The following is a 44644-nucleotide window of genomic DNA, read 5'->3' as shown; positions in this document are numbered from 1 at the left end:
TAAGTAAGTCGGCGAGAAAAAACCAAACTATGTAACGAAAAGTAAAATCTCTGTATTTGGCTTGTAGTTGTGCTTTAGCGCTGTTCGCACAGCATGGCGTTAGCCAAGCGCAACTACAAACGAGTGATGATTATTTGCGCCGACTTACTTAAGCATACTCAAAGTTTTTTGTAGGTGACTTATGAATCAGAATGACAAACCGCAGGAAAGCCTAGAGAATTTGAATGCACGCATCAAATCACTGCCTGAAGACGAACGTGAGGCTGTTTTCTCTGACTTAAAAGCTAATCAACAGTGGACACAGCAGGAAGGTCAGGGCAATGTTGCCATTAACCAAGCAAGGGATATTGTTATTCATCAAAGTGCTGATCGGGAAAGCATTGTTTTAATAGTACGGGAAGTCCTGCAACAGCAATCCCAGAAGTTACCATCTATAAGTTCAAAGGTGACAAAGGAAGGAGTCTGCCGATTTTTGGAGGATGTTGAAAAAAAATCTAACCAGTTCAAGCAACCGATTGTCTCAAAAGACCAGTACATTCCGATTCAAGTAACATTGGAATGCCAAGGACACCATCAGGTTAAAAGCCATGGAAAAACACAATCAGAGAAAGAACTCAAGCAAATCTATGCAGTTAAGGGTGGACGAGAAGAACTTAGACGGCAGCAAGTCGATTGGGAGGAGTTCAAACAGCAGCATAAGCAGCATAAAATTATCATGGTATTGGCTGACCCAGGTATGGGTAAATCTACTCTGTTGAACATGGAAGCAATAACAACTGCTCGACACGAACGAGAGCAGTTGATCGATAACCGCAAGTCACCGGAAGATATTATTCTACCGTTGCCTCTGAGATTATCAGAGTTGGCGAAATCCTCGGAGGAGTTAATTGATGCAATTCCGAAGCTGATTCATAGAAATTATTGCAAACCTGAACAAGATATACAGGGATTCTTGCGGGAAAAATTGAAGAAAGGGCAGTGTCTCCTGTTGTTAGACGCACTAGATGAAGTACCTCGAATTGATAACAAAAGGTTCGAGCTAAAAGAAAAATTGAACCGATTTGTCAGGCACTATCCTGACTCACTCATTATTTGTACTTCTCGAATCGTTGGTTATGAAGAGGGGTTTATTACTGAGGCAAAGGAGGTAGAAATTGTTCGGTTTAATGAGAAGCAGATTAACCGTTACATTAACATTTGGTTTAACAATGCAGAAGAACATTCGAGTGATCAATCGGTGTCTGCACCACAACTGATTCGAGGGTTACGAAGTAAAGCTCAAATCAGGGGATTAGCACAGAATCCGTTGCTGTTGTCTTTGATTTGCAGGCTTTATCAGAATAAGGGATTGATGCTTGCCCAACGTTGCCAAGTGTATGAGAAGGCTGTGGAGTACATACTGGAAAAACAAAATCGCAGATATTCACAACAGAAATTCAGCAAAGAAGCAAAGATGCAACTTCTCGAAGAGCTTGCTTACCACTTTACTTGTGCCGAGCAGGATACGTTTGAGGCGGATGACCTCAATCAATGGATTGAGGAGTACTTACATGGGGATCAAGTTCATTCAGAGTTTAAAGGAGCTACTACACACGAGTTAATCACAGTACTCTCAGAAGAAGATGGCATTTTGCGGAAGTTATACGAGGATGGCAACCAGTACTTGTTTCTGCATTACACATTTCAGGAGTATTTGACAGCAAAATATCTGGTACGCCAAGCCAAGGATAGAGCCAAGGATGGAATTGAGCTAGCTAAGGCACATTTTTGGGAATATGACTGGCATGAAACTTTGAGTTTAATGGCAGGATTGATGAAAGATCCGCTTCCTCTGCTTGAGAAGATCACAAAAGAGAAAGATGATATTTTCAGAACACATTTGCTATTAGCAGGCCGCTGTATTGCTGAATGTAGAGAAAGCTTCCTCAAAACGGGTTTAGTCACAAAAACTATCGAACAAATTTATGAGTTTTGGGAAGTTTATCCAGAAGCAGATTTTATTCAATCCATTATTGAGGCGATCGCTCAGGTATGTTCAAAGACGGCTGAAAAGCTGAGACAAGCTATAAATCATGAGGATTGGTATGTTCAATTAAGTGCGGCTAAAGCTGTAGCAGCAATTGGCGATGCTCAATCTGTGAGATCCTTAATTAACCATCAAAATCCTTTCGCCCAAAAAATTGCCATAGATTTTTTAGTAGAGATTGATAGTGCTGATGCTGATATCGTCGAAACTTTAATTGAAATAGCTCGGAACGAAAAAAACACATTTTTTGTTCAAAATAGGGCTTTATTAGCTTTGCAGAAGATTCACAGTGCTGATGCTATAGAAGCCTTACGTGCGATCACTAACGATCATAAAGACGTTTATGTTCAAGTGGTTGCAGCAGAAGCTCTAGGAGAAGTAGAGCTTTTCAAAAAATTCCTTAATAAAGAGGACAATGAAGTTCGATGGGCAGCAGTAAATTCTTTAGAAAATATTGGTAACGATGATGCGAACAAAGCTATAGCTTCGCTCATCGATAAGGATACAATTTTCTCCCACCCTTTCCTTTCTAAGGATGTTGTAAATGCTTGGGAAAAGATTGGTGGTATTGATGCGGTGAAAACCTTAGATAAAGTTATTGAGAATAAAGGTGATGTTTATGGGTTTGGTGCAAAACGAGCAGCAGAAGTTTTAGCAAATATTGGCACTGATGACGCCGTGGACACCTTGCGTAAATCTATCGAATTCTTATCTGCAAATATCGAGCAGTTAGAAGATGATTTGTCGATCCAGTTTAGATTTCCATTGGTAAGAGATGCTTTAATAGATGCTTTGAGGAATATTGGTACGGAAACAGCACAGAAAGTCTTAAATACAATCATCAATGATGAGAGTATTGACTTTAGTATTCAATGGAATGCTTATTTAGCTCTAGGCAAGCTTGGTGTTGCTGATGCTTTGCAAACTATAGCCTTAATGGCTTGGCAAGATGAAAATAGTAATCTTAGCAAGGAGGCAGTAGAAGCTTTAGCAGAGATTGGCAATTTTGATTTAGAAATTCCTAACGATTCAGGCAATGATACTAATACATTGAGTACACTCGGAATCTTATTTGCAGTATTCTACCGTTCTGAAGACGATAATATTAAATTGAGTGCGCTTATAGCTTTAGGAAAACTAGGTGTCTCGTGTATTACAAAGGAAAATTTAGTACCATTGCTTGGAGAGGAAGCCGAGAAGCTAGATGACCTCGATATCACAGAATTTTTAGCTGCTGTTCTTGACTCAGAAGATAGTAATAGTAGCCTTCGACTAAGTGCTGTGGAGGCTTTAGGAAAAATTGGCCATTCTGATGCAGCAAGAGCTTCATTTGTAATCAAAGCCTTGGCTAAAGCTCTTAACGATCAAGAAGAAAAAATTCGAGAAAGTGCGCTAGAAGCTTTAAAACAAATTGGCAATGCCAATGCTGTGAGAGTATTGCTGAAAGCCCTTTACGATCCGGAAAGGAGCATTCAAAAGAGTGCGCTAAAAGCTCTAGAGGAGATTTGTAGTCCTGATGCAGTGGATGCTCTAGTTACAGTGCTAAAAGATGAAGACATTTCAATTCAAGAAAGTGCTGTAGAAGTTTTAGAGAAGATAAGCAATGACAATAAGGTAGCATCGGACATTCTTATATTCAAGCTTATTCAACTCCCTAAATCTGTAATTTATACTCCTGCTGTTTACTTATTTGCTAGAACTTTAGCAGTTTCCTGGTATTCACAGTTGATTAAAAATATGAGATCACATGAAAAAAAGTGTATCACCTCAGTGCGGTCTCCTGTAGAACAGATCATCTCCTGGTTGCCTAATCTTTTTAATAATTTAGTGTTAGCTGAAGACGACATTGTATCAATGGGAAGTATTGTAAAATCGCAGCGAGAAATGGAGCGGCAAAAACAAGCTAGAGAATGGCAGCAATGGAAAAAAGAGTTGCAACAGCCGGAGGAGATGTCGGATATCGATTCTTTCGAGCAAGCCTCTAGATTGTTTTATAAATCTTACCTGGTGGTGTTTATTCGCTACTACGAACCCTATCTAAACTGTAATCAGGTTTCAGAGGAATTGGATGAAAATAAACTACAAGAACTAAAGCCGAAGCTAAAACAGCAGCAAGCAGAAAAACTGGTAGAGATTGACCAAATCAAGCCAAGCATTGGTGAACTTCCACCAATAGGCTCTGACTCTAGCAATAATCAGCTGTTTCAGCAAGACCCTCAACCTGAGAACGATCAATCAATTAATTCACCTACTCAGGCGGACAGTCCTTCCCAGATTTCGCATCCTATATCTGGCAGTCCAGTTTCCTCAAATCTATCTGTTTCTCAAGAAACTGAAGCTGAAGAAAGACCACAGACAACCATTCAGAAACAAAAAAGTTCAATGCAATCATCGATTCTCAATCATCTTTTATTTGGGAATGTAACAAGTGATGAATCAACAGCAATCCGAACAGAAATTTCTCAAATTAAACGAATCCTTAAATCGCCAAATCCTTTTAAGGGTAGTATTTTTGAATCTGCCTTTGCCCAAGAGCAATCTGAAGCAAACCGAACTGAAGAGTAGGCACAGAGATGAATGGCACTAAGAAAAGCTGTAAACTATGCAAGATAAGCATTGAGCCTTTAATGCAATTGAGTATTGAGTGGACAGATCAGGCCGCGTTGCAAGCAGATTTTGATAAAGAAATAGTTTTTACAATCAAAAAATGAAGTAATTTTTCCCCACCTCCCCACTCCCCATTCCTATTGTTTTAATTGAAAAGCAAGGTCAAGATCATCTAAAGAATTAACATCTAACCAGTTACCGCGAATATAAAGCACCTTGATTGGTTTTCCTTGTTCGATTAAATAATTGCATAATTCTGGCAAACCCAAACTGTTAAAATCCGGTCGTTTTTGCAACTCATTGAGTGCTTCACTCAGCCATTCTCTACCTTGACTCCGCAGGCGTAGCATCCCAATCCACCGTCCGCTAGACTTTCCTAATTGCGTTTGTGTTGTTTTAGAAACACCCAACAAGTTGACATCTTGTCCAAACAAAGAAAGATCGTCTGGAATTGAGCAATAGGCGTAGTCAGGTGAACCGCTAACAGACTTGTTGTTTGTCACAGAATCAACCACAGCCACAATTTCTCCCGGACATTCTAATAAGTCTCGCAAGATGTAGCTTCTAAATAGTAAATCGCCGTAAAGCACCAGCATTTCTTCGCCAAAGCTGGTTTGAGCGCAAGCTAAGGATGCTAATTCTCCGGTTGTTTCATAATCTGGGTTGCGGATGACTTTAGTCCCCGGAACGTTAATAGTTTCTGCTTTATAACCTGCGACAACTGTAATATCGTTGATGGCAAGTTTCTTGAATTTATCCACCAACAACCTGAGTAGAGGTTTACCGCCAAGGGGTAACATCACTTTTGGTTTATCTTGCGTCAATCCTGCTAATTCTTTTCCTCTGCTAGCAGCCAGAACGATCGCTTGGGTATTTTGTCGTCCGTTGTTAAAGTAGCGTTTTTCAGCTTCTATGAGTTCATCCGCCCCTTGTAGCCGGAAGATTTCTTTTACGGGAGCAATATCATCTTCAATGTTGATTAAAGTTTCGCTGGCTTTTACTTCACGTGCGATCGCTTGCATACTAGCAACAGCAGCTCGAATCAGATGGTTTGCCCAGATGACTAAATTCACTTCAGCTTTGCGAAAGACATCAGTAGCCGTGCTGTAATATTTAGTCGGTATAATCACTAACGGCGAACGACCCGCCCACTCTTTAGCAAAAGCTAGCACTTGGTCAGGACGCGATGATTTACTGTGAATCAGGATGGCGGTTGCTCCGGCGGCGTGGTAAGCTTCAGCTCGGCGCATTGCCTCCGAAAGATCCCACCCGGCAATCAAAGCTTCTAGTCGGGCGACGATGCAAAAATCTGGGTCTGTCTGACTATCTTTGCCTGCCTTAATTTTGCCGCAAAATTCATCAATATCAGCCAAAGCTTGGCGACTACCGTTGATGAAGCTATTGGTTTTGGGAAAAAGCTTATCTTCAATACAGACTCCAGCAATACCTCGCTGTTCTAACTTCTTAACTAGACGACGCATATTATTAAAATTGCCATAACCCGTATCCCCGTCCAACAAAATGGGGATACTGGTGACATCAGACATGAACTCAAGCATTTCCACAATTTGAGTCCAACTGGCTTCATTATTATCTCGAACGCCATATTGAGCCGAAAGGGCTAATCCACTCGCCCAAATTCCTTTAAATCCAGCCTCTTCCACAATGCGGGCGCTAATCCCATTGTGAGCTTCCATGATGAAGTCGAGTTGAGGCGATTCTAGTAATAGCCGCAATTGGGCACACTTATTTAATTTTGCAGCGTTATCAATGGGTGCAAATATTTGATGCATCTATTCTGCTTTTCTCAACCTATAAATTAAAGAAGAATTCAGGAGTCAGAATTCTGAATTCTGAATCATTAGTGGGAGATTCAAATCCGCCACTATATTGTTGACCACTAAATCGGAAATTTAATGGAGTTTTAAACCCCTTAATTCACCCACTAGTAGCACAGAATTTATACTTAATTCTGACTCCTGACTCCTGAATTCTTTCTTATTGAAGATATTTTCAGACATTTTCTGCGACTTCTATCTGAGGTAAAATATCATTTTGGGCGCGTTGAATATCCTGGGGAAAATCAATTTCGAGCCAAGGTAATCCAGTGATGTCTTCATAGCCAAATGTTTCTGGAGTTTCTAACAGCAGATCCCGAATTACTTCTTCATAAGGTTCATTATCCAATCCGTCTGTAACATACTTTTCTGTATGAGTAGCAAGACGGTGAGCGACAGCATTTCCAAAACGAAAGAATCCCACTGACTCGCCGGCAAAATCATAAGTCAAACCAAGAGCTATTTTTTTGCGAAACTCCACTAGATAATTATCTCTGACACAAAGCTTCACGGGTTCATCTCCCGGTTCAAAATCCCGATCCAGCAAGAAGCTGTTAGGGATATTTGTTTTTACTAGTCGTTCGATGATGCGGCGATCGCACAACACGTCTGCATCCATTAATAGTATGTCATCGCCAGTAGCTAAATGTTGACGTAAAGTCCAAAGGCTGACTACACTACCTTTAGTGTAGTCAGGATTATAAACTGTACTGACCCAATTTTCTGCTCCTAATACTTTGATTTCATCCTGAATTCTTTCTGCTTGGTAACCCACAGCAATAACTACTTCGTCAATCTGGTAATGACGGAGATAGTTGAAATGGCGCTCTAATAGAGATTTGCCGTTAAATTTCAATAAGCATTTGGGTTGGATTTGCCCGTCTTTACCTAAGCGTCGTCCAACGCCAGCAGCTAAGATAATTGCCTTCATCGTCAAGTCACCAACAGTAGCTTAGACACCAGGAAATCTGGAAATTTTCCCAGTATTTTATAATGACTGTATTTTGCTCAATTGAACATATATTAACTAATTCTTAACATCGAAGAAACAGGAACTCTGTATCGCCCTACTGGCCCAAAAGAGCTAGAACTGGTTAAACAAAGCAACTACACCAAATGACCGCCGAGATTACCTGAACAGCCAATTTTGGTTAAGGCTGCGGAAGTGCCCGAAATTGCCAAATTACCCACACAGCAAAAGCTGGTGCCCCAATTGTAGCTGCCATTAGTAACGGCTCTAGTCCATTTAGTAAGGTAACTATGGGAAACAAATACAACACATCTTCAATGTCAAACCCGGCGAAATTTGGTTGACGGCTGGCGTGTTTACCTAAACGCTGTTCCATTTGGTTTCGCAAATGAAATATACAAGCAACAGACACGCCAGATACTATCCCCATCAGCAACGCCCACCAACCAAATTTTCCCTCTCTAAGACCATATCCAATACATACAAACAATAGAATGTGGATAATGGCGTCGCTAGCTAAATCATACTGATGTCCCCATTTACTGGTTTTGCCACTTAAACGAGCTAATTCACCATCCGTGTGATCTAGAAAGTTAGATAAAGCAAACAACCATCCCCCAATGTTAGCCCAAATGACATCACCAACTGCGATCGCAATGGCAGCCGCCAACCCAGTTACAAGTCGCACTGTGGTGAGATGATTAGGATTTACCCAACTGTCTTTTAGAGGTCGAACTAGCCAGTAAGCAAGTTGAGCATCCCAAGGCTTTTTGGTCATAGATGAACTTGAATTTTATGTGGTCTTTGAATATGTATAACACTGACAACTACCACATCTGTCTCAAGATATATATTTTTATCCGAAAAATGGGTTTAAAACCCCGTGCTTCCAGCACGGCTTTAAAGTAACTCGTCAAGGAGTAATGAGTAATGAGTGGATGAAAAACGGGTATTTACTCATTACTTATTACTTATTACTCCTTACTCCTTCTTAAGAGTGCGTACCCTTCTCCTGACGGAGACGCTGCGCGAACGGGAACGCCAAGGGCGAACACGACGGTGAGGATGTCAACTTAACTGATCAGGCGGTAGAGAGCAGTATTTACTACATTTTTTAGTTTTAGAATTACGTATGCAAGGCATAATAATAAGTGTCCGTGATGCCTATCAGTAAAGGGAGATAGACATCAGATTACTATCAATTACTTATTCAAGTCTGTGGCATTTTGGCACAATATTAGATAATATTTAGGATATTCTATTGAACGTAGCGAAATTTCGTAATTTTCGTAACAGTTGTTTACTGAGCAACTTGGCTACAAGCGTTCGCTTTTATTTATTGTTCATCATGTACAGAAATTCTCAATTAGTGAGAAATTTGCCGCCAAAATAAGATCAACACAATAAAAAAACAATCTTCCTGGCTAATCTTCTAAAATAGGCTTCAAATTTGTCTACACATTCGTTTTAAAAGAAATAAAATAATAATAATGGCTTTGAAAGTAATCCTAATTGCAAATAAATTAAAAATTATTTGAAATACAGTCATCAACTTTATTATGGAACATATTTCTCAACTAACAGCCGAAATCAGAGACAAAGCTGCATACCCAGATATCCTAGTCATATCCCGGTTATTTCTGCCGAAAGAAGCTGTAATTGGGGAATATATCTACAATCGCTGTCTCCAAGATCCAGAGCGAGTTATTGTGCTGGCGGCTAGTTGCTCAGGAGACAAAGTATTTGATGAAAATCAACAATTTCCTGTATATCGTTGGTCTTATCCGAGATCCTGGCGTAGTGGCTGTGTGGGAAGTATCCTGAAGCCTTTCCTCAATATCGTCTGCTCATTTGTTTTAGCAATTAAACTCTATTTTCGCTATCACTACCGTTATATAGAGTGGGGCCACGGCTATGATTTCCCTTCACTGTTGCTATTGAGTTATTTGTTACCTATTCGCTTTTTTATCTATCTGCACGGCAACGATTTTCTTTGTACTTTACATAATCCCGTACTGCGATCGCTATTTAAATTAACACTCAAACGCGCCGAAGGTATTGTTTGTAACAGTTCTTATACACGAGACTACCTCAGAACTGCTTTAAGATTAAATACTCCTACCCACGTCATCAACCCAATAATTAGACCAGAAAAATTTGGTAATAATGTAGCGAGTCCGAGTAGCCTTGATGATTTACGTGTTCGCGTGCGTAAAACATACAACATTCCCGAATCAGCAATAGTTATTCTCTCCATTGGAAGACTAGTAAAACATAAAGGTTTCGACCGAGTAATCGATAACATTCCACTATTGCTAACTTTTGGAGTCGATGTCCACCATATAATCTGCGGCCAAGGGCCAAGTGAATCTGAACTAAAATCTCTGGTGCATCGTTTGCGGATAGATAAATACGTCCACTTTGCCGGATATGTGCCAGAGCGAGAATTGGCAGGTTATTATGCAGCTTGTGATATATTTGCCATGCTAACTTTATTGGATACTAAACCTAATAATATGGAAGGTTTTGGTGTCGTTTATTTAGAAGCAAGTTACTTCGGTAAGCCTGTAATTGCTCCTCGTTTAGGCGGTGTTCTAGACACAGTTCAGCATGAGGAAAATGGCATACTGGTTAATCCCAATTCTGGTTATGAAGTGTTTCAAGCTTTCAATCGCTTATGCAAAGACCAGCAACTACGTGAGCAATTCGGCCGCAAAGGTAAAGAATTAGCCAAGCGTAGAACCCTTCATCGAGCGCTGTATAAATCAGAGGGAAGAAACGCAATTTTGTGAAAGTAATGTACATCGAGTTCACTGATACTCGGTGAAATCAAAAATATCAAATTACTGTCTCACAAAGTATTCAGTATCATTTTGATTGCTGCCAAAAACTAGATATGTAGAGCTAAAAAACATCTCTGCAAATGAGCAAGATTGCAGTGTATAATCTCGCCTGTGATTAGATTAAATGTGCAATGAAAAATATCTTGTTTCGCATAGAAAAATTTCTTCAGCACTATGCAAAGCATCGAAAGCAATCTCTTGTGTTTACAATCATTGGATGTTTTGCTGTATTAAGTGTGATTCCTTTTGGAGCAATTTACGTTCTGGCTCAACCTGCTTCCACCTCATCTGAACGTCCCGCTGTGAAAGCGCCAAATTTGGGGCGACACTTCCAAGAATTTGGGCGTGAAGGCTCAATCTTGATTTACGACTCAAAAAATAACCGCACCTATGAACACAATCCTCAACGTAATGCAACTGCGTAGGCGTAGCCCGTCGTAGACATCGCACCAGCTTCGACATTCAAAATTTTTAACGCATTGGTGGCGCTAGAAACAGGTGTAGTTCCTGATGATGTGGCGGTTCTCACTTGGGATGGAATTCACCGAGAAATTGATGCCTGGAATCATGATACGAATTTGCGTCAAGCCTTTAAGGATTCAACTGTTTGGTTCTATCAAGTGCTGGCACGTAGAATTGGATATGAACGGATGCAGGAATTTATTAACAAAGTAGGCTACGGAAACCGTCAAATTGGCGCCGCCGCAGACATTGATCGTTTTTGGTTACAAAAGCCATTGCAAATTACACCCAAAGAGCAAATTAAGTTTTTGCAACGGTTGTATCAAGGCAATTTACCTTTCTCGCAACGGACAATAAATCTTGTCAAAGACATTATGGTACGTGAACAAACTCCAGACTACACACTGCGAGGAAAAACGGGATGGTTAACAAGTACTAAACCAAACATTGGTTGGTTCGTGGGTTATTTAGAGCAAAACAAAAACGTCTACTTTTTCGCCACAACCCTTGATATGCAAAAACCAGAAGATGCACCAGTCCGGATCGAGATTACACGACGCAGCCTTAAGGATTTGGGTTTGCTGACTCAAATCAACTAACCACCGCCGACAATAGTTACTACTTCTAAGCGATCGCCTGGTTGCACTTTTTTTTCCGGCCAAAACTGGCGGTGTAAAATTTCGCCGTTATACTCTACAGCCACCAAACGGGGATTAAAACCCAATTGTTGGAGTAAGTCGGGTAAAGAAGTTTCAAACGAACAGCTATGGGTTTCCCCATTTACCTGAACCGTAATCTCATTAGACATAAATATGTGGGGAGTGGGGAGTGGGGAGTGGGGAGTTTTTTTAATGACCAATGACAAATGACCAATGACAAATGACCAATGACTCTTTTAAAGTTCTGGTTTAATGCGATTGAGTTGGGAGAGCAAATATTGTGTTACGAGGGTAGGCTGTTCAGCTTGCATGAGCGATCGCACTACCGCTACACGTTCGGCTCCAGCATCGATCACATCATTGATATTATTGGCATCTATTCCCCCAATCGCAAACCAGGGAATTGAGCAATTTTTGGCAGCATAGCTGACATATTCTAAACCTGTTGCGGCTTTACCTACTTTCGTCGGAGTTTCATAAACTGGCCCCACGCCAATATAATCTACACCTTCAGCAATTGCTGCTTGCATTTCTTCTTTATTTGTGGTAGAAAGACCTATCAAACGCTGGGAACCAAGTAATTGCCGAGCAATGGTAATGGGCATATCTTGTTGTCCTAGATGCACTCCATCTGCATCCACAGCTAAAGCTACATCCACGCGATCGTTAACGATGAACAAAGCACCATAGATATGGCATAACTGCCGTAATTTTCTAGCTTGTTCCAGACGCAAAGAATCATCAGCGGTTTTATCACGGTATTGTAGAAGCGTTAATCCACCTTTGAGTGCAGCTTCGACATTGTTCAACAAACTTTCACTAGGGGAAGTAACAAGATATAAACGCGATCGCCACAACAATTGATGGCGCTGATGACCCATTAAACTACTTTCTAGGGTATAAACTTGATAACGCATCTGCTTACAAGCTTTAGCCATATTCGGTTGGTAAAGCTTGCTGTATTCTTCTAACACCCGTAACGCTTCTTCTATACGGCAAAAGTTAGCTTGCAACACCGATTTTATACTAGCTCGTTCTTCTTCTTGAGGATGAGTTAATTCAGTCCCAGGATCGCCCGGTGTATCTCGCGCCGCCCGCAATTCTGAGGTATGCCACTTGGCTACTTCTTGTCGCAAGCGCTTGCATTCAAGAGCCAACTGGGCATTATTCAACCCAAACCGACACCATTCCTCAATAATTCGCAAGCCCTCACGAGCGCGGTCTAAATTGGCATCTAAAATGCGGTAAACAACTTGCTGTATTTGCTCTTTTTGGCTGTATGGCTCGACCATTACAACAACCCCGTTAGTGCTTTCATCGAAGTGTGAATTATCATATGCTCTAGTAACCATAAGTTAATTAATTTGCTTTTTTTTACTCAATTTTTGCGGAATTTACGCAAAATAACGTATTAGTGAGGGTTACAGTAAATTATCCCATGTTCCTATAGGCAGTGATAAGTGTAGTTTGAGGCTACAGTTTCGCACTAAGGTTAGTCAAGTATTTTACGTAAATGACAAGCTTACAAAGGACTGGCAAAAGGGGATACACCAGAAAATCGATAGTAGTAGGACTTATATCATGTCCGCTTGATTACTTCTTAAACCCGAAGAATCCCACCCCGCAAGCCCACGGTGTATACACAAGTCAAATTACCCCCCTTAGTCCCCCCTTGCAAAGGCTACCGTGTATACACAAGTTGAATTACCCCCCTTAATCCCCCCTTGTAAAGGAGGGAAACCGGAAAATCTTGTTCCCTCCCCAATGCATCGGGGAGGGTTAGGGTGGGGTAAAACTGACGCATAAACCAGGTGAGTAAACTACTTCAGACTTGTGTATACACCGTAGCTTGCCAAGGGGGGAAATATCCGGTTCTCCCCCTTGGCAAGGGGGAGTTAGAGGGGGTGAGAAGAACTTGTGTGTACACCGTAGCCCTTGAAAGGAGGGTTAGGGTGGGGTAAAACCTTGGGTTTTTCAGCTATTTCAGACTTGTGTATACATGGTAGCCCTGCAAGCGTCATTACGAATTACGAATTACGCCTTGCGGTACTAACTGCGGTTATCTATCTGAGCGCGTTGCAAACTTCCAGAAAAGTCAACATAAACACTTTTCCACTCTGTGAAAACATCCATTGCAGTAGTTCCAGCTTCGCGGTGTCCGTTACCAGTTTGTTTCACACCACCAAAGGGCAAATGTACCTCTGCACCAATAGTTGGGCCATTAATATAGGTGATACCTGCTTCGATATCGCGCATGGCAGTAAAAGCTCGGTTGATATCGCGGGTGTAAACTGAAGAAGATAAACCATAATTGCTATCGTTGATAATTGCGATCGCATCCTCAAAGGAGCTAACCTCAATTAATGCCACTACTGGCCCAAATATCTCTTCACGAGCAACGCGCATATCAGGAGTTACATCATCCAAAATAGTTGGTTGAAAGAAGTAACCGTTTTTCAGTGAGCCTTCACTGGCAATTTCTCCACCAATTAAAACTTTTGCTCCTTCCTCACGAGCAATATCCAAATACTTGCTCACCTGCTGGAGTTGTTTTTCATTGACTATCGGGCCAATATCTGTATTTGGGTCAGTGCCAGCACCCAAGCGTAACTTACTAGTCCGCTCATAAAGCATGGCGGTAAATTTTTTTTTGATATCACGATGCAAAATCAAGCGACTGGTAGCCGTACATCGTTGACCGGTTGTCCCAAATGCTCCCCACACTGCACCATCAAGAGCAAGTTCCAAATCGGCATCTTCCATCACCACTTGAGCGTTTTTACCACCCATTTCCAAACAGACACGCTTGTGAGTGCGTCCGCAAGTAGCGCCAACAAAAGCACCCGTTTCTGAAGAACCGGTAAACGATACCAAATCTACATTGGGATGCTCAACTAAAGCTTTCCCCGCCTCTTCTCCCACACCATGCACCAAGTTGATTACTCCTGGTGGTAAACCTGCTTGTTGAAAAATTTCAATTAATTTAGTTGCACAGGCGGAAGTATCTTCAGCAGGTTTGAGAATAACTGTATTACCACATACCAAGGCTGGCATAGCTTTCCAGCAAGGAATTGCCACTGGGAAATTCCAGGGAGTAATTAAGGCACAGACTCCTATGGGCATCCGTACAGTCATGGCGAATTTATTGGACATTTCCGAGGGTGTAGTTTGCCCAAATAATCGCCGTCCTTCGCCAGCACTGTAAAATGCACAATCAATACCTTCTTGGACATCTCCTCTGGCTTCTGTCAAGGGTTTACCCATTTCCCGACTGATTAACTGGGCAAGTTCTTCTTTATGCTGGAGTAATATTTCCCCGACGCGAAAGATGTATTCTGCCCTAGCTGGGGCGGGGACTGTACGCCAACTGCGGTAGGCTTTGCGGGCGGCGGCTACTGCTGTATCTACATCTTTAATTTGAGAACGGGGAAATGTGGCAACCACTTCGGTTTTGTCGGCAGGGTTGCGACTTTCTAGGGTTGCTTCCTCGCCAGCACTCAACCATTGGCCATCTATATAATTGCGGCAAGATAGCGGAGTTGTCATTTTGAAAATCTCCGGCTGATGATCTACTGAAACTTGTGTATTAAGTTTGCTTGCTTTCTAGGTTATCCTCAAGTTTAGGAAATTGGTATGATCACCAAATATCGATATAAAAATTAAGGGACGAACGCCAATACCCCCACGGGAGAACCAGAACCACCACGTAATCTTAGAGGTGCGATCGCTAGAGTAGTACCTTTAGGTGGCAGTTGATCTAAATTTGTTAGATTCTCCAACACAATGCGCGGTTTTTCCAATACCAAGCGGTTAATCGCAAAACTGTTATCCTGTCCAGGGTCTACACCATGAGTATCAATTCCTACCCCAGCGATTTGCCGTTCATCCAGTAAAAATTGAGCCGCATCGCTGCCAAAGCCTGGAAAGTGGGCAATTCCTTGAGAATCGTGATTGAGGAATGCACTTTTATCAAACCACTTTTTTTGCCAACCAGTATTCAGTATAACTACGCAACCAGGAGAAATTTCACCGTATTCTTCTTCCCAAGCCAAAACATCAGCAATAGTCAGGGCATAATCAGGATTAACCGCCGTGGCTTGGCAAATATTGATGACCACCGCAGGTACAACTAAAGATTGGGCTGGATATTGGTCAATTCCCACGGCAGAACGATGAAAACTGTTAGGGGCGTTGATATGGGTAGCACTATGTTCCCCCAAGGAGAAACGCCGCAGGTAATAGCCATCATTATTTAGTTCAGCTACAGTTTCAAATTCTACTATGGGATCTCCAGACCATTGGGGAATGTCTATGTCAATGACATGACTTAGGTGGATAACCTGTGTGTAGGTGATACTATTTTGACTTTGGGGTTGTATCATCCCAGCCTTCTATTATTTGTACTCACGGATTTTTTTTCAAAGGTGCGATGCCTGGGTTGGGCTACGCCTACGCAAAGATATAGCAGGAGGCAGGAGGCAGGAGGCAGGAGGCAGGAGGCAGAAGGCAGGAGGCAGGAGGCAGAAGGCAGGAGGCAGGAGGCAGGAGGCAGAAGGCAGGAGGCAGAAGGCAGGAGGCAGGAGGTAAAAGTATTACTATTCCTAGCCTTGGGGTTTTCAAAATGTCCTAACCTATGTGGCTACGGCTATATTACTACCATTACAAAGTTTTTAAATCAATTTCACTGCAACACTTTACTAAACAGAATTCAGGAGTCAGGAGTCAGAATTCAGAATGAATTCTAAAGTGACTGGCGGATAGCGCCGGCGGCAAGCGAGTCCGCGTACTCTGTAAGAGTTGCAAGCTACGCTTTTAGCGTCTCGTAGAGAGCGTCTTGATTCTGACTCCTGAATTCTGACTCCTGAATTCTGAATTCTTCTTCAAGAGAAATAATCCCCCCAATCCCTGAAATTTTCAGATTTTTTGGAGGGTTCAAATGTTGCAGCAAAAAGCGAGTTAATCCTAGTTAACAACCAATAGATTAACTTTTGATTAAGTCTAAGTTAAGGCTTTTTAACGAGGGAGTAGGGAGTAGGGTCTTTTCAATATTCTCCCTCACTCCCCACTCCCTGTTTTGATGATATCTACGTTGAGGGTTGCTCCTGTAGTGGAATCATAATCACAAACTCAGAACCTTGTCCTGGTGCTGAAATACACTGGATTTGACCACCATGTTTGTTGACAACAATCTGGTAGCTAATTGACAAACCCATGCCCGTACCTTTACCCACAGGTTTTGTAGTGAAGAAGGGGTCAAATAGGCGTTTGCGTACTTCCTCGGTCATGCCTGGGCCATTGTCAGCAATGCTAATTATTACACGGTCTTCTTGAATAAAGCTGCGAATGCGAATTGTGGGAATGGGGCATTGGGCATTGGGCATTGGGCATGGGGTATTGGGTATTTGGAAAACTTTTCCCCATTCCCCAGTCCCTAGTCCCCAGTCCCCAATCCCCAGTCCCTCTTCCAAGACATCGATCGCATTTGTCAACAGATTCATAAACACCTGATTCATCTGTCCAGCGTGACAGACTATTGGTGGCAGGTTGCCATACTCTCGGATTACTTGGATTTCGGGATTTCCTGGTTTGGCTTTCAGGCGATTTTGCAATAGCAGCAAGGTGCTATCAATACCTTCATGAATATCCACTGCCTTTGTGCCGTCTTCATCATGGCGAGAAAAATTGCGTAAAGACAGGACAATCTGCCGAATGCGTTCGGCTCCCATGTTCATAGAATCCAGAATTTTGGGCAAATCTTGCTTGAGAAAGTCTAAATCAATGGTGTGGATTTGTTGGTGAATTTCTGGTGTTGGTGGGCAGTAACTCTGTTGATAAAGGTCTACTAAGTGCAGCAAATCCTTGGTATATTCACGGGCGTGGCTAATATTGCCGTAAATAAAATTGACGGGATTATTGATTTCGTGGGCAATACCTGCAACTAATTGTCCCAAACTGGACATTTTTTCAGTTTGAATCAGTTGCGCTTGAGTTTGTTGAAGTTCTAGTAGCGCTGCTTCTAGTTGCTGGGCTTTATCTTGGGCAGTTTGGGCAGCAATGCGACTTTGAGTGTAAAGTTTAGCTTGGTCAATAGCGATCGCTAGTTGAACTGTAACTGCTTGTAATAATTCTACTTCGTTGTCCAGCCAAGACCGGAAGCCGCTGCAATAACCACAGCTAAATGTGCCAATTTCACCAGATTGAGTGTGTACGGGCAGTGACATAAAGGCAGTGAAACCAAAATCCTGCAAAAACTGCCGTGCTATGGAATCGCCCACAGTCTCTACATCGTTAATACGGATGATTTCTCCGTTCAAAGTTTTGGCTGCGATTAGTTCGATTTCTGCATTAGTTGCTTCTTGGTCGTTAAGCAGACAGGGTAAAAAGGAACTCTTCACCTCATATACTTTATCCCAGTATGGTACATCAGCATCTTGGCGATACCAAAAGAAGGCGCAGCGATCGATCTGGAATAAGTGATGAATCTCCTGCACTGCTGTTTCTACAATGTAATTGAGATCCAAGGAAGCTCGAATATGATTAGAAAGACGATTGAGTAGTGCTTCTCGTTGGGCACTTTCTTTGAGCGCAATTTCTGCTTGTTTGCGGTCAGTGGTGTCATGGCAAATACCAACGAAGTTTATAATATTACCATTGGCGTCTTTAATAGCAGATGAGTTGCTTGTATGCCATCGCCAACTACCATTTTTGTGTTTTACTCGATATTCAATTGCCTCTTGTTTCTTGCCTGTTGTCAAAATTCTTTGGAAATAATCGACACAGATATGCACATCGTCGGGATGTATAAAGGGAATAAATGATTTGCCTTCAACCTCTGCAACCTCATGCCCAAAAATTTCAGTCCAGTTAGGAGAAACGTAGGAAAATATTCCTTCAAGTGTCAGCGAAAAAATAATGTTATTGGCATTTTCCACAATGCTGCGAAACTTGGCATCGCTTTCTATCAATGCTTCTTGAATGTTGTCGCAGATGTCGCGGACAAGAACTATAACTTGCTGGTCTGGTAATGGTAATAACCTAGCTTCAAAAATATTGTTTTTTTCTGGTAGCGGTAAGGTATATTCAAAACTGACTTCATATTGAGTTTGAAGTACTTGAGTTATTGCTTGCTGGAAGCGATCGCCTACACTAGTCGGTAAGCATTCTCGCAAACTCTTGCCCTGACAATCTTCTGGTGAAATATACAGACTCTCAACTTTTCCTGCCTTGTAATCCAGGATAGTTCCATCAGCATTGAGACGAAAGTACAAATCAGGAAGCACTTGCAAAATCGCTGCTAACTCTGATGTTTTTTGGCTTAACTGTGCTTCAACTGCTTGGCGTTTTGTAGTTTCAGCTTCCAGTTGTTCTAGTGCTTTTGCTAATTCGGCTGCTTGTTTCTTTGCTGTAATTTTACGTAGACGGCGAGAGGAATTTGTAGATGGCGAGTAGCTTTCTGTTAGAGAAGGTTGGCATACCACTCTCGGCACTTCTGTTAGATCAATACAATAACCGATATAACCAACAAAGCTACCATCTACGGCAAATCTTGGCGCGGCTGTATCTAAAATCCAGTGATATTCGCCATCAGCCCGACGCAAGCGATATTGCCTCTGGAAGGAATCATGTACAGCAAAGGCTCTTAGGTATATATCTTCACATCGCTGTCTATCTTCTGGATGGACGCTACAAGTCCAGATATTGCCTATCTCCTCTCCTTGCACAAATGCAGACGTACCTGTTGCTGTGCCAGTAAATTCTAGCCAATTGGAATTGAAGTAACAGTAAAGTGCATTATATCCAGACATCCAAATCATCAGAGGAGCAGTATCCACCTGTCGGCAAAACACTTTTTCATCCTGTTGTATTTCTGATGGGGCAATGATGATTTGGTTAATGTAGCTCTGCACCTTTTTAGAAAACACTTTTGCCTGCCTGCTCTGCCTAAATTATGAAGGTAATAGTCTGAAAATATGATTTCTTAATACATGGATATAATCTTTTTCATGCCAACTTGCTAACGATCTTAATACTTTATTTATTTTTATATATGCAGCAATTCCTCTTTTACTGTAAATAAATTTAAAAAATTCTGAAGTTATCATTAAGATTAAGTTGAGCATTTTTGGTGAAATTTAAACTCTATATGTCAGGAAGGTTGTTTGACTTTGTTTCTTATTAAAATCACCGATAAATTCATCTTAGCTATGCAATCTCGTTGCTGAAAAACCCAATTTAGCTTCACTAAAACTACATGATTCTCTGTCAGGTGTTTATGTCTTCACAAGAAATTCACAATACTCAAGAATTTCATACAAAATAAATATTGATTTTTTATCAAGAAGAATTCAGCATGAATTAGAGTCATGGCAATACTTGTCGGGTTTTGGGGAAAAGGGTAAGGGGTAAGGGGTAAGAAAAAACCTTTAACCTTTACCCTTTAACCTTTTCCCCAAACCCAATTCCGAGTTCAAAATGCTTATCCGAGCATGAGAGTCATGGCGACTAGAAGCCACGGCTATACAGGCAAAACCCACCTCTGTAGGTTTAAAACTTTTTGCTTAGGCGGATTTGGCTTGTGTAGTAGCGAATTATATTCTAATACCCTTGGGTTAGTGCCAAAAACCTTGTATCTTAAGGACTTATGCAAAAACTGTCTCAAACTCTTATTCCTTAAATCAGTTGTATAAAAAGGTTTAATACTTACATCTTTAACTAGGCAGTGTTCAATCATTTGGTGGTATAAAACTCAACTTTAGTAAAACATAATTCAGGAGTCAGGAGCCAGAATGAATTTTGATAGCGCAGCGTTAGCAAGTCATAGAGCATCTTGATTCTGACTTCTGAATTCTGACTCCTGAATTCTTTTTTATTTTTCCTAACAAAACCCAATGTTTCAAAATTGTCTTGACCGTTGAAAATGCTTCATCCCACAATCGCAAGTTAAATGAGAGAAATGCTAAATGTAATATCAACACATTGCAACAATGACTAGAAATCGCATTTTTTATGTTATAAAGCTCACAGAAATTAATGTTAGGCGGAAACTACTCTATGGAACCAGATAAACTGGGCCGTTTTAAGGAGTACGGCGAATTCATCCTCCGAAAGATAGATTCTGTGCCCCAGTACCCTTCTAAACAAGAAGATTGGGTTCCAGCTAGTCTTGATGAGTGTCTCCTGCGTCTGCGGTCAGCTGCCCAGAAAACTGTAGACCTGGCAACTTCGCCTGTGAAAATTGGTGTGATGGGGGAATTCAGTAGTGGAAAAACCCTACTTTTAGGCAGTCTAATTGGATATGCTGATGCTTTGCCAGTCAGTGAAAATCCCACTACAGGTAATGTTACCGCCATACATATTATCCCACAAGACGATTTCGCAACGACACAATTAAGTAACTTTACGGTAGAGTATCTTTCTCATGAAGGAGTACATGAGTGTCTGCGCTTCATGCTAGGGGAAGCCAATAAACGAACAACAGCAGCGGGGCTTCCTCCGATACCAGTATCGAAACTCAACTCTGGCACAGATATTATTGGCTGGTGTGAAGAAGCATGGAATAGCAGTAACAATTTAGAGCTACGTTATTTGCTCCGGGAGTTGGTATTATTCCTGCGGGCTTATCAAGCTTATGGGGAAGTTATGTGTGGTGGGCACTACCAGATTGATGCTATCACCGCCCGCGAGGGGCTACAGCTAGTCGAACAGCCAATGGCAATCCAAACTCTGAAATTTGAGGATCTACCCCCAGCGCATATCCGATTACCAAGTCCACCCCAGAGGCTACCAACAAAGTTATTGCAAAACAGTTTCCCCCTCATCCGCCGCGTAGATATTGATGTGAAAATCTCACGGGAAATTTGGGATTTTGCAGGTGCAGCTAAATTTATTCTCATCGACTTTCCGGGATTGGGGGCTGCTAATTCAGGGGCTAGGGATACCTTTTTGTCGCTGCGAGAATTGGCAGAAGTGCAGACAATTTTGGTATTGCTAAATGGTAAATCGCCGGGGAGCGATCGCGCCAATAAAATTTTCACCATGATGCAGCAGCAGCGACCAGGACAAGACCTGAAAGATTTAATTCTCGTAGGTGTGGGTCGCTTCGATCAACTACCCCTAGATAGTGAAGGCGGCGAAAGAGAACTCGATCAGCTCATTGAAGATAGCCATTTACAAGAGGAAACGGTTTTCCAAAAACTCAAAGTTCTGCAAACTACCATTGACGGTACAGAAGCGTTTACAACCCAAAAAGACCGCATCGTTTTACTATCGCCACTGTTGGGACTAGCTGAATTGGCAAAACGTTCTAGTAGCGTGAAAGCCGGCTCATCAGAGTTTTTGGCTAACTTGGATTATCCGGATTATCTAGATCGGTCTAAACGGCTACAAGAAAAATGGCACCGCTTAAGTGAACGACTTATAGAATCTAACACTCGCAGTTATTTGGGTAGACAGCTAGGTTATTTTAGCCAAGATGGAGGTCTTAGTAAGCTGCGGGAATTAATTCAAACCCACGTAGCGACTCATGGTTTGAAGCAACTGTATGAAGATACTCGCAGGGCTGCTGATGTGGTGAGTCAGCAACAAGATCATTTGAAAGACATCATAGATGAAATTCACGAGCAAGGTATTCCCACAGGAGACAGTCCCGCATTTATCGAGTTGCGCTCTGTGGTCGAAAGCTTGGATAAAATCTATAGAAATTTTCAAAAAGATTTAGGAACAGAACCACTGAAAGACCGGCGCGGTGTTGTCGTCAGCGATGTAGTTAAAGACGAACTCACTTTTAGAATCCTCAATTGGAACCAGTGGACTTTACTCTTCAACAAAGCCAACAATGGAGCGATCGCTCTGGCAGAATCTAAAGGTGCAGCCGGGAAATTATTTGATCGGGGAAACCGTGTAAATACTTCTCTTCCGACTAAAAGCGATGATTTTTATCCAGTATTTGAGAAAACCGTTAAGGAAGTAGAAGATTTTGCCCGCGATCGCATTAATCAAGCAGTGGTAGATTTGTTGAACCAACTGTCAAATTATGTCGCTCCAGAACGCGAACAATTGCAGATATTTTTTCATCCAGAAATGGAGCAAGAAATCGAAGAAAAATTTGGCTTTGAAGATGCCGATCTCTTTTACAAGTTATTACTAGGATGCGATCCTAACGAATGGAAAGAAGCAATCATCTCAGAAATCAGTAGTAAAGATAAAACAGTTGCACCTGAAACCATCTTTCCTCTAGCGCGTCAAGACGAGAAACACAACGTTGGTCAAATCTTTGACTGGGCACCAGAAAAAAGCCAAGGTTTACCCAGATCGAGCAATCATCAACTTTTAGTCCTGCGGCTGCGAGATGAAATCACCGCTAGCGCTAGCCTTCATCTTGTGCAGTATGTTAGCGAAGTTAATCAGCAAATTAATTCCGAATTAGAAGGTATTTTGGATCAAATTATTCCTAGTTTGCAAAACCTTTCCAAAAAAGAAACTTTGCTCAGATATCTAGCGGCTGGGGAATTGCCATCTGAGATCGCAATTCCTACTTGGTTGCAGATTATTTCAGAACTTGCTGCTGTTTCTTATTTAGATGATTTGAGATGAGCTAACTGAAAAAATGACTGATTGCGATCGGCTACGGAGATGAGGATATATTTGTGAGACGTGATGCGATTTTTTATACAATTTTCAAGCGTGTCCCAGGATTGTTTTTCGAGTTAGTAGAACAGCCACCAGCCGAAGCTAGTAGCTATCGCTTTGAATCAGTTGAAGTTAAAGAACCAACGTTTCGGATTGATGGGGTATTTTTACCTCCACCAGATGCAACATCTCAGATGATATTTTTTGCTGAGGTGCAATTCCAAAAGGATGAGTTACTGTACCATCGCTTTTTCACCGAATCCATGCTGTATATGTATCGCAACCCGTCGCTTTACGATGACTGGTACGGGGTAATTATTTTACAGTCTCGCAGCTTGGAACCGGAAAATACTACTATTCACAGATCGTTACTGAACAGTTCCCAAGTACAACGGATTTATTTAGATGAGTTAGGTAGTCCTGATGAGCAAAAAGTAGGTATCAGTTTGATGCAGTTGACTATTGCCTCAGAGACTCAAATGGTGCAAGAAGCGAAACGTTTAATTGAGCGGGTGCAGCAAGAACAGATAACTGTTTTAGCTAAGAAGGAGATAATAGATGTAATCACAACGATTGCTGTTTATAAATTTGCCAACTTAAGTCGTGAAGAGGTAGAGGCTATGTTAGGAGTTAAGTTAGAAGAAACTAGAGTTTATCAAGAAGCTAAACAAGAGGGCATAGAACTAGGAGTACAACGAGGAAGAGAACAAGTAAAACTTGAACTTGTGCCTCAGTTCTTAGCTCGTGGTATGTCGATGGAAGAGGTTGCCCAATTACTTAATTTAACCATCGAACAAGTAAGACTTGCATCTGAGTAATCACAACGATCGCAGTTTATAAGTTTGCCAACTTAAGTCGTGAAGAGGTAGAGGCAATGTTAGGAGTTAAGTTAGAAGAAACTAGGGTTTATCAAGAAGCTAAACAAGAGGGACGAGAAGAACTCAAACTTGAACTTGTACCTCCGCTGTTAGCTTGTGGTATGTCAATGGAACAGGTTGCCCAGTTACTTAGTTTAACCATCAAACAAGTAAGAATTGCAACTGAGCAAGAATCTTCAACATCAACTTAATAACTGCTGCAATTTTCAGAGCGATGTCTAGTTTGGGCTACGCCTACGCCCTTTCTATATAAAAGCGTAGCCCAACGTAAATATCGCGCCAAATAAAAAAGCCAGTGCTAAAGAGAATCAGTGGTACAAGACCAAAGATGAAAAGTTTTTACTACAAAGATTCTCGAAATTTGTAATTTTATGATGAGACATTACAGTTTTAGCCAGCTATAAAACAAACAACATAAAGTGATACTATAATGAACCCTTTTCAACTCAACAAATATAGTGATCAAGAACCAAGTGAGAAACCACAAAAAAGATTTCCGGGATGGTTTGCTTTAGATTTTGGTACGTCAAACTCCACAGTTACACTCTTCGATCCAATTGAAGTACCGATCGCAGAAATTCTTCCCAAAGAACAAGAAATGCGGTTGCGCGATCGCTTATCACAATGGCTGAGTTCTCCCGCCTCCGTGGCTTTACCAGATGTCAGCGATGATGATTGGGCAAAGTTTATCATCGAAATTAGCAAAAATCTGGAGATAGAGCCAACAAAGTTGAGTGAAGTCTTTGAAAGTGACAACAAAGAACGATTTTTGGAAGCAATTCGCCAAATTGAGCTTTCTTTAGGAAACAGCGAGAGGTTTCGCCGTGCTGTCAGCAAAAAACTTTACCAAATCTATCATGAGGTATTCCGCGTCCCTACCCTAGAGTCACAAAATCTGATCCCAGTTGTGCTGGATATCGATCGCCGCGATACGGAAATTCCTAGCGAGTTGGAAATTTCGCAGTTAGGGGACTTAAAACTGCGGATGGGTAGGGAAGCTAGAGATAACCGCAAAAAAGCGATCGCTCAAGGTACAAGCAGTTCTTTAAAGGAAATTATCAGCAGATTTCACCATTCACCCAAACGCTATTTTGGTCAGGAGCGATCGTTTTCAATTATTTTGGATGGTGAAGAAGAAATAATTACTGCTAATCAACTAATCCAATCTGCTTGGGCGCATTTAATCGAGTTAACTGAAGATTACCGCCAACGCGCCCAACGCAGATTTTCAGAAGGGACTTTTTTAACAGCAGTTGTCACTTACCCAACTGTCGCCCCACCAGTTGTTCGCAAGGAAGTTAAGGAATTTGTTGAGCAATTGGGGATCGATGATGTCCAAACTGCTTATGATGAAGCCGTTTCTGTGGCAATATTCTTTTTGTGGCGAGAATTTGGCGGTAATCTGAATATTGGCATCGAGTCATTCAAAACTCGTTGCCGTCAAGTAGGAAATAAATGGTCACAAAATGTCCTAGTTTTGGATATCGGCGGCGGAACCACAGATTTAGCTTTAATTGAACTGACTTTAGAAGATAAAACCCCTACTTTTGCCGATTATGAAGACCGAGGTTTAGGAGGACGTTACTATAAACTTACTCCCAAACTATTAGGTTCATCCGGTCATTTACAATTAGGTGGTGAGTTAATTACACTGCGGATTTTTAGATTATTAAAAGTTGCGATCGCAGACTTTTTATTGACAGCAGTGACAATAGGTGATATCGAAAGTGAAAAGCTAGAAGATTTAATTAGCTCTGAGTTAAACGAGCGCTTTTTAGAACAAGGCAAATTCAAAACTGGTAGTCTTTTAAAATGTCTAGATAAAGAAAATCCAGAAGGCGATATCGCTTACAAAGATGCCTTAGATACTGCCGAGAAAGTATTACCCACCCGTTGGCAACAAGCACCCCAACGCTTGCAATCATTTTATATCCTTTGGGATTATGCAGAAGCAGCTAAACTTAAACTTGGGCAAAAAGCACCAGCAGATAATTCTCTATTAACCTTCACACTTACGGAACAACAAATTTCCGAACTGCTCACCCAAAGTACAGTTAAATTGCAAGTTCAAGATCCAAATAACATCTGCGTCACTCTAGACAACCATCAATTTGAACGAGCCGCCGTTGCAGGAATTAAAGAAGCGATCGGTATTGCTAAAGGATTAATGGAAAGTCGCTTGCGTCCCGATGATCTCACCAAAGATTCTTGGAATTCCCAAAAAGTTGATTGGTTAATTCTGTCTGGAAAAACTTGTAATTTAGACATAGTGCAGCGCCAAATCTACCAAGAATTTAGTAAGTCTCCATATTTTGTCTGGAATCCAGAACGAATTACCTTTGTGTTGGAATTTACCAAATTAGCTACCTCTGCCGGTGCTTGCTATGCCGAAAAACTACGAAGATTAAGGTTCGATCCAGAAGAGTCTAAAAGCTTGCTGCGTAAGGGAGCTAACCAGCTAGAAATTGATGTCAAAAACCTGTTTTATTATTTACCTTGCAACTTCAAACGCAAAACCCAAAGTAACGATTTACTCACCATATTTAAAGCTGGACAAGAACTCTATCAACTCGCACCTTGGGAAACTGTCGCCAAAGTTCGTACTGCATGGCAAGGCATACAATTAACTAATATTATTTACCGTCAAGACTACGAGGATGGAGATTTACGACTATGGGGTAGCTTTGACGGCAAAAACCTCATGAATAAACTGGGAATGCAAGAAGCAGAGTTTCTAAAAAAAATTAAAGTCCAGTTTGAGATTGACCAAACCCTTGAGTTTAATGTGTTGCTTTGTCAAGGAAATCCCCATTATTTAATTGATATTCCTGGCATTGATTTAGAATCGGTAGTTTCAGAATATTCAGCGCTATTTACTGATGGTAAATTGAACTGGAATATTGCTGTGGAAGGCTTTAATAAAGACTTGAATGATGGTGATATTGCCGTCAATGTTATTGAGTCCGCAACTGTTGATCAACCAGATGCTTATCATCTTGTATTTGAAGTAGGAAATGATGGGAGTAAATTGTTCCAAAAATTTCACTATCTGCGTGATGGTGTGACGGAACCAGGAATTGGGTTAATTAGTAATCCCTTACCTCCTTTCCCGCAAACTGGCCAACACACTTTCTATGTTTATCAAACAGATTCAGAAACTAACAGCAAAAAATGGATACGAATTGGCGCACTTGCCAAACCAGATGTAACAACAGATTATCCTTGCCAATATCGGGTAACTCTCGATGATCAAGGCATTCTGCGGATGCACGCTGGTGAAGTGCCTTACTGGACATCAAACAATCAGGAATGTCTAAAAGAAGAGGGATGCGTTTATCTTGCTGAATTAGAATTGCAGCCCAATGAAGTTGATAAAGAACGCGATCCATTTTGCGGCATACATTAAACCTCTGTGTTCCTCTGCATTGAAAACAATTAATATTTTTAAACGCAGAGGGGCGCAAAGTAAACGCTAAGGGGCGCAGAGGTTTGCCAAGTTTTATTCGCTACGAAAATATTTGGAGGTGATATTCATGCAGCACTTGCGTCAATTATTAGAGGTAGAAAACTCAGAGTTAGCCCGGTTACTGCGGTTTAGTTTGTATGGACTAGAAGCTACTTTAAATCAGGCTCGCACAGAATTTCCACTAGATCCAGGAACTAAAATATGCGATGAAGTGCTGCAAGAACTTCATAACCTATTGCAACCTGAACCTCCGCAGCAAAATATTGGTTGGGAAGATGCGCCAGCTGATTTAAAACTCAGTCACCTGCGAGAAGCTTTTAATTCTGACTCAGAACTGAATTATTATCTGGGTAATTCTCAACTACAAAGCACAACGGATTCTGATTTGTGGAATGAGATTCAACGTAAACTGCTGCGAGTCCCAGAGGATTTGGCTACAACTTGGCGATCGCGCACCTTGGATTTAGCTCAAGAAGTTGGTGCGATCGCAGATAATTCTAACCTCTTTCAACTTCCCTTTATCCGAGACGAAATGATCTACCCTGGACTTACTGGTACTGTTCAAAGTCAGGGATTGACCTTGTATCAACAAGCACTTTCAAATTCTCAAAATACTCAAGGAAATGCATCCGATTTACCAGCGGCATTCCTATTTTTATATATGAATTTTATCGAAATAGACCCAGATTTACATCATGCATTAAAAAGCGTTTTTGGCTTCGATGTCGTTTCCTTGCACTCCAAACCAGAACAGCGTCATCAATATATTGATGCTTTAAGCGATCGCTTCCAACGCACCCAAAAAGCTGAAAAAAACACTGATCCCCTGTCAATTCTCCGTGCTTGGATTGACATGGACGAAGCCATACATTCCCTAGTATTCATACCACCAGCTGAACGCTATTCTTGGTGGGGAAAGCTACAACAAGAATCACGACGCATTTTGAAGAAAGTCGCTGATGAGGCAATTAATGCAGGTAATGAAGTGCGAATTCGCCAATTATCGGGACTTTATGCAGATATCTGTGCTTCATCCAAGGATGACTTACAACTAGACTGTGGTGGTATTCCTGGTGAAGTCTTAACTTGTCTTCGAGTATATACGCGAATTAATCAAGAAGAATCTCCAGGCCGTGTAATATTTCGCTCATCACGCTAAGAAAATTCTCTAATACAAGGAAAGGCAGACGATTTGGTGAATCGCTGCCTTGCCTCATCATCTAATGAAGGTAAAAACGTTTAAATCTAAAGGATGCCCCAGAAGTGTAAAATCCCTTGACCAGAAAACACTTCAAGCGCAACAGCAGATAAAAAACCAATCATTGCAAAACGACCGTTCCAGTTTTCGCTCTGAGGAGTGAAGCCCCAGCGCAAAGCATTAGGATCTTCTGAAACCGAAGGCGTAGTCTTCTTAACGTCTGCCATAAATAATACTCCGAGCTTTATGTTGTAACAGTTATAACTGCCTGTAAAGTAATGTAACAGATTTTTACGGAAATGCAACATTAAATCAAGTCAAAATTCAGCAGTGTATATTACGGGTACGTAGTTTAATCTTAACAGTTTCCTATGCCTACAGCTACATTGATAGTAACCTCCTAATACATCCCTTTTTTTCATGCATATAAATTACATTTTGTCAAAATAAATTAGATGCGTTTCCCTTGAAGCCCCCACTGATTGTAATTACGAATTACGTTAGCGTAGCGGTAGCGAGTCTGCGAGCGTCATTACGAATTACGAATTACGAATTATATTGACCTATGACTCACTACCGGGAAAAAATACAGGTAAGACAAACGCCGTCAGAATTCCACCCAACACAATCACCTCAATAATTCTGAGGTAAAAATTGTTTTGCATAAAATTATTCATTACCGCACCAAAGTTAGCCTGTAAGCTAGTCAACCAAACACGAAAACGACTAGACCATTTAGCAGGGCTATCTTCTGGGCGAAACTTCCACGAAAACATAGAGAGTAACAACGGCGCACCACCCACCTTAGTAGACATCAAAACATGAACCGCCACACAGCCAACCATCACAACCCAGGCACAAAGGTGGAGTGAGTACCAAATATGATCTAGCTGCCCTGCTGGAAGCCACTCTTCCTTCATCATCCTGCCAGAGTTCACAGCCAAAATAGCGGCGATGAGCATGAGAGTATTTGCTAGACGTTGCAAGCTAACCCACCAAATTGGCTTGCCAACCTGAGTTAGTTGCTGCAAAGAATCAGATTGAACAAGGCGCTTTTGTCCAGCATGAAAGCTATAGAGGGCAAAAGCAGGGAGAATAAGCAAGAAAAATAATGCAAAAGTGCCGTGAATGCCCTGAATATAACCAATTTGAGGGAATGGGATTCTGCCAAATCTGCGATCGTAAGTGTTGTAAACTAGAAATCCAGTAATAATTGCTGCGATAACTAAAATTCCACTTAAGCCGTGAAGAATTCGCAATAACAAAGGTTGATAGGGTGCAGAACGGGACATAAAAATAATCCTGAGTAGATGATTGTATAGGACTCATATTTTATTTCTGAAAAAACTCAGTACAGAAATCAAAGCGGATTCCTATAGGAGTTTTGAATAGATAATTTAAGCTTTTGGTGAGACAAGAAAATTGCCCTGGATATTTCACATAATAATTACAATTATTTCTAATAAGAGTGCTTAATCCCTACTGGCTGGTAGCTCAATATTTATACCATAAAGAAAAAGCTATCTGTTGTTGATAAACTAAGTTAATATGACATTCATGCTTACATATAGTAGCTGAGGTGTAGTGCGGTGAGTCAGGTTTTAAGCTTTGAATTAAGTGATGAAGTTTACGCGACATTACAGCAACAAGCCGAGGTTGCAGGCGTATCTCTTGCAGAATTGGTAGCTACTTCTATAGAACAGCAGTATGCTTCTGTAAGACGTGAAAATTCGCAACCTGAAACAGAGAAAGAAGCAGCTCGTCAACGCTTCCGAAGTCATGCTGGAAGCATTAATCTCGGTTACGCTACAGGAGCAGACAATGAAAGCATTGATGCTGATTTAGCTAAAGCGTTTGTTATTACCCCAAGTGTGACTATTTCTAAATTATGCTCAAAAGTCCTCTACGATATCCTGGCGGTAAGTCAAAAGCAATTAATCAAATAGTTGAATATTTACCAGAGAGCTTTTCAGAATTTCGAGAGCCTTTTGTGGGTGGTGGCTCTGTATTTATTTATTTAAGACAAAAGTTTCCTCATATCAAAATCTGGATTAACGATTTAAACCGCGAACTCTTTTTGTTTTGGAAATTTGCCCAATCTGAGCTACCTAAATTAGTTAAAGAAATTCGACAGATTAAAGTCAAATATACAGATGGTAAATTACTCTTTACAGAATTAACTAGTGTAGATGTAAATAAGTTATCTGATTTAGAAAGAGCGGTTAGGTTTTTCGTACTCAATAGAATTACTTTTTCTGGAACTGTAGAATCAGGTGGTTTTTCTCAAGAAGCTTTTCATAAAAGATTTACTAATTCTTCAATAGAACGGCTAGAAAAGCTAGAATATATACTATCAAAAAACGTCCAAATTACTAATTTAGATTACAGCCACCTATTAAAAACACAAGGAGAAGACGTATTTTTATTTTTAGATCCACCGTATTTTAGTGCTACAAAATCAAAGCTATATGGTAAAGACGGTGACTTGCACACTTCTTTTGAACATCAGAGATTTGCTGAACTTTTGCAACAATGTCATCATCGTTGGCTAATTACCTACGACAACTCAACGCAAATTCGAGAAAATTTTCAATGGGCTAATATTTCAGAGTGGGAATTGCAGTATGGCATGAATAACTATAAACAAATTGGTGCAGCTAAAGGTAAAGAATTATTCATTACTAATTACGAAGTTAAACTTGATTTGGAGAAAAAATCACAAGTTCAGAATCTTGCTAATCCCGCTTTGCAATTGAGCCTTGAGATTTAAACCTAACTTTGATAGCTTTCAATTTTCCGGTAGGATAACCCCATAGCTCTCAATATAGCTACAACATACAAACCTTAGCTATGACAACTTCTCCAATCCCTGCTCAAGAATCCTCTGCTAGCTGGTATATCCTGCTGCAACAGTTAATAGATGGCCAATCTTTATCCCGTAGTCAAGCTGCTGAATTGATGCAAGGGTGGCTCAGTGAAGCGGTTCCCCCAGAGTTATCAGGGGCTATTTTAACAGCGCTGAACTTTAAAGGCGTTTCTGCCGACGAGTTAACCGGCATGGCTGAAGTATTACAATCTCAATCAAAACTAGGAACTGGGGACTGGGGACTGGGGACTGGGCAAGAATCTACCCAATCCCCAATCCCTAATCCCCAATCACCAATTCCTCTAATAGATACCTGTGGTACTGGTGGAGATGGTTCTTCAACCTTTAATATTTCTACAGCCGTTGCTTTTGTCGCCGCTGCATCTGGTGTACTTGTGGCCAAACACGGCAATCGTTCAGCCTCAAGTCTCACGGGAAGTGCAGATGTATTGGAAGCCTTGGGTGTAAATTTGAGTGCTTCTAGTGAAAAAGTACAAGCAGCACTACAAGAAGTCGGGATCACTTTCTTGTTTGCCCCTGGTTGGCATCCAGCCCTCAAGGCGGTTGCGTCATTACGGAGAACTCTCAGGGTACGAACGGTGTTTAATTTGCTTGGGCCGTTAGTAAATCCTTTGCGTCCAACTGGGCAGGTGGTGGGGTTATTTACTCCCAAACTTTTGGCAACTGTTGCCCAAGCTTTACAGAATTTGGGCAAGGAAAAGGCGATTGTGTTGCACGGGCGAGAAAAACTCGATGAGGCTGGGTTAGGAGATGAAACTGACTTGGCGGTGTTATCAGATGGAGAAGTGCAGTTAACTACCATTAATCCCCTAAATTTGGATTTAACCCCTGCTCCCATCGGTATGCTTCGGGGTGGCGATGTCCAAGAGAATGCGGTGATTCTCAAGGCGGTACTCCAAGGTAAGGGAACTCAGGCGCAACAGGACGCAGTAGCTTTGAATGCTTCATTAGCGCTGCAAGTAGCGGGTACGATCGCACTCCTAGATCACGCCGAGGGGATTAAAATCGCTAAGGATATTCTACAAAGTGGGGCTGCTTGGACGAAGTTGGAGCAGTTAGTTGAGTTTCTGGGGAATTAATTTGCGATCGCAATTGCGGACGAAATTCTACGATATTACGTTTGATGGTGACATCGTAATTGCCAAAAAAGTCATGTCCTAGAAGTCCAATTTCTAGTTCCGCACCTGCGATCGCTACTGGTACTTTATTCACTATTACCCCGCCAACTGCCATCGAATTAACATAACCCACGGGAAATTCTACAGCCCTAGCACTAGCGGTATTTGCCTTCGCTTTCCCTACTGCCACTATTCTCAAGGTATTTGCCATCTCCTGGGTGATTACAGTGCCACTGGCTCCCGTATCCACAATCATCTCAAATTTCTCCTGGCCATTGAAAGTAACTTCCACAATTGGCGTCCCACCAGCCCGCCTTTTAATTGGGGCTGTAAATACTGCCTGATCTGGAATCAGCATTACTGATGAAGGCAAACCTGACTCTGGTGGTAAAGGTTTTGTGGCTACAGGAGGTGAGGTAAACTTTGGTGCGGTTGCTATCTGGGGAACAGTAACAATTATTCTCTTCTGAGGTTCCGCAATTGGCGACGCTACAGGGCGAGGAGTAGCTTTCTGTTTGGCATATTTGATTTGGCGCTGATATTCTGTGATTTTGGATTGAGCAAAGGCAAATTCTGGGGTTTGTCGCTGGACTTTTTGCATCAGCGCGATCGCATCCTGGTATTGACTCGCCACCAATTTCCAATCATCTGGAGATTGAGCCGATTGGCTGATACTCCAAGCGCCAACGGCTTTATCTAGCCCCATCTCAAAAACACTGGGTTCACTTTCAGAAGTCTCTAGTGGCTGTGCTGGGGTGGCTGCTGGTGTTGCTGGTTCGACGGCAGGCTGTACTGATGCCAGATCCCCAATTGGCGTGGGTTGCTCATTGCCACCAGTTGCGGTGTTCCGTTTGTCTTGACTACAGGCAACACACAAAACCGCTAGAGCGCTTGATACAAAAATTAGGGTTGCACGGGATAAAAAGGACTGAAGCATAACTAATTTTAACGGGTTGCGGAAGTCCCTATCTTCAATGTACTCATAAGGTGGGGATTGTGAGCGGGGGTTGAGTAGGGCATAAGCGTATTTTTTTTGCATCAGCAAAAAAAATACGCTTATGCATGACGAAGCGCCAAAATTCTCTGATAGAATAGCTGGGTCTTGACCACCAATGCCGTAAGCGAAAACCAAGCTGTATAGGTAAGTGTTGCATCGCCCTTGGCGTCTCCCCTTGGGAGAAGAGAAAGATTTGGTCTTGGGAACCAGGACTCCTGCCCTTGGAGGGAATGTTAGACTTTCTAGTACTACAAAGTCCTAGAAGCTGTTCCCGATGAATTGGGAAGCCCTGTCCGTCTGACGGCGGGGTAGTTCACCTGTCCAAGCTTTGCCAAACTCACTCCCGCTACTTTAATTCTCTTTTAATTTTAATTAACCATTTTCAAAACTCCCAATTGCCCAACTCATGGGATAATTAGCAATCGCAGTATTGGGTACTGGTGACTGGGGATTGGGTACTAGGAATTAGAGACTGGGGAAGAAGCAAGGAGTAGGGAGCAAGGGAGTAGAGTTTTACCCGCCCTGTACCTCTCCATCCAATCCCCAATCCCCACTCCCCAATCCCCACTCCCCACTCCCCACTCCCCACTCCCCAATTTACTATGCCCCTGTCTGACGCAATACCTGCTTTACTTGTCCTGGCTGATGGAACCACTTATCGCGGTTGGTCTTTCGGTGCTACGGGAACCGCGATCGGAGAAGTGGTGTTCAACACTGGTATGACCGGCTATCAAGAAGTCCTGACTGATCCTAGTTACTGCGGTCAAATAGTCATTTTTACCTATCCGGAATTAGGCAATACAGGTGTCAATCCTGAAGATGAGGAATCAGATGGCCCACAAGTGCGGGGTGCGATCGCACGCAATATTTGTCAACGACCGAGTAACTGGCGATCGACACAATCTTTACCTGACTACCTCAAACAAAACCAAGTGCCAGGAATCTACGGCATCGATACCCGCGCCCTCACCCGCAAAATTCGGATGTTCGGAGCTATGAATGGTGGCATTTCTACGACTATTCTTGATGAAGCGGAATTGCTAGAGCAGGTACTAGCGGCTCCCAACATGGCAGGATTAAATCTGGTTCGTGAAGTCACCACCCCAACGGCTTATGAATGGTCAGATCCCACCATTCCAGCTTGGCAATTTAACTCTGAGGCTGCGGAAAATCTTGGGGAACCCTTTACTGTTGTTGCCCTTGACTTTGGCATAAAACGTAATATCTTACGTCGCCTAGTAAGTTATGGTTGTCGGGTGATTGTTGTACCTGCTGATACACCACCAGAGGAAATTCTCAAATACAATCCAGATGGTGTGTTTCTTTCTAATGGCCCTGGTGACCCTGCTGCCGTCACCGAAGGGATTGCAACTGCCAAAGCACTTCTGTTAAGTCAAAAACCTATCTTTGGTATTTGTATGGGACACCAAATTTTAGGTCATGCACTAGGGGCAGAAACCTATAAACTTAAATTTGGTCATCGTGGTTTGAATCAGCCTGCGGGTTTACAACAACGGATAGAAATTACCAGCCAAAACCATAGTTTTGCTATTGACCCAGATTCTTTACCTACGGCAGTTGTGGAAATCAGCCACCTGAACTTAAACGATCGCACCATTGCCGGGGTACGTCACAAATCTCTACCTGTTTTCTCCGTACAGTATCACCCAGAAGCCAGTCCTGGCCCCCACGATGCTGATTACTTATTTGAGCAATTTGTCCAATCCATGCGAACAGCACGTCAAGCTGTGGCTGAGGTGAGGTAAAAATGGGGAATGGGGAATAGGGAATGGGGAATGGGGAATGGGGAATAGGGAATAGGGAATAGGGAATAGGGAATAGGGAATAGGGAAGAGTTTTCCAATGCCCAATGCCCAATGCCCAATGCCCAATGCCCAATCCCCAACCCCCAATCCCCAATCCCCTATTCCAACAGATTGTAGACAATTTGCTCAAAAACCATCTATACTTGAGCGTTCACTTTAACTCATGAGGAGGGAATTATTGCTGAGCCACTAAATCTAACCGTTAGCCTGAGAGGCACTCGCGAAGTCCGGGATAACTGTCAGCTATTCCGCCTCACAGGTTTGTTAGATGCTTTTTCTGAGCCGACATTTCGCAAGACACTTGGCAGCAAGATTGACGAGGGCCCTAAGCATATTATTTTGGATCTCTCACAAATTGACTTTGTTGATAGCTCTGGCTTGGGCGCTTTGGTGCAGCTCGCCAAGCAAGCTCAAACTGCTGATGGCACTTTGCAAATTGTCACGAATGCCCGTGTAACTCAAACGGTCAAGCTTGTTCGCCTAGAGAAGTTTCTCTCCCTGCAAAAATCAGTTGAAGACGCTCTAGAAAACGTCAAGTAGTCTTGATTGCTCGACCTGAGAGTTCAATTTAGCTATCTAGATTCAACATCGGATAGCTTAATTTTTAAAACTTCTGGCAAAAAACCTCTCTCCTTGTGGGAGAGGGAGAAAGCCAGTTGAGCTATTATGTTTAAAGTTGAGCAATAACTAAATATATAAACACCCGGTTATTGGGTATGTAATCGTTGGCTAAAATATTGGATAAGCAATCAAATGTGAGAAATCTGTAAGAAATACAAATCCAGCAGATTTTTCTATAGATAGACTTGACTTAATACTGTATAGTGGAAAATTGTCGCTTACTAAGTAAGCATGGCAATGCCATTGAGTAGAAGGGTGAATTTGATGTCAGAATTTTACCCTATATTAAGCAAACACCACAAGAAGTAGGCGAAATTTGGTTTATAGGCGTTGACATCAGGGTGATTTAAAGTGCCAACTCTCAATCAAAAAGATGAAATTAGGAAGTAATTTTGATAGTATTGATTATGCTAAGTATACTATCATGGCATACTTCAGAAAAATCAGTCTTTGCGAAGAATGCCTGCCAAATAGAGCCAGTGAAGGAATGATTTATTTGTGAAGTCACAGGAGGAAGAGCTATTAGATGGACAAGATAAAACTCCCAAACAGAGTTTATCTTGGAATCAAGCACTCTTGGCAACCACAGCGCCATTCCAACAGATTTCCCTCTCACAAGTGCAACAAATTTCTCCTAGTGCTTTAGCATATTTGGGGGACGCAATTTATGAGTTGTATGTTAGAATCTTCTATCTGCTGCCATTGCAGCGGTCAGGAATTTACCATCGTCTGGTAGTGGAGCAGGTAAGAGCGGAAACACAAGCGCTACATTTGCGATCGCTGATTCCTCATCTCAGGGATACCGAATTAGAAATTGTCCGACGGGGTAGAAACGCCGCTACAGGACGCCCTAAGCGACTTAATCCCGAAATTTATCAACAGGCAACTAGTTTAGAAACCTTAGTTGGCTACTTATATCTCACCGATTACCAGCGTCTAACCGAACTGTTGCAAATACTTCATATAGAAAAAGAGTGAAAACTCAATTTCATAGTAGCCACAGCAGTAGATTAGGTTCAAGAAATTGAGGTAATCGAGATTGTCAACCATACGCTATATCCATAACTAAAATGCAGAATAAACCAAGAAAAGTTAATACTTCTAGCGAACCAAATCGTGGACAACCCGTAAAACTTAAAGGTAAGCGTGTTGTTACTAATCCGACTCGTAATCCTCGGAAAATAGATAGCAAACCCACCTCTGTTGCTAATCCGACTCATAATCCTAGAAAAATAGATAGCAAACCCACCTCTGCTGCTAATCCGACTCATAATCCCAGGAAAGTAGATGGCAACACCATCTCTGTTGTTAATCCGAATCGCAATCCTCGGAAAATAGATAGCAACCCTAGTTATGGTAACTCCCGACAACGAAATAACAACTTCTCCCAAGCGTCTGTATCTACAGAATCGACAGAAGATAGCGATCTAATCTACGGTCGTCATCCAGTATTGAGTGCGTTGCAAAATCAGCGCAATCTCAACCGTCTCTGGATTACTACCCGTTTGCGCTATGATCCCAGCTTTCACCATTTTCTCTTGCAAGCGAAGGAAAATGGCACAGTGATTGATGAGGTTGAACCCAAGCGTTTAGACCATCTCACCAACGGCGCTAATCACCAAGGTGTGGCAGCACAAATTGCTCCCTACGCCTACATCGAATTACCGGATCTACTGGAACAAGCCAAATCTGTAACCGATCCCGTAATTGTCGTGGCTGACGGCATTACAGATCCCCACAACTTGGGAGCAATTATTCGTACCGCCGAAGCAATAGGCGCTCAAGGATTGGTGATTCCCCAAAGAAGGGCATCTGGGATCACTTCCACTGTCATGAAAGTGGCAGCAGGTGCTTTAGAAAATTTTGCTGTAGCTAGAGTTGTCAACCTCAGCCGCGCCTTAGAAGAATTAAAAGAAGCTGGCTTTTGGATTTATGGCACCGCTGCAAGTGGGAGCGAACCCTTGCATACAGTCAATTTTACTGGCCCAATCGTTTTGGTAATCGGCTCAGAAGGCGAAGGTCTGGGTATGTTGACTCAACGTTCTTGTGATTTCTTAGTATCGATACCTCTACAAGGTAAGACTCCTAGCCTCAATGCCTCGGTAGCAGCGGGTATGGCGCTTTATGAAATTTATCGTCAGCGATCGCAAAATACGCTGCACTTAGATAGATTACAAAAAATCTCTTTGAAAAAATAACGGTAACAGAGTATAAAGAAATGTAAAAGATAATAAAGCACCATATCGTTTAACACCCTGTAGCACGTTTACAAATTGGCGAAAATCATGAAAACCATTTGGCATAACCTCAAGGAAGTGTTGATTAACACATTCGACTACATCGGCTTGGCTTGGTGGGTAGAGATTGTGACGCAGAATCCCCGCTGCACGTACTACTTCGGGCCATTTCTGAATTCTTCTGATGCCAAATTGTCAAGCATTGGATATATAGAAGATTTGGAGATCGAAGGGGCGCAAGGAATTGTTGTGCATATCAAACGCTGCAAACCTAATACCTTAACCATCGCTGAAGACTTGGGGGAAAGATTTGACCGCAAAGTACAGCCTGCCTTTGGCGGTCAGATTTAATTTAGGCCAGAAAATGAATAGGACGCGTGGATGTGGAGATGCAAAGACATGGATACACAGATAATTCTTTGACTGCGTTACCAAGTCTTTCTTTTTCACTCACCGCGTCACCACATCTTCTCTCTCCGTTTCTTCTTCGTCAATAGTCAAAATTTTTAACTAATTCTGGGGGTTTAAGTCCCCTGCTTCTTCATCGGCAAGTTTTGTGAATCTTTCTAAATGACCGTTACGTAAACTTAATTACGTTAGCGGTAGCGAGGAAAGAGCGTCTGTAGGAGCGTAATTACGAATTAGGAATTACGAATTAGTAATTATTATTGACTACCAATTACCTGCGGATGTTCTTCCAGCCAATGGTCAATGTCTCTGAGCATCAGTTGGGGAACTTCCCACGGGAAAAGATGGGCAGTGTTGGGATAGCACTGCCACTGAGAATTTTGGAGGTGTTGAGCAGTTTGTAAGCTGGAATCAGATGTGATGTGGCGGTCTTGTTCACCAGCAAGTACTAAACTAGGACATTGAATTTGTTGCAAATCTAGAAGTCGGTTGTATCCCGATTGAATTGCAGTATAGAGGGCGCGAGTAGCAGCAGGAGAGGTTTGCAAATAAGCTGGTACTGCTTCCTTAGCAATGTAGTTGTAACTGGTAGATGTATGTTGTTGGATTAGGTAGCGAAAAAGCGATCGCTTACCAAAAGTTTCAATATTCCATTGCCAACTTGGTTTTATATAGTTCAATAAGGCAGCAACGCCAGTATATAAATTATCCTGCCAAGTTATAGGAGGATGACTACCACGGGGTTTTGCGGCTGTCGCCACCAAAATCAGCCCGGTAATCCGCTCTGGTAAACGTAATGCCAACTCCATTGCGAGAATGCCCCCAAGTGACCATCCCAATACGAGGCACTTTTCAATCTCCAAGCGGTCTAGTAGCGCTTCTAAATCAGTCAAATGGTCATTCATCTCAAAATTGCCGTTGTAGCGACTTTTGCCGTATCCACGTAAATCAGGGGCAAAAGTTTTGTAGCGTTTTGATAAATGATTGGTAAAGACAGAAAGACTACGACCAGAACCAGGATGACCGTGTAAGACCAAAATGGGGAATCCTTGACCTTGGATGTAGACATTGAGGCGTGTAGCAGTAGTAGGATTATAGCGATCGCTCATTCCTTACGATTCTCCTGTTTGTCGATACTGCCAACTGCATCGATCGCAGCTTCGAGTGCGATCGCTACATGAGTCCAATGAGTCCCCCCCTGACAATAAACCACATAGGGTTCACGCAAAGGCCCATCGGCTGATAACTCCAAAGTACTCCCTTCAATAAATGTCCCCCCAGCCATGACTACCTTGCTCTCATACCCCGGCATTTCATCTGGAATAGGGTCTAAGTAAGAACCGATGGGAGAATGCTGTTGTATTGCTTTACAGAAAGCAATTAGCTTTTCGGCAGAACCAAGTTTAATTGCCTGAATTACATCTCCACGGGGAGCCAGGGGTGCAGGATTTACTGGATAACCGAGTTTATCAAATACATAACCGGTCAGATAAGTTCCTTTCATCGCCTCTCCCACCATTTGCGGAGCCAGAAATAAGCCTTGAAACAACAGGCGATTTTGGTCAAAAGTAGCACCGCCATAACTCCCGATACCAGGAGCAGTGAGGCGACAGGCAGATGCTTCTACTAAGTCGGCGCGACCGGCGACATAACCGCCAGCGCTGACAATAGTACCACCAGGATTTTTAATCAATGACCCCGCCATTAAATCAGCACCTACGTCTGTAGGTTCCTTTGTTTCAATAAATTCACCGTAGCAGTTATCCACAAAGCAAACGGTGTTCGGGTTTTGCTGCTTTACCAAATGGACGATTTTTTCAATATCAGCAATTGATAAACTAGGACGCCAAGAATAGCCACAAGAGCGCTGAATTAAGACTAAACGAGTGTTTTCAGCCACACTAGTACTTAAAGCTTGCCAATCTATAGTTCCTTCTGAGGTTAGCTCCAATTGGCGGTAATTTATGCCAAACTCGATAAGTGAGCCTTGACCTTGACCCCGTAAACCAATGACTTCTTCAAGCGTATCGTAGGGAGAACCGACCACTGCTAACATTTCATCTCCAGGACGGAGAACACCAAACAAAGCACAGGCGATCGCATGAGTTCCCGAAACGAACTGAACTCGCACGGCCGCAGCTTCAGCACCCATAACTTCGGCAAAAACTTTATCTAAAGTTTCTCGTCCTAAATCATCGTGACCATAGCCACTTACACCAGCAAAGTGGTGTGCGCCTACACGGTGATTACGAAAAGCATCCAGCACTCGTTTTAGATTATGCTTGACCTGAGTGTCAATTCCAGAAAAAATTTCTAATAGTGCCTGTTCTGCTTGCCGCAGCTGTTCTAAGCTGTTCATCAGTTCCTCGTTCAAAAAAAATTAAATTATAGATATGCGGATTTTAAGATCCCACATACTAGGCTGGAAAATTCAAATTCAGGTTACTGCATGACAATTGCTACTTCAACCAAACCTCAAATTAACTGGGTTAATACCCTGTTTTTCATTGGACTGCACATCGGCGCTTTATTTGCCTTTGTTCCTGGTAACTTTAGCTGGACAGCAGTTGGTGTGGGTTTATTGCTGTACTGGGTAACGGGTGGTTTAGGAGTTACTCTAGGATTTCACCGCCTTGTCACCCACCGCAGTTTTCAAACTCCCAAGTGGCTAGAGTATCTCCTGGTTTTCTTCGGCACACTCTCGTGTCAAGGAGGCCCAATTGAGTGGGTAGGGACACATCGCATTCATCATTTAAACTCTGATACTGACACAGATCCCCATGATTCCAATAAAGGCTTCTGGTGGAGCCACATGGGTTGGCTGACTCATTATTGTCCCGCTCACGCTGATGTTCCTCGTTTCACCAAAGACATTGCCGAAGACCCAGTTTATCAGTTTTTAGAAAAATATTTCATTTTGATCCAGGTTGCTCTGGGAGTATTGCTTTTACTTCTGGGTGGCTGGCCGTTTGTTATTTGGGGCATTTTTGTTCGCATTGTCTGGGTTTACCACTGCACTTGGTTGGTGAACAGCGCCACTCACAAATTTGGCTATCAGAGCTATGATTCTGGTGATAAATCGACTAATTGCTGGTGGGTAGCCGTACTAGTTTTCGGTGAAGGCTGGCATAATAACCATCATGCTTTTCAATACTCAGCTCGTCATGGGCTGGAATGGTGGGAAATCGATTTAACCTGGATGACAGTTCAATTGCTACAAGCAGTTGGTTTAGCTACTAATGTGAAGTTGGCCCCAACAAAAACTAGTTAGGAGTTTGGAGTTAGGAGTTTTGAGTTACGTGAGGGTGTGAATCAGGCGTTGAAATGTTTATGTTACCGTCGATTTTTATGAGAACAAGGACGTTTCTAATTCACAATTAGGCTTGAGTTAAGAATCTAAACTCCTAACTCATCACTCCTCACTCATCACTCCTAACTCCTAACTCCTCACTTTTCAAAAGTTTATTTACGGGTGCGCTCGTGTCGGTTAGGTTGCTATAATCCGAAGCGCTAATATTAAGAAATTTTGCGGCGAGCCACTTTTTGAGTGACTTGGTGTAGGAGTTTGTTGTTTTTCAGGTGTTCATGACTACATCAATAATTAATAGCCAGAAACTAAGTGACGAGCCTGGTAATTCCGACTTCCGGCTCAAAGATATTGTCAAAACCCTGCCACGGGAATGTTTTCAGCAGAGCCGTCGCAAAGCTTGGACACAAGCATTGCTCAGTGTCTTGGCAGTTGCCTTGGGTTATTACAGCTTGATTATCACTCCTTGGTTTCTTTTGCCCCTAGCTTGGATTTTTACGGGCACTGCTTTAACAGGCTTTTTTGTAATTGGACATGATTGTGGTCACAGGTCTTTTGCCAAACGTCGTTGGGTAAATGATTTGGTGGGGCACTTCTTCATGATGCCGTTAATTTACCCCTTTCACAGTTGGCGCATTAAGCATAATTATCACCATACTCATACCAACAAGCTGGATGAGGACAACGCTTGGCATCCAATCAGACCAGAAGTATTTGAAAACTGGGATACAACCCGGCAGTCTGCTTTTAAGTTGTTCATGCGTAAACGCCTCTGGTGGGTAGGTTCCATTGGACATTGGGCTGTGGTGCATTTTGATTGGCGGAACTTCAAAACTAAAGACCAATCGAGTATCAAGCTTTCTGTGGCTGTTGTAGTTGTGTTTGCTGCGATCACTTTTCCGCTTCTTATCGCCACAACTGGTATCTGGGGATTTGTCAAGTTTTGGCTAGTGCCCTGGATGGTTTACCATTTTTGGATGAGTACTTTTACCATTGTTCACCATACTGCCGCAGATGTTCCTTTTGCGACAGCGAACAAGTGGAACGAAGCTCTAGCACAACTATCTGGCACTATTCATTGCGATTATCCGCGTTGGGTAGAAGTTTTGTGTCACGATATCAATGTTCATGTCCCTCATCATATTTCCACAGCTATTCCTTCTTATAATTTGCGGTTAGCTTACAGCAGCATCAAAGAGAATTGGCAGCCTTATCTCCATGATGAGTGTCAGTTTTCTTGGCCTTTAATGAAGCAGATTACAGACCAGTGTCAACTGTACACAACTGATGTTGGCTATAAGACTTTTGACGAGCATTATACAGAGCAATAAATAGCGCTGTGATTACACTCACGCTCTTGAATTAACGAGAGCGTTTATCATGCTGTGTTTAAATAGAATCTGGCAATTTTTTAATAACTAAAATTGTTAGGTAAATTGCCAGAAATTATCCTCTTTTGTGTTAGCGATCGCTAGTTTCGTGGGCATCCTAGAGGTGAGATTATTTTGTCTCAAATCAAGTTCCGATTTATATCTAACAAAAGAATCCAGTGCAATTAGATACCATCAGTTTCAATAATCCTCCTGGCGGTGAAACGTCTGAGGATACGACTAAATTACCTTTCACACTTGGGGATTTAAAAGCTGCAATTCCTGCTGAATGCTTTCAGCCCAATGTGACAAAATCACTTTTTTACTTCTTTCGTGACATCCTGATTATTGGTCTGCTTTATGCAGTTGCTTCTTACCTGGATTCTTGGCTTTTCTTCCCGATTTTCTGGCTAATGCAAGGAACGATGTTTTGGGCTTTGTTTGTAGTTGGGCATGACTGCGGACACCAATCTTTTTCTAAGCATAAATGGCTCAATGATTTGATTGGACATCTTTCGCACACACCAATACTTGTTCCTTATCATGGTTGGCGGATCAGCCATAGAACCCATCACAAAAATACTGGCAATATCGATAATGATGAAAGCTGGTATCCTGTGACCGAATCACAATACAAGGAGATGCCTTTAGCCCAAAAGATCGGCAGATATTATGTTTTTCTATTGGCTTATCCTGTGTATTTGTTTAAGCGTTCTCCTAACAAGGAAGGCTCCCACTTTATGCCCGGCAGTTCGCTTTTCAAGCCATCGGAAAAATGGGATGTCATCACTAGTACTGTACTTTTGATTGGTATGGTAGGTTTGCTCGGTTTCCTCACCTACCAATGGGGTTGGATGTGGTTGCTGAAATATTATGCAGTACCCTACCTTGTGTTTATAATTTGGCTCGATTTGGTGACATTCTTGCACCACACTGAGCCAGAGCTTCCCTGGTATCGTGGAGAAGATTGGACTTTCCTGAAAGGCGCGATTTCTAGTATTGACCGTGATTATGGTTTGGTTAATCATATCCATCACGATATTGGTACTCATGTCGCTCACCACATATTCCTTAATATCCCTCACTACAATTTGCTGAAGGCAACTGAGGCAATAAAACCAGTAATGGGTGAGTATTTCCACAAATCGGAAGAACCCATTTGGAAGTCATTATGGAATTCATGTGTCAGATGCCATTTTGTACCTGATACGGGTAGTAAGGTTTACTACACATCTAACAACAAGTTAGCTAAAAACTAAGATTTAGAATCCCGACTTCTTTAAAGAAGTCGGGATTCT

At 42.1% G+C, this 44644-nt stretch carries 31 protein-coding genes and 1 pseudogene; 19 read left to right on the top strand and 13 right to left on the bottom strand.

Annotation, left to right across the window (positions count from 1 at the left end):
• The first annotated feature begins 181 nt into the window (after window positions 1–181).
• Window positions 182–4591 (top strand): HEAT repeat domain-containing protein, encoded by a 4410-nt coding sequence (locus RRG12_RS30385; RefSeq protein ID WP_069072703.1) that lies wholly within the window; start codon window positions 182–184, stop codon window positions 4589–4591.
• Between the two features lie 179 nt (window positions 4592–4770).
• Here the strand turns inward: RRG12_RS30385 and aepX are convergent, their stop codons facing one another.
• The 3 genes from aepX to RRG12_RS30370 all read right to left on the bottom strand — a co-directional run bounded on the left by aepX (window position 4771) and on the right by RRG12_RS30370 (window position 8219).
• Window positions 4771–6426: a phosphoenolpyruvate mutase gene (gene aepX, locus RRG12_RS30380; protein WP_420761774.1), complete on the bottom strand. Its 1656-nt coding sequence runs from the start codon at window positions 6424–6426 to the stop codon at window positions 4771–4773.
• Between the two features lie 220 nt (window positions 6427–6646).
• A complete protein-coding gene (locus tag RRG12_RS30375) occupies window positions 6647–7402 on the bottom strand; it encodes an NTP transferase domain-containing protein (protein WP_420761773.1) in 756 nt (251 codons plus the stop codon).
• A gap of 220 nt (window positions 7403–7622) precedes the next feature.
• Entirely contained in the window at window positions 7623–8219 is a 597-nt protein-coding gene (locus RRG12_RS30370; RefSeq protein ID WP_420761772.1) for a CDP-alcohol phosphatidyltransferase family protein, read from the bottom strand.
• Between the two features lie 781 nt (window positions 8220–9000).
• Between RRG12_RS30370 and RRG12_RS30365 the strand changes: the two genes are divergently transcribed.
• Window positions 9001–10233 carry a glycosyltransferase family 4 protein gene (locus tag RRG12_RS30365; RefSeq protein ID WP_420761771.1) on the top strand — a complete coding sequence of 411 codons (1233 nt, stop codon included), beginning with the start codon at window positions 9001–9003 and terminating at the stop codon, window positions 10231–10233.
• A gap of 182 nt (window positions 10234–10415) precedes the next feature.
• Window positions 10416–11345: pseudogene (gene blaOXA, locus RRG12_RS30360) on the top strand (class D beta-lactamase).
• On the opposite strand, the gene thiS reads toward blaOXA, so the two are convergent.
• From thiS to RRG12_RS30335, 5 genes are all read right to left on the bottom strand, one after another.
• Window positions 11342–11554 (bottom strand): sulfur carrier protein ThiS, encoded by a 213-nt coding sequence (gene thiS, locus RRG12_RS30355; protein WP_420761770.1) that lies wholly within the window; start codon window positions 11552–11554, stop codon window positions 11342–11344. The pseudogene blaOXA and the gene thiS overlap by 4 nt on opposite strands.
• Before the next feature lie 87 nt (window positions 11555–11641).
• Window positions 11642–12757 carry a thiamine phosphate synthase gene (locus RRG12_RS30350; protein ID WP_420761769.1) on the bottom strand — a complete coding sequence of 372 codons (1116 nt, stop codon included), beginning with the start codon at window positions 12755–12757 and terminating at the stop codon, window positions 11642–11644.
• A gap of 697 nt (window positions 12758–13454) precedes the next feature.
• Window positions 13455–14951: an aldehyde dehydrogenase family protein gene (locus RRG12_RS30345; RefSeq protein WP_420761768.1), complete on the bottom strand. Its 1497-nt coding sequence runs from the start codon at window positions 14949–14951 to the stop codon at window positions 13455–13457.
• 113 nt (window positions 14952–15064) lie between these two features.
• A complete protein-coding gene (locus tag RRG12_RS30340; RefSeq protein ID WP_420761767.1) occupies window positions 15065–15787 on the bottom strand; it encodes a cyclase family protein in 723 nt (240 codons plus the stop codon).
• A 702-nt stretch (window positions 15788–16489) separates the two neighbouring features.
• Entirely contained in the window at window positions 16490–19312 is a 2823-nt protein-coding gene (locus RRG12_RS30335) for a PAS domain S-box protein (protein WP_420761766.1), read from the bottom strand.
• Window positions 19313–20456: 1144 nt separating this feature from the next.
• Between RRG12_RS30335 and RRG12_RS30330 the strand changes: the two genes are divergently transcribed.
• From RRG12_RS30330 to RRG12_RS30310, 5 genes are all read left to right on the top strand, one after another.
• Window positions 20457–22997 (top strand): proteasome protein, encoded by a 2541-nt coding sequence (locus tag RRG12_RS30330; protein WP_420761765.1) that lies wholly within the window; start codon window positions 20457–20459, stop codon window positions 22995–22997.
• Between the two features lie 53 nt (window positions 22998–23050).
• Window positions 23051–23851 (top strand): Rpn family recombination-promoting nuclease/putative transposase, encoded by an 801-nt coding sequence (locus RRG12_RS30325; RefSeq protein WP_420761764.1) that lies wholly within the window; start codon window positions 23051–23053, stop codon window positions 23849–23851.
• Window positions 23852–23907: 56 nt separating this feature from the next.
• Window positions 23908–24102 (top strand): aspartate aminotransferase, encoded by a 195-nt coding sequence (locus RRG12_RS30320; protein WP_420761763.1) that lies wholly within the window; start codon window positions 23908–23910, stop codon window positions 24100–24102.
• A gap of 239 nt (window positions 24103–24341) precedes the next feature.
• Window positions 24342–27317 (top strand): molecular chaperone, encoded by a 2976-nt coding sequence (locus tag RRG12_RS30315; RefSeq protein ID WP_420761762.1) that lies wholly within the window; start codon window positions 24342–24344, stop codon window positions 27315–27317.
• Between the two features lie 127 nt (window positions 27318–27444).
• Complete coding sequence (locus RRG12_RS30310; protein WP_420761761.1) at window positions 27445–28536, top strand: hypothetical protein; 1092 nt, start codon at window positions 27445–27447, stop codon at window positions 28534–28536.
• Window positions 28537–28622: 86 nt separating this feature from the next.
• Here the strand turns inward: RRG12_RS30310 and RRG12_RS30305 are convergent, their stop codons facing one another.
• Together RRG12_RS30305 and RRG12_RS30300 are read right to left on the bottom strand one after the other, a co-directional pair.
• Window positions 28623–28802, bottom strand: a complete 180-nt coding sequence (locus RRG12_RS30305; RefSeq protein WP_069071239.1) for a high light inducible protein — start codon at window positions 28800–28802, stop codon at window positions 28623–28625.
• A gap of 336 nt (window positions 28803–29138) precedes the next feature.
• Window positions 29139–29867, bottom strand: a complete 729-nt coding sequence (locus RRG12_RS30300) for a cytochrome b/b6 domain-containing protein (RefSeq protein ID WP_420761760.1) — start codon at window positions 29865–29867, stop codon at window positions 29139–29141.
• A gap of 297 nt (window positions 29868–30164) precedes the next feature.
• On the opposite strand from RRG12_RS30300, the gene RRG12_RS30295 reads away from it, so the two are divergent.
• From RRG12_RS30295 to trpD, 3 genes are all read left to right on the top strand, one after another.
• The gene (locus tag RRG12_RS30295; RefSeq protein WP_420761759.1) at window positions 30165–30521 is read left to right on the top strand and encodes a hypothetical protein; all 357 of its coding nucleotides are present in this window, start codon (window positions 30165–30167) and stop codon (window positions 30519–30521) included.
• Complete coding sequence (locus RRG12_RS30290; RefSeq protein ID WP_420761758.1) at window positions 30464–31345, top strand: DNA adenine methylase; 882 nt, start codon at window positions 30464–30466, stop codon at window positions 31343–31345. Before RRG12_RS30295 ends, RRG12_RS30290 begins: the two co-directional genes overlap by 58 nt.
• An 80-nt stretch (window positions 31346–31425) precedes the next feature.
• Window positions 31426–32541: an anthranilate phosphoribosyltransferase gene (gene trpD, locus RRG12_RS30285; RefSeq protein ID WP_420761757.1), complete on the top strand. Its 1116-nt coding sequence runs from the start codon at window positions 31426–31428 to the stop codon at window positions 32539–32541.
• Here the strand turns inward: trpD and RRG12_RS30280 are convergent.
• The gene (locus tag RRG12_RS30280) at window positions 32471–33517 is read right to left on the bottom strand and encodes a retropepsin-like aspartic protease family protein (protein ID WP_420761775.1); all 1047 of its coding nucleotides are present in this window, start codon (window positions 33515–33517) and stop codon (window positions 32471–32473) included. The genes trpD and RRG12_RS30280 overlap by 71 nt on opposite strands.
• A gap of 662 nt (window positions 33518–34179) precedes the next feature.
• Between RRG12_RS30280 and carA the strand changes: the two genes are divergently transcribed.
• The 5 genes from carA to RRG12_RS30255 all read left to right on the top strand — a co-directional run bounded on the left by carA (window position 34180) and on the right by RRG12_RS30255 (window position 38612).
• Complete coding sequence (carA, locus tag RRG12_RS30275; protein WP_420761756.1) at window positions 34180–35343, top strand: glutamine-hydrolyzing carbamoyl-phosphate synthase small subunit; 1164 nt, start codon at window positions 34180–34182, stop codon at window positions 35341–35343.
• Between the two features lie 234 nt (window positions 35344–35577).
• A complete protein-coding gene (locus tag RRG12_RS30270; protein WP_084227153.1) occupies window positions 35578–35943 on the top strand; it encodes an STAS domain-containing protein in 366 nt (121 codons plus the stop codon).
• 579 nt (window positions 35944–36522) lie between these two features.
• Window positions 36523–37002 carry a Mini-ribonuclease 3 gene (locus tag RRG12_RS30265; RefSeq protein WP_069071246.1) on the top strand — a complete coding sequence of 160 codons (480 nt, stop codon included), beginning with the start codon at window positions 36523–36525 and terminating at the stop codon, window positions 37000–37002.
• Window positions 37003–37094: 92 nt separating this feature from the next.
• The gene (rlmB, locus tag RRG12_RS30260; protein ID WP_420761755.1) at window positions 37095–38222 is read left to right on the top strand and encodes a 23S rRNA (guanosine(2251)-2'-O)-methyltransferase RlmB; all 1128 of its coding nucleotides are present in this window, start codon (window positions 37095–37097) and stop codon (window positions 38220–38222) included.
• 87 nt (window positions 38223–38309) lie between these two features.
• Entirely contained in the window at window positions 38310–38612 is a 303-nt protein-coding gene (locus RRG12_RS30255) for a DUF1816 domain-containing protein (protein ID WP_069071247.1), read from the top strand.
• Window positions 38613–38926: 314 nt separating this feature from the next.
• On the opposite strand, the gene RRG12_RS30250 is transcribed toward RRG12_RS30255, so the two are convergent.
• Together RRG12_RS30250 and RRG12_RS30245 are read right to left on the bottom strand one after the other, a co-directional pair.
• Complete coding sequence (locus tag RRG12_RS30250; protein WP_420761754.1) at window positions 38927–39778, bottom strand: alpha/beta fold hydrolase; 852 nt, start codon at window positions 39776–39778, stop codon at window positions 38927–38929.
• Window positions 39775–41028 carry an aminotransferase class I/II-fold pyridoxal phosphate-dependent enzyme gene (locus RRG12_RS30245; protein ID WP_420761753.1) on the bottom strand — a complete coding sequence of 418 codons (1254 nt, stop codon included), beginning with the start codon at window positions 41026–41028 and terminating at the stop codon, window positions 39775–39777. The genes RRG12_RS30250 and RRG12_RS30245 overlap by 4 nt, the downstream gene beginning before the upstream one ends.
• 90 nt (window positions 41029–41118) lie before the next feature.
• Between RRG12_RS30245 and RRG12_RS30240 the strand changes: the two genes are divergently transcribed.
• From RRG12_RS30240 to RRG12_RS30230, 3 genes are all read left to right on the top strand, one after another.
• Window positions 41119–41940: an acyl-CoA desaturase gene (locus RRG12_RS30240; protein WP_069071250.1), complete on the top strand. Its 822-nt coding sequence runs from the start codon at window positions 41119–41121 to the stop codon at window positions 41938–41940.
• Window positions 41941–42254: 314 nt separating this feature from the next.
• A complete protein-coding gene (locus tag RRG12_RS30235; RefSeq protein ID WP_420761752.1) occupies window positions 42255–43307 on the top strand; it encodes a fatty acid desaturase in 1053 nt (350 codons plus the stop codon).
• 218 nt (window positions 43308–43525) lie between these two features.
• A complete protein-coding gene (locus RRG12_RS30230) occupies window positions 43526–44605 on the top strand; it encodes a fatty acid desaturase (RefSeq protein WP_420761751.1) in 1080 nt (359 codons plus the stop codon).
• The last annotated feature ends 39 nt before the right edge of the window (window positions 44606–44644 follow it).

The organism is Nostoc sp. CALU 546 (assembly GCF_048836525.1).
This window is presented reverse-complemented; position numbering and strand designations above follow the sequence as displayed.

Coding starts and splice junctions, on each gene's coding strand:
- RRG12_RS30385 (WP_069072703.1), top strand. CDS start 182: ATGAATCAGAATGACAAACCGCAGGAAAGCCTAGAGAATTTGAATGCA.
- aepX (WP_420761774.1), bottom strand. CDS start 6,426: ATGCATCAAATATTTGCACCCATTGATAACGCTGCAAAATTAAATAAG.
- RRG12_RS30375 (WP_420761773.1), bottom strand. CDS start 7,402: ATGAAGGCAATTATCTTAGCTGCTGGCGTTGGACGACGCTTAGGTAAA.
- RRG12_RS30370 (WP_420761772.1), bottom strand. CDS start 8,219: ATGACCAAAAAGCCTTGGGATGCTCAACTTGCTTACTGGCTAGTTCGA.
- RRG12_RS30365 (WP_420761771.1), top strand. CDS start 9,001: ATGGAACATATTTCTCAACTAACAGCCGAAATCAGAGACAAAGCTGCA.
- thiS (WP_420761770.1), bottom strand. CDS start 11,554: ATGTCTAATGAGATTACGGTTCAGGTAAATGGGGAAACCCATAGCTGT.
- RRG12_RS30350 (WP_420761769.1), bottom strand. CDS start 12,757: ATGGTTACTAGAGCATATGATAATTCACACTTCGATGAAAGCACTAAC.
- RRG12_RS30345 (WP_420761768.1), bottom strand. CDS start 14,951: ATGACAACTCCGCTATCTTGCCGCAATTATATAGATGGCCAATGGTTG.
- RRG12_RS30340 (WP_420761767.1), bottom strand. CDS start 15,787: ATGATACAACCCCAAAGTCAAAATAGTATCACCTACACACAGGTTATC.
- RRG12_RS30330 (WP_420761765.1), top strand. CDS start 20,457: ATGGAACCAGATAAACTGGGCCGTTTTAAGGAGTACGGCGAATTCATC.
- RRG12_RS30320 (WP_420761763.1), top strand. CDS start 23,908: ATGTTAGGAGTTAAGTTAGAAGAAACTAGGGTTTATCAAGAAGCTAAA.
- RRG12_RS30315 (WP_420761762.1), top strand. CDS start 24,342: ATGAACCCTTTTCAACTCAACAAATATAGTGATCAAGAACCAAGTGAG.
- RRG12_RS30310 (WP_420761761.1), top strand. CDS start 27,445: ATGCAGCACTTGCGTCAATTATTAGAGGTAGAAAACTCAGAGTTAGCC.
- RRG12_RS30305 (WP_069071239.1), bottom strand. CDS start 28,802: ATGGCAGACGTTAAGAAGACTACGCCTTCGGTTTCAGAAGATCCTAAT.
- RRG12_RS30300 (WP_420761760.1), bottom strand. CDS start 29,867: ATGTCCCGTTCTGCACCCTATCAACCTTTGTTATTGCGAATTCTTCAC.
- RRG12_RS30290 (WP_420761758.1), top strand. CDS start 30,464: ATGCTCAAAAGTCCTCTACGATATCCTGGCGGTAAGTCAAAAGCAATT.
- trpD (WP_420761757.1), top strand. CDS start 31,426: ATGACAACTTCTCCAATCCCTGCTCAAGAATCCTCTGCTAGCTGGTAT.
- RRG12_RS30280 (WP_420761775.1), bottom strand. CDS start 33,517: ATGCTTCAGTCCTTTTTATCCCGTGCAACCCTAATTTTTGTATCAAGC.
- carA (WP_420761756.1), top strand. CDS start 34,180: ATGCCCCTGTCTGACGCAATACCTGCTTTACTTGTCCTGGCTGATGGA.
- rlmB (WP_420761755.1), top strand. CDS start 37,095: ATGCAGAATAAACCAAGAAAAGTTAATACTTCTAGCGAACCAAATCGT.
- RRG12_RS30255 (WP_069071247.1), top strand. CDS start 38,310: ATGAAAACCATTTGGCATAACCTCAAGGAAGTGTTGATTAACACATTC.
- RRG12_RS30250 (WP_420761754.1), bottom strand. CDS start 39,778: ATGAGCGATCGCTATAATCCTACTACTGCTACACGCCTCAATGTCTAC.
- RRG12_RS30245 (WP_420761753.1), bottom strand. CDS start 41,028: ATGAACAGCTTAGAACAGCTGCGGCAAGCAGAACAGGCACTATTAGAA.
- RRG12_RS30240 (WP_069071250.1), top strand. CDS start 41,119: ATGACAATTGCTACTTCAACCAAACCTCAAATTAACTGGGTTAATACC.
- RRG12_RS30235 (WP_420761752.1), top strand. CDS start 42,255: ATGACTACATCAATAATTAATAGCCAGAAACTAAGTGACGAGCCTGGT.